Genomic DNA, 49,302 nt, shown 5'->3' on the forward strand with positions numbered 1-49,302 from the left:
TGATCCTGACCGCCGGCCTTGCGCCGCTGCTGGCCGCGCCCGCGCTGGCCCCCTCGCGGGCCGAGGCCAGCCTTGCCCCCCTGCTCGCGCGCGCCGACGCGCTGGAGCCGTTGCGCGCCATTGCCGTCTGGCGGGGTGGCGCGGAAATCGCCGCCCGAGGCTATCACGGCTTTTCGCCCGACAGCCCGACGAATATCAAATCGGCCTCGAAATCGGTGATCTCGGCGCTGGCGGGCATCGCCATCGGGCGCGGGTTGCTGGAGGGTGTGCATCAGCCGATCGCGCCGATCCTGCGCGGGGACCTGCCTGCCAATCCCGATCCGCGCCTGAACCAGATCACGCTGGGGCATCTGCTGTCGATGCAGGCGGGGCTGGAGCGGCAGTCGGGCGCCAATTACGGGCGCTGGGTCAGCAGCCGCAACTGGGTGCGCGCCGCGCTGGCCGCGCCCTTCACCCAAGCCCCCGTCGGGCGGATGCAGTATTCCACCGCCTCGACCCATCTGGTGGCGGCGGTGCTGACGCGGGTGACGGGGCGGCCGCTGCTGGCGGTGGCGCGCGACTGGCTGGGGCCGATCCCCGGCTTTGCCATCACCGGCTGGGACCGCGACCCGCAGGGCATCTATCTGGGCGGCAACCAGATGGCGATGAGCACCCGCTCGCTGCTGGCCTTTGGCGCGACCTATGCCCAAGGCGGTCGCGCGGGCGGGCAGCAGGTGGTGCCCGCCGCATGGATCGACGAAAGCTGGCAGTCGCGCACGGCCTCGGTCTTCAGCGGCGAGGGGTATGGCTATGGCTGGTTTGTCGGCCGGATCGGGGGCCAGATCGGGGGGCGCGCGGTGCGCTATGGCTGGGGCTATGGCGGGCAGATGGTCTATGTGTTCCCGGCATCGGGGCGCCAGCCTGCCAGCGTGGTCGCGATCACCTCGGACCCGGACCAGCCCTCGGCCCGGACCGGGTATCGCAACGAACTGCACCGGCTGGCGGGTGAGCTGGTGCGGGCGGTGTGAGCACCACCCGCGCCGCGATCAGTCGATGAAGTCGCCGGCCTGGAAGTTGCCCAGATTGCCAAGAAGCTGGCCGATCAGCGAAATCTCGGTCACGCTGCCCTCGGTCACGCGGCGTGACAGGGTGACGACGCGGCCCCGCTCCAGCCCGAAGCGTTCGATATTGCTGACCGTGCCGCCGGGCGCGAACGTGATGGCGACGACCTGACGGTCAACCTCGCGCGCGGGGGCGGCGCCGTAATCGCGCCAGCGCGAGCCGACGTAATACCAGCCCGACCCGGTCAGCAGGCCCTGCGCCGAGGGGCGCCCGATCAGGCCGGGCAGGTCGTCCATATGCGTCTGGCCCACCTGCACCTGCGCCAGATCCGTTTCGGGCGGCACATAGCCGTGATTGCGATAGACCGGCGTACAGGCGGCAAGCCCCAGAACGGCCAGGATCGCGATGGTCAGCAGGTGTCTGATGGCTGACATGGGGCAGGTTCCTCACCTTGGGTGCCCCTGGGGGCGGTTGACGCGGCTGGCCCTGCCTAGCAAACTCGGCCCGCACGCTCAAGAATGACAATCCATGGGCAAGAATGACAATCCACGGGCCGCGTTCCGCCGCCCAGCACAGAAGGCCGCATTGTGGCAGACCCCAGACCCGACCTGAAGATCGCCGACCCGCAGGCCCATCCGCAGCGCCTGCGCGTGGCGCATCTGAACCCGAACACCGCCACCGGCTTTCTGCTGCGCCCCAGCGGCGAGGTGCGTGCGGCCATTGCCGCCGAACTGGGCGTCAATGCGCTGACCCGGCTGGAGTTCAGCGGCGATGTGCGCGCCGAAAGCGGCGATGGCTGGCGGCTGGACGGGCGGCTGACGGCGCGGGCGACGCAGGCCTGCGTGGTGACGCTGAAACCCGTGCGCACCGAAATCGACGAAAAGGTGCAGTTGCGTTTCTCTCCGCATCTGTCGGAGCCCGATGCCGATGAGACCGAGATGCCCGACGAGACGCTGGAGCCGCTTGGCAGCTTCATCGACCTGACCGCCGCCATGACCGAGGCGCTGTCGCTGGCGCTGCCGCCCTATCCGCGCGCGGAGGGTGCGGAACTGACCGGGGCCGCACCCGAAACCGAAGCCGGGCAGGCCGAGGACAGGCGCCGCCCCTTTGCCGGGCTGGACAAGTTGCTGCGCGGCGACGGCGACAAGCCGGTCTGAGGCCGCAGACACCGAATCGGCTTGCCTTGCGGGGACAGGGGCTTTATGGCGCCGCAATCGTGCTGTCTTGTCCGATAAACCTGTTCCTCCGCAGCCGCGAGGGCTTGCGGGCGGGGCGCTCTTCGCGTATCTGCGCGGTTCATTTACGAATTCAAATCTCCCGGTGCCAAGGCGTTGCCACGCCGCACCCAGACAAAACCGAGGTGGTGACATGGCTGTCCCTCAGAATCGCGTAACCCGCTCCAAACGCAACATGCGCCGTGCGCATGACGCGCTGGTCGCGGGCAACCCGAACGAATGCACCAATTGCGGCGAGCTGAAGCGCCCGCATCACGTCTGCCCGTCCTGCGGCCATTATGCCGGTCGCGAGGTCATCGCGCAGGCGAACGAGATCGACCTGGACGAAGACGCGGCCTGATCGGGTCTGGTCCGGCCATTTCATGAGCGTTGATCCCGCGACCCCGCACGCACCGCGCGTCCCCCAGACCGGGGGCAGCGTGGTGATTTCGGTTGATGCGATGGGCGGCGACCGTGGCCCGTCTGCGGTGGTGGCCGGCATGTCGGCCAGTGCCGACAAGAACCCTGACATCAGGTTCATCGTGCATGGCGATGGCGAGGTGCTGCGCGGTCTGATCGGCCGCCGCAAGGCGCTGGCCGGTCGCTGCGAGATCCGTCACGCCGACACGGTCGTGACGATGGAGGACAAGCCCAGTCAGGTCGTCCGCAAGGGCGCCGGCAGCTCGATGTGGTCCGCCATCGAATCGGTCCGCGCGGGCGAGGCCAGCGTGGCCGTGTCCTGCGGCAATACCGGCGCGCTGATGGCGCTGTCGATGCTGCGCCTGCGCAAACTGCCGGGCGTGAACCGCCCTGCCATTGCCTGCATGTGGCCCTCGCGCAATCCGCAGGGGTTCAACATCATGCTGGATGTGGGCGCCGATATCCGCGCCGACGCCCATGACCTGCTGCAATATGCGCTGATGGGCGCCTCTTATGCGCGCAACGGCATGGGGCTGGAGATGCCCCGGATCGGCCTGCTGAACGTGGGCACCGAGGAACACAAGGGCCGGACCGAGCTGAAACAGGCCGACGACCTGATCCGCGCCGCCGCGGCGGACGCGCAGTTCAGCTATGTCGGCTTTGTGGAAGGGGGCGATCTGCCCTCGGCCCGCGTAGACGTGATCGTGACGGATGGTTTTACAGGCAACATCGCCTTGAAGACCGGGGAAGGGACGGCCAAGCTGGTCGGAGATTTTCTCAAGGACGCGTTCTCGAAATCCATCATGTCAAAATTCGCAGCCCTTCTGGCGATGACCTCGCTGCGCCGCCTGCAAAAGCGGATTGATCCGCGCCGTGTGAATGGCGGGATCTTTCTTGGCCTGAATGGCACCGTGGTCAAATCGCATGGCTCGGCGGATGCGATGGGCGTGTCGGCGGCGATCAAGCTGGCCTTCACCCTGTCGAAATCGGGTTTTCAGGACCGGCTGGCCGCGCGCGTCGCACAAGGCGCCCCGGCAGCAGCACCCGGCGAAGCAGGAGCCGCGAATTGATCCCCGACCCCACGAAGGCCGACCCTGCGACCATGCGTTCCGTCATCACCGGAACCGGCCATTACCTGCCCGAGCGGATTGTCTGGAACAGCTGGTTCGAGGACAAGGTCGAGACGACCGACGAATGGATCCGGTCCCGCACCGGGATCGAGCGGCGCCATTTTGCCGCCGAGGGTCAGACCACCAGCGATCTGGCGATCCGGGCCGCAAAGGCCGCGCTGGACCGCGCCGGGATCACGGCGGCGGATATTGACGGGATCATTCTGGCGACCTCGACCCCCGATTTCACCTTTCCCGCCGTGGCCACGATGGTCCAGCAGGGGCTGGGGATGAAGCACGGCTTTGCCTATGATGTGCAGGCCGTCTGCGCGGGCTTTGTCTTTGCGCTGGCCAATGCCGATGCAATGCTGCGCGCGGGGCTGGGCCGCCGCGTGCTGGTGATCGGAGCCGAGACGTTTTCGCGCATCCTGGACTGGACCGACCGGGGCACCTGCGTGCTGTTCGGCGACGGCGCCGGGGCCGTGGTGCTGGAGGCGCAGCCGGGCACGGGCCAAAGCAGCGATCGCGGCATTCTGGCCTGCGACCTGAACAGCGACGGCAATTACCGCGAGCTGCTGTATGTCGATGGCGGCGTGTCGACCACCGGCACGGCGGGTGTCCTGCGGATGCAGGGCAATCTGGTGTTCCGCCATGCGGTCGAAAAGCTGGCGCGCACCGCCCATGATGCGCTGGACAAGGCCGGTCTGAGCTCGGCGGATGTCGACTGGCTGGTGCCGCATCAGGCGAATATGCGCATCATCACCGCCACCGCGCAAAAGATGCAGCTGCCGCTGGACCGCGTGGTGCTGACCGTGGCCGATCACGGCAACACCTCGGCCGCCTCGATCCCGCTGGCGCTGTCGGTGGCCGATGCCGAAGGGCGCTTTCAGCCCGGACAGGTCATCGTGACCGAGGCGATCGGCGGCGGGCTCAGCTGGGGTTCGGTCGTCCTGCGCTGGTAGGCTGTTGCGCAGGCCGGCACCTCACGGGCGAAATTCTGCAACCCCCGAAACTTCCGTTACGTCATGGTGCAAAACGCCGCGGCGTCACGGGCGGCTGTTGACACATCTCTCCCCGATCTGAACACTGGCATTGCGCAGGTGCAGAAACGACACCTGCCGACCTTGGGGAGGGTTCAGTCAGTGCCGATCATCCGTCTGATCGACGGCATCAACGAGGTCGTGGGCCGAATCGTATCGGTCGTGGCGATCGCGTTTGCCGGGATCATCATTTACGACGTTTTCATGCGCTATATGCTGGGTCAGCCGACCCGGTGGGCGTTTGACGTCACCAAGCAGCTTTACGGTTTCTACTTCATCATGCTGGGCGGTTACGCGCTGCGCCATCAGGCCCATGTCCGCGTCGACCTGCTGACCGCCGCCATGCGCCCCACCCTGCGCCGCTGGGTCGAGGTGGCGGGATATGTCATCTTTTTCTTCCCCTTCGCCTGGATCTTCACCCGCCGCAGCTATGATTTCGCCATGACCTCGTGGCGGCAGGGCGAGCTGACCTATGGCGCCGTGCAGCTGCCGGTCTATCCGCTGAAAATCGCGATGTTCGTCGCCGCCTGCCTGCTGCTGATCCAGGGGGTCAGCGAGGTGCTGAAACTGATCCTGAACCGCGCCCCGCATATCTATCAGAACCTTCCCGATCAGACGGAGCCTGCCGATGTCCGGTGAAATGATTGCACTGGTCATGTCGGGCCTGCTGCTGCTGGGCCTGTTCATGGGGCATCCGCTGGCGATGGTGCTGGGCGGCACCGCCGTTCTGGGCGCCTTTATCGCGGGCAAGCCGATGGTGCTGGGCATCGTCATCAACCGCATCTTCGGCGATGTGCTGGACAATTACGTGCTGATCGCCATTCCGCTGTTCGTGCTGATGGCGCGGTTCCTGTCCGACAGCGGCGTCACCGACCGCATGTTCGAGGCGCTGCGTCACCTGATGGCGCGAGTCAAGGGCGGTCTGGGCCTTGCGGTCGTGTTCATCTCGATCCTGCTGGCGGCGACGACGGGCATCATCGGTGCCTCGATCACGGTGATGGGGGTGATGGCGCTGCGCCCGATGCTGCAATACGGCTATGACAAGCGGCTGGCGACGGGGCTGATCGGCGCCTCGGGCTGTCTGGGCATTCTGATCCCGCCGTCGATCATGCTGATCCTGATGGCGTCTTACGCGCCGGGCCTGTCGGTGGGGCAGCTGTTCGCGGGCGCGATGGTGCCGGGGCTGTTGCTGGGGGTGATGTATGCGATCTATGTCGTGATCGTCGCATGGGTCCGCCCCGACTGGGCGCCGCGCGTCGAGGTCGCCGACCAGATCAGCCGCGCCGCCATGTGGAAGATGCTGGTGGTCGAGGCGCTGCCGCCGCTGGTGCTGATCCTGGGCATCCTGGGATCACTGCTGGCGGGCATCGCCACCGCGACCGAGGCCAGCGCCATCGGCGCGGCTCTGGCGCTGCTGATCGTGATCGGGCGCGGGCGGTTCCGGTGGGCCAGCTTTTACACCGCCCTGCTGGAGACCGGGCGCACCAGCGCCATGATCCTGTTCATCGTGGTGGGCGCCACGGCATTCACCGGCGTGTTCAACATCACCGGCGGCTTGCGCGCCAGTCAGGATCTGATCCGGGGGCTGGCCGACGATCCCTATACGCTGATCGCCGTCATGCTGCTGGTCGTGTTCATTCTGGGCATGTTCCTTGACTGGACCGGCATCGTGCTGCTGTCCTTCCCGATCTTTCTGCCGCTGGTGGCCGAAATGGGCGTCGATCCCTTGTGGTTCGTCGTGCTGATGGCCGTCGTGCTGCAGACCAGCTTTCTGTCGCCGCCCTTCGGGTATGCGCTGTTCTACATGCGCGCCATCGCCCCACCCGATGTGAAAACCGGCGACATCATCATGGGCGTTCTGCCCTTCATCGCGCTGGTGCTGCTGATGTGCGCCGCGATGATCCTGTTCCCTGCTTTGGTCACGTGGCTTCCTGCCACGCTCTATGGCTGAGGCGTGTTTTCACCGAGGAGGCTCTGAAACATGACGAAACTTCTGTCCACCGCAGCCATTGCGCTGGCCGTTGCCACACCCGCGATGTCCGAAACCTGGACCATGACCTCGACATGGCCCTCCAGCCTCGAACTGATCGAGATCGACAAATACTGGGTCGATATGGTGGGCAAGCTGGTCGATCCGGCCACGCTGACCATCGAATTCTATGACGGCGGCAGCCTTGTCCCGGCGGGCGAGGTGTTCGGCGCGGTCGAATCGGGCACGATTCAGGCCGGGGCCGACTGGCCGGGGTATTGGGCGGGGCGCAACAGCGCGTTCTCGCCCCTGTCGACCACAGCCAGCCTGTTCAGCGCCGTGGATTACGTGAACTGGATTCAGGAATGGGGCGGCGCCGATCTGTATAACGAGATCTATGGCCAGTTCGGCATGGTCTATCTGCCCTATGGCGTGACCAACAACGAATCGGGCTTCCGCACGGTCAGCCAGCCGATCCGCACGATCGAGGATCTGGAGGGGCTGCGCCTGCGCCTGTCGGGTCTGGAACAAGGCCGCCTGCTGGAGAAACTGGGCGGCAATCAGGTCAGCATGGCGGGCGGCGAGATCTATCAGTCGCTGGAACGTGGCGTGATCGACGGGGCCGAATTCTCGACGCCCAACGTGGATTACTCGGGCGGCTTCCAGCAGGTGACGCAATACTGGTCGACGCCGGGCTGGCACCAGTCGGCCTCGGTCTTCGGGGTGATGATCAACAAATCCTCGTGGGATGCGCTGGACGAACAGACGCAGGACCGCCTGAAAGTCGCCGCCGACGCCACCATGCTGTGGAGCCTGTCCTTCACCGAACGCCGCGCCACCGAGGCCTATCGCCAGTTCGAAGAGGCGGGGACCGAGATCAACCGGCTGGACGACGCGACGCTGGAGCGGATTCAGGAACTGGCCAACGAGACCATCACCGAGGTCGCCTGCGAGAACCCCGATTCGGCCAAGGTCTATGCCAGCATGATCGGCTATCTTGAGGATTATGCGACCTGGCGCGACGCCTCGGCCCCGTTCAATCTGGGCCGCACTCCGAACGGCCCGGATCTGGCCACAATCGCGGCCTGCGCGGAATAATCGGCGCGAATCCCTCTTGCAAGTGTCGGGCGGGGAACGATATCCCCGCCCTTCTCGTTGACAGGATGAACGAAGCGCAGCATCCTTTGCAGCAGAGATTGAGGAACGAGCATGGGCGACAAGACTCTGACCCGAATGGATCTGGCCGAAGCGGTCTTCCGCGACGTCGGATTGTCGCGGCACGAATCTTCACAACTGGTCGAAAGCGTGCTGAACCACGTCTCGGACGCACTGGTTCAGGGCGAGCAGGTCAAGATCTCGTCCTTTGGCACCTTTTCGGTGCGTGACAAGAACGAGCGGATCGGCCGCAACCCCAAAACCGGGGAAGAGGTGCCGATCACACCGCGCCGTGTCCTGTCCTTTCGCCCGTCGCATCTGATGAAAGAACGTGTGGCGGCGGGCAACAAGCGCAAGGGATAACCGCAGGGACCATGCAAAAAGGTGACGACGCATTCCGGTCGATCGGCGAGGTGGCTCAGCTGATCGGCGTCGCTGCCCACGTCCTGCGCTATTGGGAAACGCAGTTTCCACAGCTGAAACCGATGAAGCGGCCTGACGGGCGCCGCTATTACCGCCCTGATGACATCCGCCTTGCTGCCGGTCTGTACGAAGTTCTGCGCGACGATGGCATGACCATCCGGGGCGCACGCAAGCTGATCGCCGTCGACAAGGGCGCGACGATCCGCGCGCGCGGAGAGCAGCGGCTGGCGCAGCCGGTCCAGCCGGAGCGCGCAGCGCCTGCCGCGCGCGAACCGGCGCCGCCACCCGCGCCCGTGGCCGCAGCAACCGTGCCACCTGCCCGGGATCACCACCCGACCGGGACGGCACAGCAGCCCGACCTGCCCCTGTTCGTCATGGCCGGAACACCCGCCCCTGCAAGCGTTTTGCCCGGCGACTGGCTGGGCCGCCTGATGACATTGCGCCGTGCTTTGGGACGTCTGCGGCCCAACGATCCGCGCTGGTCTGCGGCCTGCGCGGCGGCGCACCGGCTTGGCCAGCGCATCACCGGCCATTCCTGACAGGACATTGCGATTTGGTGACGAAATCCGCATCGCGGCCCTTGTGCAGCCCTGCAAGATCGCTCTATACGATGCGCGTCGGGCCGTGGCGCAGCCTGGTTAGCGCGTCCGTCTGGGGGGCGGAAGGCCGAGAGTTCGAATCTCTCCGGCCCGACCATTCCGAAAACGCCTGTCCTCTGCCGAGGATGGGCGTTTCCCTTTTGTGCCCCAAACAACCAGCATTCAACCAGCGAGGCCCGGATGAACGGTGTTCTGCCTGATGTCGACATCCGCGCCCTGATCGACACGGGCGTGATCCGCGCCGATCTGCCGGTCACCCCGGAACAGGTCCAGCCCGCCAGCCTTGATCTGCGCCTGGGCCAGACCGCCTATCGCCTGCGCGCCAGCTTTCTGGCCGGGCGCGGGCGGCGCATCACCGACCGGCTGGCCGACATGCAGATGCACCAGATGGACCTGTCGGCGGGCGCCGTGCTGGAACGCGGCTGCGTCTATCTGATCCCGCTGATGGAGCGGATCGCCCTGCCGCCCGGCCTGTCGGCGGTGGCAAATGCGAAATCCTCGACCGGGCGGCTGGATCTGCTGACGCGGCTGGTCACCGATGACGGCACCGAGTTCGACCGCCTGCCCGAGGGCTATGACGGCCCGCTCTATGCCGAGATCTGCCCGCGCAGTTTCTCGGTTCTGGTCCGCCCCGGCATGCGGCTGAACCAGCTGCGGTTGCGCGACGGGCAGGCCGTGCTGTCCGATCCCGAACTGGTGGCCCTGAATGCGGCGCAGTCGCTGGTCGGCGGCGCGCCTGCGCTGATCGACCAGGGACTGGGCTTTTCGGTCGATCTGTGCCCGGATGCGGGCGATCTGGTGGGCTACCGCGCCCGCCCCCATAGCGGCGTGATTGATCTGGACCGGATCGGCGCCTATGACGCCCGCGATTTCTGGGACGAGCTGCGCACGACCGAGGGGCGGCTGATCCTTGATCCGGGCGCCTTCTACATCCTCGTCAGCCGCGAATCGGTCGCGATCCCGCCCGATTACGCCGCCGAGATGGCGCCCTATCTGGCGATGGTGGGCGAGTTTCGCGTGCATTATGCCGGGTTCTTTGACCCCGGTTTCGGCATCGGCACCAGTGGCACCGGCGCGCGCGGCGTGCTGGAGGTGCGCTGCCACGAGGCGCCCTTTGTGCTGGAGCATGGGCAGGTCGTGGGCCGGCTGGTCTATGAGCGGATGCGCGCCCGGCCCGAACGGATGTATGGCGAGGGGATCGCCTCGAACTATCAGGGGCAGGGCCTGAAACTGGCCAAGCAGTTCCGCTAAAGCGGACCCGTCTGCCACAGCCGCACCTTCAGCCCGCCATGCGCCACGATCGGCCCCGGCGCCTGCCATGGCAGGCCGGTGGCCTTGGCCAGCCCCGCCTCGGAGGTGACCATGCCGATACGCCAGCCTTGCAGGCGGGTGCGGAACACCTCGCCCATCGCGGCGTGCAGGCCGAACAGCGGGCCTTTGCCGCCGATCCGGGCGCCGTAAGGCGGGTTCACGATGACGATGCCCGGCGCGCAGTCGGGGCGCAGCAGATCGGACAGCGGCGCCATGTGGAACCGCGTCAGCGCCGTGACGCCCGCACGTTCGGCATTGGCCAGGCTCATGCGGATGGCGCCTGCGTCGCGGTCGCTGCCAAAGAACTGCGCGGGTGTGTCGCGGGCGGGGGTGGGACGGCGCAGGGCCTCCCATGCGGCGGGGTCGAAATTCGCCAGCTGCTGAAAGGCAAAGGCACGGCTGCGGCCGGGGGCGAGGCCCGCCGCGATCTCGGCGGCCTCGATGACGAAGGTGCCCGAGCCGCACATGGGATCATAGACCGGCTGGCTGCCGTCAAAGCCCATTCCGGCCAGAAACATCGCGGCCATCGTCTCGCGCATGGGGGCCTTGGCGACGGCCTGCTTGTGGCCGCGCTTGTGCAGCGATTCGCCGGTGGTATCGAGGCTGAAGGTGACCAGATCATCGTCGATGCGGGCCTTGACGACCATGGGCGCATCGGCGGCCAGCGGCGCGCCGGTGGTCTCGGTGATGGCACGTTCGATGCGCTGCGTGGCGGCGCCCGCGTGATAGATGCGCGAGGCGTGGCAGGTCGTGTCCACCTTCACCGCCAGATCGGGGCGCAGCAGATCGCCCCAGGGGAATTTGCGCGCGCGTTTGTCCAGCTGCGCCAGATGCATGGCGCGAAAGCCGCCGATGCGAGCCAGAACGCGGGTGGCGCCGCGCAGCCACAGGTTGGCGCGCCAGACATCGGGCCAGCCGCCGCGGATGGTGACGCCGCCGGGCTGGGTGACGGGCTGCCAGCCAAGCGCTGCGGCCTCGGCGGCCAGAGGCGCCTCAAGGCCCGGCGTGGCAACGAGAAAGATGTCGAATTCAGGATTGTCCATCGCGCAGCCCTAGCGCGGGCCGCGCGAAAAGGCCACAGGGTCAGCGGCGGGTCATGCGGCTGGCGGTGCGGGCGCGTTTGGCAATGTCGCGGGACTGTTTTTTCTTTGCGCCTGCGGGCGTGCGGGGCGCTGTGCCATCATCGGTCAGGTGGTCATCCTCAGGTCGCGCCCGCGTGCCCTTGCGCGAGACCTGCGAGATGCCCTTGTTGAGGCCCCAGTTCATCGCCCGGCGCATCACCAGCCGGGTGAACATCGAAATAATGCGGTTCATATTCATCGGCGGTCCCCTGTCGGTTCCATCACTCCTCTCCGAACAGATCCTCGTCCGGCGCTGTCTGTATATCACCATCCCCGTCCTGCGGCGCAAGGGAAAGCCCCAGCCCCTCGGACGGGGGGCGGGCATCCAGCAGCCCGGCGGCGCGCAACTCGGCCAGTCCCGGCAGGTCGCGGGCGGATTCGAGGCCGAAATGGTCCAGAAACGTCTCGGTCACGACAAAGGTGGCGGGGCGGCCCGGCGTCATGCGGCGGCGGCCCACGCGCACCCAGTCCATCTCGATCAGCTGATCCAGCGTGCCCCGGCTGACGGCAACGCCGCGGATTTCCTCGATCTCGGTGCGGGTGACGGGCTGGTGATAGGCGATGATCGCCAGCGTCTCGATCGCGGCGCGCGACAGGCGGCGGGTCTCGACCGTCTCGGTCTGCATCAGGAACGACAGGTCGGGTGCGGTGCGGAAGGCATAGCTTTCGCCGGTCTTTTCCAGCACCACGCCGCGCCCCTGATAGGTGCGGCGCAGGGCGGCAACCGCCTCGGCGGGGTCGCAGCCGACCGGCAGACGCTCGGCCAGATCGCGCAGGGTCAGGGGCTGCTGCGCGGCGAAAAGGATCGCCTCGGCCATACGCTCCTGCTGGGCCAGCGGGGGGGGCGGAAAGTCGGGGGCGGGGTCAGTCGCGGTGGTCATGTGGTCCCTGCCGATAGTGGATGGGCGCGAAAGTCTCGGCCTGACGTATCTGCAACTGTCCCTGACGCGCAAGTTCCAGCGCGGCGGCAAAGGTCGCAGCGGTCGCACTGCGCCGCCGCGCCGGATCGTCGGACCAGCCGTCGGGCAGAAACGCGGACAGATCGGTCCATTCGCCGGCAAAGCCGATCATGCGGCGCAACCGTTCCAGCGCCTGCTCCATCGTGAAGACGCCGTCGCGGTCAAAGGCATAGGGGCGGAATTCGTCGCGGGTCTTCAGCCGCGCATAGGCGCGCATCAGGTCGATCAGCCCCGCCTGCCACTGCGTGCGCCGCCTGCGGGCGACGAATTCGGGGGCGCCCCGGACAAAGCGCGAGATGCCCAGCCGGTCGCGCGCCATCAGCTGCGCCGCCGCCTGCCGCATCGCCGCCAGCCGCTCCAGCTGAAAGGCCAGATGGGCGGCCATATCCTCGGCCGAGGGGCCTTCGGCTTCGGGGTCGGGCGGCAGCAGCAGCCGCGATTTCAGAAAGGCCAGCCACGCGGCCATGACCAGATAATCGGCCGCCAGCTCGATCCGCAGCGCGCGGGCGCGTTCGACAAAGACCAGATATTGCTCGGCCAGATGCAGGACGCTGATCTTCATCAGGTCCACCTTCTGCGTGCGCGCCAGCGTCAGCAGCAGGTCCAGCGGCCCCTCATAGCCCTCGACATCGACGATCAGCGCCTCTTCGGCGCGGCGTTGGGCGACGGCATCGCTGTCCGGCTCGTCCTGCGGGGGCGGGTCGGGAACGGGCTTGAGGTAGGGGCGTTCGGGGCCTGACACGCGGTCTCCTGACTGGGACGGGCAGAGTCCCGCCCGCGCGGCCTGCTGTCAAGCCGTCAGGCGCTGCCATTCGGCCCGCAGTGCTGCCAGATCGGCGGCATCGGGCGCATGGCGCAAGGCCAGCGCGGCGGTGGCGCGGCGGGCGGCGGCGGGGGTCATGGCGCCAGCGGCGGCGACCACCGGGGCCATCTGGTCGATGCTGCCGTTGCAATGCAGCACCAGATCGCAGCCCGCCGCGATCGAGGCGGTGGCGCGGTCGGCATGGCTGCCGGGCAGTGCGTTCATGGTGATGTCATCGGTCATCAGCAGCCCGTCAAAGCCGATCGCCTGACGGATCAGGCCGATCATGCGCGCCGATTGCGTCGCGGGCGCATCGTCCAGCGCCGAGAACCGGATATGCGCGGTCATCCCCATCGGCAGGTCGGCCAGCGCGCGGAAGGGCGCGAAATCCAGCGCCTCCAGATCCGCCAGCGGCGCGTCCACCTGCGGCAGGTCGTGATGGCTGTCGGCCTGCGCGCGGCCATGACCCGGCATGTGCTTGACCACCGGCAACACGCCCGCCGCTAGCATGCCGTCCGCCGCAGCCCGGCCCAGTTCGGCGATGCGCACCGGATCAGAGCCAAGGCAGCGGTTGCGCAAGAACGGATGGGTCTGCGCCTGCGCCACATCCAGCGTCGGCGCGCAGTTGCTGTCGATGCCCACCGCGCGCAATTCCTGCCCGATCAGGTGATAACGCAGCCACATGGCGCGGCTGCCCGCCTGCGCCTGATCCAGCGGCGCGGGCCAGTCGGTCCAGTGGGGGGCGCGCAGGCGCTGGACGCGCCCGCCCTCCTGATCGACGGTAATGACCGCCTCGCGGCCCACCGCCGCGCGCAGATCGCCGGTCAGGCGGCGCAGCTGGTCGGGGCTGTCGACATTGCGGCCAAAGAGGATAAAGCCCCAGGGATCGGCCTCGCGGAAGAACGCGGCCTCGTCCGGGGTCAGGGCGGTCCCGGCGATGCCGCCGAGGATGGTCGCACCATGGGTCATCGGGGGCTTACTGGCCGATGGCCAGACAGTCGGTGCCCGAGGATTGCAGCGCCGAGCAGAACTGCCGTGCCTCGGACAGCGCCCCAAAGCCCGCAACGCGCAGCCGCCAGAAGGTGCGGCCATTGGACTGGTGCTGCTGGATCACCGGGGCCTTGCCAGAGAACAGCGAGGAATGGCGACCGGCCAGACGGGTCCATTCGCCCTGGGCGATGGCGTTGCTGTCAAAGGCGCCGACCTGCACGACCGGGCCGCTGGCAGAGCTGGCCGCGACCGGCGCCGGGGGCGGCGGTGCGGGGGTGGCCTGAGCCTGAACCTGAGCGGGCGCGGGGGTGGGGGCCGCCGCAGGGGCCGCCGCCGCCACACGGGTCACCCGCGGGCGCGGTGCCGGGCGGGCCGACGTGACCAGCAACCCGGTATCGGCCTGCGCTTGCGCCAGCGCCTCGGTGATGGCGGTGGCCTGTGCGGGGGCGCCGGTCTCGTCGGTGACAACCTCGGTGATCGGGCCTTCGGCGGCGGGGGCGTCGATGATCGCGGCCTCGCTCACGGCCTGATCGGCCAGCGCGCGTTCGGCGGCAGCAGCGGCCTGAGCCTCGGCCTGCGCACGGGCCTCACTGTCGGACAGGGGCACGATGGGCTCGCCGGTGAAGGTCAGCGGCGTTTCGGTCGGGTTCGCCGGCTCGCGTGCGATGGCACCCAGCTGGCCCATCGGCAGATCGCCCGGCGCCAGATCGACAGCCGAAGGCGCAATTGCCACCTGCTGGGTCGGCGCAGGAGCCTCGCCGCCGGCCACGTTGTTCACGGCCAGCCCGGTATGGGGCGTCAGACGACCGCCCGGTTCCTCGGGGGCCGTGCGGGCCTCGCCTTCGATGGCGGAAATCACCGGCACGCCGGAGACGTCGCGCGACACAAGCTGCCAGCCCCAGGCCATCAGCCCGACCATCAGCCCGACCGAGGCGACCGCGCCCATATAATGGGTCAGCCGCACCAGCCGCGCGGGCAACCCGTCCGGCTCGGGCAGGACGCCCTCGGGGCCGCCGGGATCATCACCGGGTCGCTGGCCCCAGCCTGCCTGGTCGTAGGAGAATTCGCGCTTCACCTTGTGCCGCGAGAAAACATAGCCGCCTTCGCGGAAATCCATCACTGCCATTTGCCTGCCTGCCGGTTGATCCGGTTGAATCTTTGACTGCTCGAACGCTCCGGCGGTGTGGCTGTTGATCAGCGCATCTCATCCACCGGCGCGACGCCAAGAATACCCAAACCGCTTGAAATCACAACGCCAACCGCCCGGACCAGAGCAATTTTTCCCTGGCTGGTTGCGGCGTCGCCATCCTGGATGAAACGCAGCGAGGTGTCGTCATTACCGCGATTCCACAGCGAATGCAGGTCAGAGGCCAGTTCGTAAAGGAAGAATGCGACCCGGTGCGGCTCATGCGCGCGGGCGGCATGCTCGACCAGACGCGGCCATTCCGCCACTTTCCGCGCCAGTTCCAGTTCCGCCGGATGGGCCAGAACCGCCAGATCCGCCCCGGCAAGGGTCGAATCGTCGACGGCGATTCCCGCATCGTGCGCGCGGCGCAGCACCGAATTGATCCGCGCATTGGCATACTGGACATACCAGACCGGGTTGTCCTTGGACTGCTCCAGCACTTTGGCAAAGTCGAAATCCAGCGAGGCGTCATTCTTGCGCGTCAGCATGATAAAGCGGGTGACATCGGCCCCCGCCTCTTCGACCACATCGCGCAGGGTGACAAAGGTGCCCGCGCGCTTGGACATCTTGAAAGGCTCGCCGTTCTTGAACAGCCTGACCAGCTGCACCAGCTTGACATCCAGCGGCACGCGCCCGTTCGACAGCGCCTTGACCGCCGCGTTCATGCGCTTGACATAGCCGCCATGGTCGGCGCCGAACACGTCGATCAGCTTGTCAAAGCCGCGCTCGATCTTGTCCCAGTGATAGGCGATGTCGGGGGCAAAATAGGTCCATGCGCCATCCGATTTCTGGATCGGGCGGTCGACATCATCGCCATGCGCGGATGAACGGAACAGCAACTGCTCGCGCGCCTCCCAGTCTTCGGGCAGCTTGCCCTTGGGCGGTTCCAGCGTGCCGCGATAGATCAGGTCCATGCTTTCCAGCCGGGCAATCGCCGCCTCGATCCGGCCCGTACCATACAGCGCCTTTTCGCTGGAATAGACATCCATCTGCACGCCCAGAATGGCCAGATCGCCGCGGATCTGCTCCATCATCTGTTCGGTGGCAAAATTGCGGATGTCTTCCAGCCAGTCCTCTTCGGGGCGATCCAGCAGGCTGTCGCCAAAGCGCGCCTTCAGCGCCTCGCCCACCGGGATCAGGTAATCGCCGGGATACAGGCCCTCGCGGATTTCAGGCTCCAGCCCGTGCGCCTCGCGGTAACGCTCATAGGCGGACCGCGCCAGCACATCGACCTGCGCGCCGCCATCGTTGATATAATATTCGCGCGTCACGTCATGGCCGGTAAAGGCCAGCAGCCGCGCCAGCGCATCGCCAAACACCGCGCCACGCACATGGCCCACATGCATGGGGCCGGTGGGGTTGGCGCTGACAAATTCGACATTGACCTTGCTGCCTGCGCCCAGATCCGAACGCCCAAAGCCCGCGCCCGCCTGCAAGGCCGCCGCCACGACGCCCTGCCAGACCGAGGGCGCCAGCCGCAGGTTCAGAAACCCCGGCCCCGCCACATCGGCGCTGGCGATGCGCGGATCGGTCAGGCGCGCGGCCAGCTTTTCGGCAATCTCGCGCGGCTTCATGCCCGCAGGCTTGGCCAGCACCATCGCGGCATTGGTGGCCATGTCGCCATGCGCGGGATCGCGCGGTGGCTCGACCGTCACATTGGCAAGGTCCAGGCCCTGCGGCAGTTCGCCCGCCCCGGCCATCTGGTGCAGCGCGTCGAGAACGACTGCGCGGATGTCGTTAAACAGGTTCATCGGTGCCCCCGGCTGGTTCCGGTCGTCACCTAAACGATGCAAAGGCCAAAAGGTCAACCGTCTGAGGCGCCTGTGTCACCCTTGCGCGGCGGCAATTCTTGACGCGGCGCGGCTGTTGGTCTACTGGCATGGGCGACCTGCATCCGGCAGGCGACAGGCGGGGCGTCTGAAACTGCGTCCCATCACAGCCGCAAAACGCATTGCGCGCGGCATGGAACGCAGCACGCCCCCACGGGGCGTGAACACAGAAAGCCCCGAATGACCAAGTTTTCCGATCTGAAACTCGACCCCAAGGTTCTGCAGGCCATCGCCGAGGCAGGATATGAGACCCCGACCCCGATCCAGTGCGGCGCCATCCCGCCCGCGCTTCAGGGCCGTGACGTGCTGGGGATCGCACAGACCGGCACCGGCAAGACGGCGGGCTTCGTGCTGCCGATGATCACGCTTCTGGGTCGTGGCCGTGCGCGCGCGCGCATGCCGCGCAGCCTGGTGCTGTGCCCGACGCGCGAACTGGCAGCCCAGGTGGCCGAGAATTTCGACATCTACGCCAAGCACACCCGCCTGACCAAGGCGCTGCTGATCGGCGGCGTCAGCTTTGGCGAGCAGGACAAGCTGATCGACCGCGGCGTCGATGTGCTGATCGCGACGCCCGGCCGGTTGCTGGACCATTTCGAACGCGGCAAGCTGCTCTTGACCGGCGTGCAGATCATGGTCGTGGACGAGGCCGACCGCATGCTGGACATGGGCTTCATCCCCGATATCGAGCGCATCTTCCAGATGACGCCCTTCACCCGCCAGACGCTGTTCTTCAGCGCCACCATGGCGCCCGAGATCGAGCGGATCACCAACACCTTCCTGCATTCGCCCGAGCGGATCGAGGTCGCCCGTCAGGCCACCACCAGCGAAACGATCACCCAGCGCCTGGTCGAGCTGCGCCCCTCGCGCAAGGATCAGACCGCCAAGCAGAAGCGCGACCTGCTGCGCTGCCTGATCGAGGCCGAAGCCGAAAAGCTGACCAACGCCATCATCTTCTGCAACCGCAAGGTCGATGTGGACATCCTGTCCAAATCGCTGGCCAAGCACGGCTATGACGCGGCCCCGATCCATGGCGATCTGGAACAAAGCCAGCGGACCCGCACGCTGGAATCCTTCCGCGACGGCAAGCTGCGGCTGCTGATCGCCTCTGATGTGGCGGCGCGCGGTCTGGACATTCCGGCCGTCAGCCATGTGCTGAACTATGACCTGCCCAGCCATGCCGAGGATTACGTCCACCGCATCGGCCGCACCGGCCGTGCGGGCCGCCTTGGCACCGCGATCAGCATCGCGATCCCGTCCGACGAGAAATACCTGACCGCAATCGAGGCGCTTGTGAAACAGACCCTGCCCCGCGCGCCGCTGCCCGAAGGCTTCTCGACCTCGGACGCTGCCGCCCCCGCCCCGCACAGCCGCGACGACGAACGCGAGAGCCGCCCCGGTGGCGCCCGCACCCGCCGCCGCAGCAGCAAGCCCCGCGACGAGGACCAGCCCGCAGCGGCAGCCCCGGCCCCTGCACCTGCGCCTGTGCAGCAGCCCAACCGCACCGAAGAACGCCCCGCCGCGCCCGAACGCCGCGACGAGCCGCGGACGGAACGCCGCCCCGAGCGTCAGGAAGACCGGCGCGACGAACGGCGCCCGGAACGCCAGGACGACCGCCGTGAGAGTGGCCGTGAGGGTGGCCGCGATGGCGGACGCGATGGCGGGCGGGGACGCAACGGCTCGGACAATCGCGGCCCCCGGATCGTCGGCATGGGCGATCACGTCCCCGGCTTTATGCTGGTTGAACTGCGCAGCAGCCTCGCCAGCGCCGCCGACACCGGCGACGACGTGACCGAGTCCGTCGCCGACAGCACCCCGGCGCCTGCGACTGATGCGCCCGCAAAGCCCAAGCGCAGCCGCAGCCGCTCGCGCAGCAAACCGGCAGAGACCGAGGCGCCGCAACAGGTGGCAGAACCCGGCACGGATGCTGTGACCCCGGTTGCTGGGACCCCGGTTGCTGGGACCGAGGCACCGACCCAACCCGAAGCCGCGATCAGCGAGGCGCCGCAACCGGACGCCCCGCAAACTGACCCCGTTCAGCCCGAGGCCCCGGCCCCGGTCGCCGAAGAGGTCAAGCCCAAGGCAACCCGCAGCCGTCGCAAAAAGACCGACGCGCCCGAAGCCGAGGCCGAACCGGCCCCCAAGCCCCGCCGCAGCCGCAAACCGGCGGCAAAGCCGGCAGACACGCCGGACGAGGCCGCAGCCGAACAGCCCGCAGCCGCTGACACCGCAGAGCCCAAGCCCAGGGCGACCCGCAGCCGTCGCAAAAAGACCGACACGCCCGAAGCCGGAGCCGCCGAAGCCCCCGCGCCGAAACCGCGCCGCAGCCGCAAGAAAGCGGATACGGCCGATGCGGATGGCGCTCAGCCCAGGGACGCAGCCGACACCCAAGCGTAATGCGCGCCCGCCTGACCCGATCCCGCCTGCACCCGCCGCGGCTGACCCGCCGCGGCAGGCCCCCCCTCAGACAGCTCTGGCCCGATTTCGGGCTGGGCGCTCTGGCGGCGCTGGGTCTGGCGCCATTCGGGATCTGGGGCGCCACGCTGGCAGGGCTTGGCCTGCTGATCTGGCGCCTTGCCCGCGCACGCCCGGCGGCGGCCTTCTGGCATGCTCTGGCAGCAGGCACCGGCTGGTTCGCGCTCGGCCTGTTCTGGATCGTCGAACCCTTCCTCGTGCAGCCACAGATCCACGGCTGGATGGCGCCCTTTGCTCTGGCGCTGATGGCCCTTGGCGGCGGGCTGTTCTGGGCCCTGCCAGCATGGGCCGCCGCGCGTCTCGCAGGCGGCTGGCGACGTCGGGCGCTGGCGATCGCGGCAGCGCTGGTCCTGTCGGACTGGCTGCGCGGCTGGATCTTTACCGGCTTTCCCTGGGCGCTGACCGGCCATGTCTGGATCGACACGCCCTTGGGCCAGTCGGCGGCATGGATCGGCGCCATCGGCCTGTCGGCGCTGACTCTGGGGCTGGCGGCGCTGCCGACCCTGCTCTGGCGCCCGATGACGCCGCGCCTCGGTGGCATCGCGCCGGGGGCAGCCCTTGCGGCGGCGCTGACCGGCGCGCTCTGGGCGGTGGGGCTGACGCGCCTTGCCGCACCGCTTCCGCCGGACCATCCCACACGGCTGCGCATCGTCCAGCCCAACGCCGCACAACATCTGAAATGGGATCCCGACTATTCGGCCCTGTTCTTTCGCCGCCTGCTGGACCTCTCGGCCGAACCCGGCCCGCGTGATCTGGTGATCTGGCCCGAAACGGCGGTGAACTTCCTGCTGGATCAGGCGGACGAGGTCCTGCCGGTCATGTCCGAGGCCGCAGACGCCCCCCTGATCATGGGCATCCAGCGCCGCGAGGGCACGCGCTTTTACAACAGCCTGACCACCATCGCCCCCGGAGGCCGGGTCACACAGGTCTATGACAAGTTTCACCTCGTGCCCTTCGGCGAATATATCCCCTGGGGCGACACGCTGGCGCGGTTCGGCATCACCGCCTTCGCCGCACAAGCGGGCAATGGCTACACCCCCGGTCCCGGCCCGCAACTGATGCGCGCCCCCGGCGCCCCCGACTTTCAGCCCCTGATCTGCTACGAGGCGATCTTTCCCCAGCACCTGCGCGCGCCCGACCAGCGCCCCGGATGGCTGCTGCAGGCCACCAATGACGCATGGTTCGGCCGCATCTCGGGGCCCTACCAGCATCTGGCGCAGGCCCGGCTGCGCGCCATCGAAACCGGCCTGCCCATGGTGCGCGCGGCCAATACCGGCGTCAGCGCCGTGATCGACGCACGCGGCCAGATCCGCGCCAGCCTGCCCCTGAACGCGGCGGGAAAGATCGACGCCCCCCTGCCCGGAGCCCTGCCCCCGACCCCGTGGACCCGCACCGGCGACCTGCCCGCAGTCATCCTGCTGGCACTGATCCTTGCCGCGACCGCCCTGCCACCGCGCCGCACCCCTCCTGCAGCGGTCCGCAAATATCCGCGGGGGAGTCGCTGAAAGCGACGGGGGCGGCAGCCCCCTTGCGCCCTCGCGGACCTAGTCGCGGATAAAGCGGCTGTCCTTGATCTGATCCCAGGCCCAGACGACCTCGGACAGCCGGTCCTCGTCAGACCGGTCGCCGCCATTCATGTCGGGATGCAGATCCTTGACCAGCGACTTGTACTGCTTGCGGATCTCGGTGCGGGTCCAGTGGTCCTTGGCCTCAAGAATATCCAGCGCCTTGCGCTCGGTCGGCGGCAGCTTGCGCGCCGAGGACTGGGCGCGGGCCTCAGGGGCGGTGCCGTTCGCACCCAGGATCTCCAGCGGGTCGCTGACGCCATGACGCGCCCATTTCTGTTCCTCTGCGGCCCGGCCAAAGGGCTTGGTCGGACGTTCCCATACGGTGGCGTTGTCGATGAACTGCTGGAATTCCTCTTCGGACTGACCCTGAAAATAGTTCCAGTTCGCGTTGTACTCGCGCACATGCTCTTTGCAGAACCAGAAATAATCGTCCAGATTCCGGGGGTTCTTGGGCGCGCGATACTGGCCCGGCTCGTTGCAGCCCTCGCGTTCGCACATGCGGGTCGAGGTCTCGAAAGCGCCGGACATGCCGCGCCGCCCCTTCGCCTTGCGCTTCTTGTCCTTTGCGGCCGAAATGTCGAAACCGAACGGGTCGTTCTTGCTCATGTCGGGGGCACCTTTGCGACTCGGAGGCGGCAGTTTATGCTATTTACCGGGACATGAAAGGGCTTGACGCCATGCAGAAGACGATGATTGCCGATGAGATGTCCGCCCGGCTGGCCGTGCTTGAGCCCCGGCATCTTGAGGTCACGGACGAAAGCGAGGCCCATCGCGGCCATGCGGGCTTTCGCGAGGGCGGCGAAAGCCATTTCCGCATCCGCATGAGCAGCCCCCGCTTTGCCGGGCTCAGCCGGATCGGCCGCCACCGGCTGGTCCATGCCACATTGGGCGACATTCTGCCGCGCATCCACGCATTGGCGCTGGAGCTGTCAGAAAGCTGATACGTTAGCGCGCGCAGGCTTGCCGCTGGAACAGCCGGTCCCTAAAAGCCACCTGAACTCAGGACAAGAGGGACGAGGGACATGACCGCGCCGAAAGATTTCAACGACCGCATGCTGTCTCTGGGGCTGGCCCGCGTCAGCGAGGCGGCGGCCCATGCGTCGGCCCGGCTGATCGGTCGCGGCGACGAGAAGGCCGCCGATCAGGCCGCCGTCAACGCCATGCGCGACCAGCTGAACATGCTGGACATCAAGGGCGTGGTCGTGATCGGCGAGGGCGAGCGCGACGAGGCGCCGATGCTGTTCATCGGCGAAGAGGTCGGCACCGGCATTGGCCCCGACGTGGACATCGCGCTGGACCCTCTGGAAGGCACCACCCTGACCGCCAAGGACATGCCCAACGCGCTGACCGTGATCGCCATGGCGCCGCGCGGCACGCTGCTGCACGCGCCCGACGTGTATATGGACAAGCTGGCCGTGGGGCCGGGCTATCCGGTCGATGTCGTCAGCCTGGACATGTCGCCTGCCGATCGTGTGCGCGCACTGGCGGCGGCACGGGGCTGCGCGCCCTCTGACATCACCGTCTGCATTCTGGAACGCCCCCGCCACGAGGACATGATCGCCGAGGTCCGCGAGACCGGTGCCGCGATCCGTCTGATCACCGATGGCGATGTGGCGGGTGTGATCCACTGCGCCGAGGCTCAGCTGACCGGCATCGACATGTATATGGGCTCGGGCGGCGCGCCCGAAGGGGTGCTGGCGGCGGCGGCGCTGAAATGCATGGGCGGGCAGATGTGGGGCCGGCTGATGTTCCGCAACGAGGATGAAAAGGGCCGCGCCCGCAAGGCCGGGATCACCGATCTGGACCGGATCTATGCGCGCGACGATCTGGTCACCGATGACGTGATCTTTGCCGCGACCGGGGTGACCGATGGCTCGGTCGTCGCTGGCGTCAAGCGCGAGCCGGGCTATCTGACCACCGAAACGATCCTGATGCGGTCCAAGACCGGCTCGGTGCGGCGGATGATCTATCGCAACCCGGTCAAATAGGTTAGGCGGGGTGAAAGGGGGGCGCTGCCCCCCGTCCCCTGTCGGGGACTCCCCCCGGGATATTTTCGTGAAGAAGAAGACGAGGCAGCGTGGCATATCTGGGCGTGGACAGCTCGATCAGCGGGCGGCGCTGGATCGGCCCTGAGGCCGGACTGGAGCGGCGGGCCGAGGGGCTGGCGCAGCAGGCGGGCCTGCCGATCGCGGTGGCGCGGGTGCTGGCCGAGCGGGACGTGGCGCCGGAGGATGTGGCCGGGTTCATGACCCCGCGGCTGCGCGACCTGCTGCCGGATCCGCTGGCGTTGCGCGATATGGAGCGGGCGGCGGTGCGGCTGGTCGAGGCCGCCGTAGCGGGGCAGCGGATTGCGATATTTGCCGATTACGATGTCGATGGCGGGTCCTCGGCGGCGCTGCTGATCGACTGGCTGCACAGTCAGGGGCGGCAGGCGACCCTGTATATTCCCGACCGGATCGACGAGGGCTATGGCCCCAACGCCCCCGCCATGGCCGGACTGGCCGCAGCCCATGATCTGATTGTCTGCGTCGATTGCGGCACCCTGTCCCATGACGCGCTGGCGGCGGCGGCGGGCTGCGATGTGATCGTGCTGGACCACCATCTGGGGGGCGAGACGCTGCCCCCCGCGCTGGCCGTGGTGAACCCCAACCGGATGGATGAGGATGGCAGTCTGGGCCATCTGTGCGCGGCGGGTGTGGTGTTTCTGACACTGGTGCAGGCGGGCCGGGTGCTGCGCGGGCGCGGGTTGCCCGAGCCGGATCTGATGGCGATGCTGGATCTGGTCGCGCTGGCGACGGTGGCCGATGTGGCGCCTCTGATCGGGGTGAACCGCGCCTTTGTGCGGCAGGGGCTGGCCGTGATGGCGCGCAGGCAGCGGCCCGGGCTGGTGGCCCTGTCCGATATTGCGCGGCTGGACGGGCCGCCTGCCGCCTTTCATCTGGGCTTTCTGCTGGGGCCGCGCATCAATGCCGGGGGCCGGGTGGGGCGCGCCGATCTGGGCGCGCAATGTCTGGCCTGCCGCGACCCGCGCGAGGCCGTGCGTCTGGCGACCCAGTTGGACGAGCTGAACCGCGACCGCCGCGCGATCGAGGCTGCCGTGCGCGAAGAGGCGCTGGCGCAGGTCGAGGCGCGGGGCGATACGCGCCTGTCCTGGGCTGCGGGCGATGGCTGGCATCCGGGCGTCGTGGGCATCGTCGCCGCCCGCGTCAAGGAGGCCACCGACCTGCCCTCGGTTGTGATCGGGGTCGAGGGCGGGATCGGCAAGGGCAGCGCCCGCTCGGTTCCCGGGGTCGATCTGGGCCATGCGATCCAGCGGCTGGCGCAGGAGGGGCTGCTGCTGAAGGGCGGCGGGCACAAGATGGCGGCGGGTCTGACCGTCGAGGAGGCGAAGATCGCCCCCGCCATGCAGCGCCTGTCTGATCTGATCGCCCGCGATCTGGACGGGCGCCGCGGCGCGGGCGATCTGCGCATCTCGGGGCTGCTGGAGCCCTCGGGCGCGACCCCGCAGATGTATCGGATGCTGGAGGATGCCGGTCCCTTCGGTCAGGCCGCCCCGGCGCCACGTTTCGCCTTTGCCGATCAGCTGATCGACAGCGTCGCCACCATGGGCGACCGCCATCTGCGCTTGCAGTTCCGCAGCGCGGGCGGCCCGGCGCTGGAGGCCGTGGTCTGGGGCGCGATGGATGGCCCGCTTGGGCCTGCGCTGTCCGGCGCCAGGGGGCGGCGCTTTCATCTGGCGGGCAAGCTGGACCTGTCCACCTGGGGCGGGCGCGAGCGGCTGCGCCTGCGGCTGGACGACGCGGCCCCGGCCTGAACCAACTGCCGCCTGGGCGGGTTCTGGTCAGCGGCCCGCCGCGCCGTTACCCTTGCGCAAGCGACAGAGGAGATCCCGATGAAACTGACCTGGCTTGGCCATTCCGGCTTTCGGCTTGAGATCGAGGATGCCGTCATCCTGATCGACCCGTGGATGACCGGAAACCCCGTCTTTCCCGAAGGCGCCCGCGACGCGGCCGTCACGGGCGCGACCCATATCCTGCTGACCCACGGCCATGGCGATCACAGTGGCGACAGCCTGTCGCTGGCGCGAGATCTGAAGATCCCGGTCGTGGGGATCTATGATCTGATCAGCCATTGGCAACAGGCCGAGGAGTTCGAGGGGATCGGCTTCAACAAGGGCGGCACCGTCGATCTGGGCGGGGCCATGGTCACGATGGTCAATGCCAGCCATTCCAGCTCGCTCGGCGGGCCGGACGGGCCGGTCTATGCGGGCCACGAATCGGGCTATATGATCGCGGGCGAGGGGCGCGTGATCTATCTGTCGGGCGATACCGACATCATGGCCGATATGGAGTGGATGGGCGATCTGCACAAACCCGATATCGGCATTCTGTGCGCGGGCGGGCATTTCACCATGGACATGGCGCGGGCCGGATATGCGGCAAAGCGCTATTTTGATTTCAGGACCGTGATCCCGTGCCATTACAAGACCTTTCCCCAGCTTGAGCAATCCGCCGATGCGCTGATCCGCGCCCTGCCCGGTGTCGAGGTGATCGAGCCGCAGGTGATGAAGGCCATCACGCTGTGAGGTTTCAGCAATTCGACGACCCGGCGGGCGGGGGCGATCACGCCGCGCGGCTGGGGGCTTTGCGCAAGGCTCTGGCGGCGCAGGATCTGGCGGGTTTCATCGTGCCGCGCGCCGACGCGCATCAGGGCGAATATGTGGCCGGGGCCGATGCGCGGCTGGCCTGGCTGACCGGGTTCACCGGCAGCGCGGGCTTTGCGATCGTGGCCCCTGACCGGGCGGGGGTGTTCATCGACGGGCGCTATCGCGTGCAGGTCAGCACCCAGATCGACCTGCGCCATTTCGCGCCGGTGAACTGGCCCGAGACGCGGCCTTCGGACTGGCTGCGCGAGGCCTTGCCGCAGGGGGGCCGCGTGGGCTTTGATCCATGGCTGCACACACGGCGCGAGATCGGGACCATGGCCCGCGCGCTGGAGGGCAGCGGGATCGCGCTGGTGGCGGTTGCAGACAATCCGGTGGATGCGGTCTGGCCTGACCGCCCTGCCCCGCCGGTCGGGGCGGCGCGCCGCCATGACGATGTGCTGGCGGGTGAGACCGCCGCACAAAAGCGCGCGCGGCTGGCGGTTGATCTTCGGGCTGCGGGCGAGGCGGCGGCGCTGCTGACCCTGCCGGATTCGATCTCGTGGCTGCTGAATATCCGGGGCAGCGACCTGCCCCGCAATCCGGTGGTGCAGGCATTCGCGCTGTTGTCCGATGACGGGCGCGTCACCCTGTTCGCCGATCCGGCCAAGTTCAGCGACGATCTGCGCGCGCATCTGGGGGATCAGGTCTCGGTCCTGCCGCCCGATGCGCTGGAGGCGGCTTTGGCTGCCGCAACGGGCCCGCTGCGGCTCGATCCCGGCTCGGCCCCCGAGGCGGCGTTCCGCATTGCCGAAAAGGCGGGCATTGCCGTCTCGACCGGGCCTGACCCGGCGGTGCTGCCCAAGGCGCGCAAGAATGCGGCCGAACTGGCGGGCATGCGCGCGGCCCATCACCGCGACGGCATCGCCATGGTGCGGCTGCTGGCATGGCTGGACCGCCAGCAGCCCGACACACTGACCGAGATCGACGTGGTCCGGCGGCTTGAGGATCTGCGCCGCGAGGCCGGGATCATCGACATCAGCTTTGAGACGATCATGGGGTCGGGGCCGAACGGCGCCATCGTGCATTACCGCGTTTCCGAGGCCAGCAACCGCCGTCTGGCGCCAGGCGATCTGCTGCTGATCGATTCGGGCGGGCAATATGTCGATGGCACGACCGACATCACCCGGACGGTGCCGCTGGGGACACCGCGCGCCGATGCGGTGGCACCCTATACCGCCGTGCTGCGCGGCATGATCGCGCTGTCACGGGCGCGGTTTCCGCGCGGCGTGGGCGGGGCGCATCTGGATGCGCTGGCGCGGCAGTTCCTGTGGTCCGGGGGGCTGGATTTCGACCACGGCACCGGCCACGGGGTCGGCGCCGCGCTGTGCGTGCACGAGGGACCCGCGCGGATCAGCCGCACCAGCGACATGGCGCTGGAGCCGGGGATGATCCTGTCCAATGAGCCGGGCTATTACCGCGAGGGCAGCTTTGGCATCCGGATCGAGAACCTGATCGCGGTGACCGAGACCAATGCCGAACCCGGTCGCCGGATGCTGGGTTTCGAGACGCTGACCCTGTGCCCCATCGACCGCCGCCTGATCGACCTGGCCGCCCTGTCGCGCGCGGAATGCGACTGGCTGGACCGCTATCATGCGCAGGTGCGCGCGGCGCTGGCGGACGATCTGGAGGGGGACGAGCGCGACTGGCTGATGGCGGCGACTGCGCCCTTGGGGCAGCCCTAGCTCAAAAGCGCAACGACCGGGGGGTGCGGGGGGCCGGCAGCCCCCCGCGCGCTCGCGGGACGCAATCTGCGCCGCCTCAGACCGGCAGGGCGTCGAGAATGCGCAAAGCCTCGTTGCGGCAGGGTGTCAGCACGCTGCGGTCCTCGCCGGGATGGAACCGGGCGCGGGTGGCGGTGGGCATGGGGGCCGGGGTTTCGATCACCACGCGGGGGCCGGTCTTCACCGTCTCGGCCTGCCAGCTGCGCGCCAGCGCGATCTGTGCGGCCTTGGTGGCGCCATAGGCGCCAAAGAACTTGCGCCCGCCCTGCGGGTCGTCAAAGAACAGCGCCGTGCCGTTTTTCTGCCGCAGCAGCGGCTCGATCAGCGCGATCAGCCCGCGCGTCACCTCGGCATTGATCAGCAGCGATTTCGACCAGTCCTTGCCGCTGACATGCGGCGCGGGCGCCAGCGGTGCCGCGTGGATGGCACAATGCGCCCAGAGGTCGATGCCCCCCCAGCGCGCCGCCGCCGCCTGCACCAGCTGCTGCATGGCGGCAGGCTCGGCCACATCCATCGGCGCCAGCGTCGCCTGACCGCCCGCGCGGCGGATGCGGTCGTCCAGCTCTTCCAGCGCGCCCACCGTGCGGGCCACCGCCAGCACATGAAACCCGCGCACCGCCAGCTCTTCGGCCAGCGCCGCGCCCAGACCCCGCGAGGCCCCTGTCACCAGCGCCAGCCGGGGCGCCCCTTGATCGCTTTGAATGCTCATGCCCGCTCCATTGCCACCCGTCCCGCCGCCGCGCAAGCCCCCTTGGCGCCCGCGCATGGCGGCATGAAAAAGGCCCCCGTCCGGGGGCCTTTCGTCAGCACCGTTTCCGGCGGTCAGCGGCCGCTGACCGCCGTATAGTCGCGCTTGTCGCTGCCGATATACAGCTGGCGCGGGCGACCGATCTTGTTCTGCGGATCGCCGCTCATTTCCTTCCACTGCGCGATCCAGCCCACCGTGCGCGACAGCGCAAAGATCGGCGTGAACATCGAGGTGGGGAAGCCCATCGCCTCAAGGATGATGCCCGAATAGAAATCAACGTTGGGATAGAGCTTTTTCTCGATGAAATACTCGTCCTCCAGCGCGATCTTTTCCAGTTCCTTGGCGACCTGCAGGGTGGGGTTGTTGCCCACGCCCAGCAGTTCCAGAACCTCGTCGGCGGATTCCTTCATCACGGTCGCGCGCGGGTCAAAGTTCTTGTAGACCCGGTGGCCGAAGCCCATCAGCTTGAACGGATCGTTCTTGTCCTTGGCGCGCTCGATGAATTCGGGGATCCGGTCGACGGTCCCGATTTCGCGCAGCATCTCCAGACAGGCCTGGTTGGCGCCGCCATGGGCAGGCCCCCACAGACAGGCGATCCCCGCCGCGATGCAGGCAAACGGGTTGGCCCCCGACGAGCCCGCCAGACGCACGGTCGAGGTCGAGGCGTTCTGCTCGTGATCGGCATGCAGAGTGAAGATCCGGTCCATCGCGCGGGCCAGCGCCGGGTCGACATTGTATTTCTCGGCCGGAACCGAAAAGCACATGTTGAGGAAGTTCGACGCGTAATCCAGCTCGTTCTGTGGATAGACGAAGGGCTGCCCGATCGAGTATTTATAGGCCATCGCGGCAATGGTCGGCAGCTTGGCGATCAGGCGGATCGCCGCGACCTCGCGCTGCCAGGGATCGTTGATGTCGGTCGAGTCGTGGTAGAACGCCGACATGGCGCCGATCACACCGACCATCGTGGCCATCGGATGCGCATCGCGGCGGAAGCCACGGAAGAAGTTGTGCATCTGCTCGTGGACCATCGTGTGGCGGGTCACGCGGGTCTCGAAGTCGATCATCTGCTGTTCGGTCGGCAACTCACCGTAAAGCAGCAGGAAGCAGACTTCGAGGTAATGCGATTTTTCGGCCAGCTGCTCGATCGGGTAGCCGCGATACCACAGCTCGCCCTTGTCGCCGTCGATATAGGTGATCGTGGACTCGCAGCTCGCGGTCGAGGTGAAGCCCGGATCAAAGGTGAACACGTCGGCCTGTGCATAAAGCTTGCGGATGTCCAGCACATCCGGCCCCTGTGTCGGGCTGAGAACCGGCAGGTCATATTCCGAATTGTTGATTCGCAGCTTGGCGATCTTGTCAGCCATGTAGGCGTCCTTTCCGGCTAGGCCGGGTCGTGCCCACGACAACTGCTGGGCGCGTCCCTGGCATGTGGGGGCAGGTGTCAGCCTGCCAGATCGGTCTGGTCCAGAAGCCGGGCCAGCGATTCCTCGCGGCCAAGCGCCGTCATCATATCGAACACTGAAGGGGCAACGCTGGTCCCGGCCAGAGCGGCGCGCAAGGGCCCCGCAATCTTGCCCAAACCGACGCCATGTTCCTCGGCGACCTGCTTGGCCGCCTCCTCCAGCTCGTCTCGCGACCAGCTAGCATGCTGCAGTGCGGCAGTCAACGATTTCAGCATACCACGGGATACCGTATCCAGCTGCTTCGCCGCCTTTTCGTCCGGCGCAACAGGCCGGTCGATCATCGCAAAGCGCGCCTGACCAAGCAGTTGCGGCAGGCTGCGCGCCTTTTCCCGCAGCGCCGGCAAGGCCGCCCCGATCCGGTCGCGCTGACGTTGCGTCAGGGCTGCGGCGCCGGTTTCCGCCAGCCAGTCGTCCAGCGTGGCCATCAGCGCGGCCGCGTCCATATGACGGATATGGTGGCCGCTGACATGTTCCAGCTTCTTGAAATCCAGCCGCGCGGGGGCACGCCCGATGCCCCCCAGATCGAACCATTCGCGCGCCTGCGCGTCATCGAACAACTCGTCATCGCCATGGCTCCAGCCCAGCCGCGCCAGATAGTTGCGCATCGCCGCTGCCGGATAGCCAAGCGCCGCGAATTCATGCAGCCCGACGGCGCCATGACGCTTGGACAGCTTCTTGCCATCCTCGCCATGGATCAGCGGGATATGGGAATAGACCGGACGCGGCCAGCCCATCGCGTCGATGATCTGGATCTGGCGGGCGGTGTTGGTCAGGTGGTCGTCGCCCCGGATCACATGGGTCACGCCCATGTCGTGATCGTCGACCACCACGGCCAGCATATAGGTCGGCGTGCCGTCGCTGCGCAGCAGCACCATATCGTCCAGCTGGTCATTGGCCACGCGCACATCACCCTGCACCTGATCGGCGATCACCGTCTCGCCCGTGCGGGGCGCGCGCAGGCGGATCGCAAAGGGCGCGTCGGGCAGGTCGGTCGCGTCGCGCCACGGGCTCTGGAACGGCTGGCGAGGGTTGGCCTCGCGCCATCCGGCGATCTCTTCGGGCGTCGCAAAGCACTTGTAGGCCGCGCCTTGCGCCAGCATCTGACGGGCGATTTCGGCGTGGCGGTCCTTTTGCGCGAACTGGCTGACCGGCGCGCCGTCCCAGTCCAGCCCCAGCCATTCCAGCCCTTTCAGGATCGCCGCCGTCGCCTCGGGCGTGGATCGCGCGCGGTCCGTATCCTCGATCCGCAGCAGGAATTTCCCACCCCGGCCACGGGCATAGAGCCAGTTGAACAGCGCCGTCCGCGCGCCGCCGATATGAAGATAGCCGGTCGGCGAGGGGGCAAAGCGGGTCACGACAGGGGCGTTCTGGGTCATCTGGGCCTTCGGAAGATGGGCAAACGGGGTGAAAGCGGCGGCGTTAACGCTTTGGTAAGGCCGCTCTGCCATTCTTGGACGCAGTGATAGTGGCCGGACCGGGAAAGGACAAGGATGTTGCCCCGTCAGGGCGCGGGGATCGCGCCAGCAGTTGCGGTGCCGGGCTTTGCGGACAATCGCGCGTTGCGGCCCCGCCCGCCTGCGGCACCCCGCGCGGGGCTGCTGGCCTGGCTGCCGGTCTGTCTGGGCGCGGGGATCGGGCTGTGGTTTCTGTGGCCCGCCTTGCTGGCGCCCTGGGTCTGGGTGGCGCTGGCGGGGCTGGTGTCTGGCGCATTGCTGGTGGCGCGCTGCGCGCCCGGATGGGCCGGGGCGGGTTTCATCGGCTGGCCGCTGGCCGACGGGTTGCGGCTGGCGGGGCTGGCGGTGGCGCTGCTGGCGGGTGGCTTTGCGCTGGCCGGGGGGCGGGCCGGATGGGTCGCCGCCCCGGTGATGGAGTGGCGCTATTACGGCCCGGTCGAAGGCCGTGTGGTCCAGATCGACCGCTCGGCCCGTGACCGGCTGCGCCTGACGCTGGATCAGGTGATCCTGCGCGACCACAGCCCCGACCGGGTGCCGCGCAAGGTCCGCCTGTCGCTGACGGATCACGACGGCGGCGGTCTGCCGCCCATCGGCCAGCGCGTGATGCTGACCGGCCATCTGGGTCCGCCACCCGGCCCCGCGGCGCCCGGCAGCTTTGATTTCCGCCTGAACGCGTGGTTTCAGGGCCTCGGCGCGGTTGGCTATTCGCGCACCCCCATCATGGCGGTGGCCCCGCCGGAAGGCGGACGCTGGCAGATGCACCGCGCCCGCATGGCCCTCAGCGCCACGCTTCAGGACCGGATCGCGGGCCAGCCCGGCGCGGTGGCGGCGGCGCTGATGACCGGCGACCGCTCGGGCATCACCGAGGCCACGACCGAGCTGATGCGCGCCTCGAACCTGTCGCATGTGATCGCCATTTCGGGGCTGCATATGGGGCTGCTGGCCGGTTTCGTCTATGCCACGCTGCGCCTGTCGCTGGTTCTGGCCGAGGGGCTGGGCGCGCGCCTGCCCCTGCCCGCGCACAAGCTGTCAGCCCTCGGTGCGCTGCTGGCGGCGGCGGGGTATCTGTGGCTGTCGGGCGCCAGCGTGGCGACACAGCGGGCCTTTGTCACCGTGGCGGTGATGCTGCTGGCGATTCTGGCCGACCGGCGCGCGATTTCCCTGCGCACCGTGGCGCTGGCGGCCACCGCGATCCTGATCCTCAGCCCCGAGGCGCTGACCTCGCCCGGTTTCCAGATGAGCTTTGCCGCCACCATCGCGCTGATTCTGGTCTTTGGCCCCTGGACGCGGCATGCCGGGCGCCTGCCCTTCTGGGCGCGGCCGGTGCTGATGCTGCTGGTCTCGTCGCTCGTTGCCGGGCTGGCGACGGCGCCGATCGGGGCGGCGCATTTCAACCGCATGTCGCAATACGGGCTGCTGGCCAATATGCTGGCAGTGCCGGTCATGGGCACGCTGATCATCCCCTCGGGCGTGATCGCCCTGCTGCTGTCCCCTCTGGGACTGGAGGGTCCGGCCCTGTGGCTGATGGGGCTGGGCACCGGCTGGATGCTGCGGGTTGCGGGGTTCGTCGCCGGGCTGGACGGCGCCGTGATCGCCATTCGCCTGCCTCCGGTCGCGGTGCTGCCGCTGCTGAGTTCCGGCGCGGTGGGGCTGGTTCTGTGCTGGCGCGGGCGTGCCGGGCTGCGGCACCTGTCGCCGCTGTCAGCGGGCTGCGCGCTGTCGGCGCTGATGATGACGGCAGGCACGGCGCTGTGGCTGACGGCGTCCCGCCCGCTGGTCCTGATCGCGCCCGAGGGCGAGGCGGTGGGCATCCTGACGCCTGCGGGCCGCGTCGTGTCCAAGCCCGCCGGGGGCAGCTTTGTCGTCTCGACCTGGCTGGTCGAGGATGGCGACAGCGCGACACAGGTGCAATCGGCGGATCGCCCGCTGTGGCAGGGCGACACGCGCGACCGGCGGGCGCCGCTGCCCCATGGCTGGCAGATCGGGCACTTCACCGGCAAAGGGTCGGGCACACGGGCGGGACCGTTCTGCGCCCCCCGCCGCATCCTTGTCGCGACCGAGCCTGTGCCGGACCTCGGCACCAACCCGCCCTGCCTGATCTTTGATCTGGCCCGGTTGCGCCGGACGGGTGCTGTCGCGCTGGACATCGGACCCGACGGACCAGTCTGGCGCAGCGTGACCGGGGTTCAGCCCGCGCTGCGACCGCGCTGACCGGCGGGCGTGGTCAGGCGCGCGACCAGTCGGCGGGCCAGCGGCGCCACCACCAGCACCGCCGGAAAGGCCACCGCCCAGCTGGACAGCCAGGTGCCCAACCACAGCCCCGCCACGCCATCGGCCATGCCGACCGCCCGGAAGGTCGCAATGGCCGAGACCAGCGCGGACATGAGGCCGGACAGAAAGAACCCGAACAGAACCGGGGCAAAACGTGCAGGAATCATCTCACATTCCCTTACAAGAATACGTCCTCACCCTATACGCCCCGCCCCGCATGTCCAGCCCTGCCACAGGCCGGTCAGGCGACCTCGGCAAAGACCTTTTTCAGCGCCTGCTCCAGCTTGTCGAACATCTCGTCCATCTGCGGCTGGGTCAGGATGAAGGGCGGGCACAGCACGATCGACTGCCCAAGCGGGCGGCAGATCAGGCCCAGATCGGTGCAGGTATTGGCGATGCGTTCGCTGACCGACAGATGCCCCTCGAACGGGGTCTTGGTTGCCTTGTCGCGCACCGCCTCCAGCGCCCACATGAATCCCACGCCGCGATATTCACCGATATTGGGGTTCTGGGCCAGTTGGCGCAGCCCGTCCTCGAAGCGCGGGGCAAGGTCGATGACGTTCTGCGCCAGCCCCTCATTCATCACCACATCAATGGCCTTCAGCGCGATGGCGCAGCCGACCGGGTGGCCCGAGGCGGTGAACCCATGCGGGAATTCCTCGATCTTTTCGACGGCGGCCTGCACGCGGTCGGCCAGCTGCGGCCCCAGAATCACCGCGCCCATCGGGAACAGCCCCGCCGTCAGGTTCTTCGAGCTGATGATCGCATCGGGTGTGAAATCATAGGTCTGGCTGCCCCAGGTGTTGCCGGTGCGCCCGAAGCCGGTGATCACCTCATCCGCGATCATCGGAATGCCGTGCTTTTTCAGCACCGGCATGATCGCCTGAAAATACCCCGCCGAGGGCGGAATGACGCCGCCCGCCCCCTGCACGGGTTCCGCGAAAAAGCCCGCGATGGTGTCGGCACCCTCGGCCTGGATCGTCTCGTCCAGCTCGCGCGCAAGGCGGGCGGTGAACTGTTCCTCGGTCTCACCCTCGGCGCCAAAGCGCCAGTAATGCGGGCAGGTCAGGTGGATAAAGCCCGGCAGCGGCAGACCAAAGACCGAATTATAGGGCTTGCCCGTCATGCTGGCCGAGACGGCGGTAACGCCGTGATAGGCGTTCCAGCGGGTCAGGATCTTGCGCTTTTGCGGATTGCCCTCGGAGGCGTGCATGAACCACAGCATCTTGACCATGGTGTCGTTCGCCTCGGATCCCGAGTTGGTATAGAACACCCGGCCGCGCGAGAACGGCGACACCTCGACCAGCTTTTCCGACAGCATCACCGTCTGGTCCGACATCCGCCCGAAAAACGCGTGATAGCCGGGAAAGCGGTCGTATTGATCCTTGGCCGCCTGCGCCAGACCCTTGTGATCAAAGCCCGCGACCATGTTCCACAGGCCCGAATTCGCATCCAGATAGCGGTTGCCGTTCACGTCCACGACATAGGGGCCTTCGCCATGGGTCAGCACGACGGCGCCGCGTTTGTGAACGCTTGGCAGGTCGGTGAACCCGTAGAGCGAGTATTCGTCGGCGCGGGCTTCCCAGCTTTGCGGGGTGTTCATCCTGTGTGCTCCTTACGGCTTTGGCGGCAGGCTAACGCCGCGCCGCGCGGCGTTCAATGGGGCGCGGATCAGCCGGGCGGGCGCAGCCCGATCTCGTCCAGCGCGGCCTCGATCCCTGCCAGTGGCACGCCGCGGACCTGAGCCACCAGCGCGTCGAACCGCACCCGCAGCGCCTCTTTCTCAGCGCCCTTGCAGTCGTTCCAGGGCCGCCCCTGCAACGCCATATGCATCACATAATAGCCGATGAAATGCGGTCGTTCCCCCGCGATCAGCAATGCGCGATAGGCCGCATCCGCGCCCATCCCGCGCAGCGCTGCCGCATCCGCCACACCCGCCGCGATCAGCGACCGCGCCGTGGCCGGGCCGATATTGGGAATGCCTGTCAGGTCGCTCTCCATCCCGTGCCTTTCCAAAAGCCTGTCTTTGCTGTATCGCTGCGCGACCTTCAGGAACAGCATGACATGACCGCCAGCACCCCGGCCGCGAAAAAACTTTTCATCAAGACCTATGGCTGCCAGATGAACGTCTATGACAGCCAGCGCATGGCCGAGGCGATGGGCGCCGAGGGCTATGTGCTGACCGAGGATCAGGCCGAGGCCGATATGGTGCTGCTGAACACCTGCCATATCCGCGAAAAGGCCGCCGAAAAGCTGTATTCCGATCTGGGGCGCCTGAAGCCGCTGAAGGCCGCGCGCCCGGATCTGAAGATCGGCGTGGCGGGCTGCGTGGCGCAGGCCGAGGGGGCCGAGATCATCCGCCGGATGCCGCTGGTCGATCTGGTCGTGGGGCCGCAGACCTATCACCGCCTGCCCGCCATGGTGCGCGGCCAGGCGCCCGCCATCGACACCGATTTCCCCGAGGAAGACAAGTTCGACCACCTGCCCGCCCCGCGCGCCACCCGCCGCGCGCCCGCCGCCTTTCTGACCGTGCAAGAAGGCTGCGACAAGTTCTGCGCCTTTTGCGTGGTGCCCTATACCCGCGGGGCCGAGGTTAGCCGCCCGCTGGATCGCATCCTGTCCGAGGCCCGCGATCTGGTCTCGCGCGGGGTGCGGGAAATCACGCTGCTGGGGCAGAACGTGAATGGCTGGCACGGGGGCGCGGGCGGTTTCGGCGGCCTGATCCGCCAGCTGGCCGAGGTTCCGGGGCTGGACCGCATCCGCTATACGACCAGCCATCCCAACGACATGTCCGAGGATCTGATCGCCGCGCATGGCGACGTGCCGCAGTTGATGCCCTATCTGCATCTGCCGGTGCAGTCGGGCAGCGACCGCATCCTGAAGGCGATGAACCGCAAACATACTGCAGATCAATATCTGCGCCTGATCGACCGCATCCGGGCCGCGCGCCCCGACATCGTGCTGACCAGCGATTTCATCGTGGGCTTTCCGGGCGAGACCGATCAGGACCACGCTGACACGCTGCGCCTGATCGAACAGGTCGGATTTGGCATGGCCTACAGCTTCAAGTATTCGCCGCGCCCCGGCACGCCCGCCTATGACCGCCCCGAGGTGGACAGCGCCGTGGCCGATGCGAGGTTGCAGGAATTGCAGGCGCTGCTGACCCGGCAGCAAAAGGCCGTGCAGCAGGGCATGGTCGGTCGGACCGTCAGCGTGCTGTTCGAAAAGGCGGGCCGCGAGCCGGGGCAGATCATCGGCAAATCGGACTATCTGCACTCGGTCTTTGTCGATGCGCCCCACGCGCAGGTCGGCGATCTGGTGCAGGTGCGCATTATCGAAAGCGCGCCGAATTCGCTGCGGGGCGCGCTGATCGCCTGAGAAAAAACCGGTCCCCGGTGGAACGCGCGAACATGTCCGGGGACCGGCCTTCCACGCGGACAGGCCTGCGCGGAAGCGGTGGCGCAAGTCGGCTTCGCGCCGCTTGCGGATAGATCACCGGCCCCCCGAGGAACGCGCGAACAGGACCAGGGGGCCGGGATTGCCGCGCCGGCTGGGCTGGCGCGGAACCGATGGGGCGGGGCGGCTTATTCGCCGCCGCCAAGCCCGTGAACATAGACGGTCAGGGCGCGGATCTCGGCCTCGGACAGGCGGTCGGACCATGCGGGCATGACGCCGAACGGACCCTCGGCGATGATCCGGTGCAGGGTTTCGGGCTCACTGCCATAGAGCCAGACCTGATCGTTCAGCGCAGGCGCGCCCTGCGCCCGGTCGCCGCTGCCGTCATCCATATGGCAGGCCGCGCAGTTATCGGCGTAGATCGGCGCCCCCGCCACGGCCAGCGTGGCATCATGCGGCTGACCCGACAGCGACAGGACGAACTGCACCACACGGTCGATCTCGCGCTGGGTCAGCAGCCCGTCGGTGCCGAAACGCGGCATCTCGGACCAGCGGGTGTCCGGGTCTTTCGGGTCGCGGATGCCGTGCAGCAGCGTCAGGTGGATGTCATCCAGCGCGCCGCCCCACAGCCAGACATCGTCCAGCAGGTTGGGATAGCCCCGCGCGCCGCCCGCGCCCGCACCATGGCACTGCGCGCACCATGTCCGATAGAGCGCGCCGCCCGCATTCACGGAATAGCTGAGCAGCTCGGGATCATCGGCCACCGCGTCCAGATCGGTCGCGACAAGGGCCGCCTGAACCGGCGCGCTGGCGGCGGCAAAGCGGTCGATCTCGGCTGCGACCTCGCTGCGGGCATTGGTGCGCAACACGCCCTGCGTCGCCTGCGTGACCAGCGGGATCGCCGGATAGGCGATCATGTAGCCGATGGCCCAGACGATCGTGGCGTAAAAGGTCCACAGCCACCAGCGCGGCATCGGGTTGTCGTATTCGGTGATGCCGTCCCATTCATGCCCGGTCGAGGGCGTTTCCTTGAGCCCGACGCCGTGGCGACCCTTGCGCCGCTGGCTGGGGGTCAGAGGCTTGTCGGGGGCAGAGCGGGGCGGAATGACACCCTCGATCTTGGCGGCGTGCTCGGCATCGGCGGCCTGACGGCCAAGGCCGATCTGGTTGTCGGGATTCTCCGGCGAGGCGTGGTCGTCTGCCGGCTTCTTGGGGTCGTCGGACATCAGCGGTCCTCCTTGTCTTTGTCGTCGGCAGGACGTTCTTCGTTGCGGAAAATGCTTTCGGCGGCGTCTTTCTGGACGCGGCGGGCACCGGGGCGGAACACGAAGAGGATCACCCCCACGAAGACCAGCACCAGCACCAGAAGGGCCCAGCTGTCGGCCAGCGCGCGCAGGAAGCTGTAGGTTTCCATCGGCCGGCCCTCAGCGGTTCGGGTCAGGCTCGAAGGTCGAGAAATCGACCATCGTGCCCAGCACTTGCAGATAGGCGATCAGGGCGTCCATCTCGGTCAGCTGCGGCTGCCGGTCAAAGTTACGCACCTGCGCGCCGGGATAGCGCGATTGCAGCGCACCCAGATCACCGAACTGGTCGGCCTGCGTGCGCAGATCGGCGGCGGCGTTGTGGATCATCTCGTCGTCATAGGGCACGCCCACGCGGCTTTCGGCCACGATGCGCTGGCGGATATGGTCAGGGCGGATCACCCGGTCCAGCAGGAAGCCGTATTTCGGCATGATTGATTCCGGCACCACCGATTGCGGATCGCGCAGGTGGTCGATGTGCCATTCATCCGAATAGCGCCCACCGACACGAGCCAGATCCGGCCCGGTCCGCTTGGACCCCCATTGGAACGGGTGGTCATACATCGATTCCGCCGCAAGGCTGTAATGGCCATAGCGTTCGACCTCGTCCCGCATCGGGCGGATCATCTGGCTGTGGCAGACATAGCAGCCCTCGCGGACATAGATGTCGCGGCCCGTCAGCTCCAAGGGCGTGTAGGGGCGGACCCCTTCCACGCTCTCGATGGTGTTTTCCAGATAGAACAGCGGCGTGATCTGGACGATGCCGCCGATGGTGACGACCAGAAAGGAAAAGACCAGCAGCAGCGTCGCGTTCTTTTCAAGGATCTTGTGCTTTTCAAGAATTGCCATTGTCTGATCCCCTTACTCTGCCGGAACCGCGATTGCGGTGCTGTTGGCCTTGGGTTGCCGGGCGACGGTCGCCCACAGGTTCCAGGTCATGATGATCGCGCCCGCCAGATACAGAACCCCGCCCAGACCGCGCACGACATACATCGGGAACTTGGCGCTGACCGTGTCGGCAAAGGCGTTGACCAGATAGCCGTGCTGATCGACCTCGCGCCACATCAGCCCCTCCATGATGCCGGTGACCCACATCGAGGCGGCGTAGAGAACGATGCCGATGGTGGCCAACCAGAAGTGCCAGCTGACAAGGCCCAGACTATACAGCCGCTCGCGCCCCCAGAGCCGCGGCACCAGATAGTAAAGCGCGCCGAAGGTGATCATGCCGTTCCAGCCAAGCGCGCCGGAATGGACATGCCCGATGGTCCAGTCGGTATAGTGCGACAGCGAGTTGACGGCCTTGATCGACATCATCGGCCCCTCGAAGGTCGCCATGCCGTAGAACCCCACCGCGACGACCATCATGCGGATGATCGGATCGGTGCGCAGCTTGTCCCAGGCCCCCGACAGGGTCATCAGACCGTTGATCATGCCGCCCCACGAGGGCATCCACAGCATGATCGAGAACACCATCCCAAGCGTCGCTGCCCATTCCGGCAGCGCCGTGTAATGCAGGTGATGCGGCCCGGCCCAGATATAGAGAAAGATCAGCGCCCAGAAGTGGATGATCGACAGCTTGTAGCTATAGACCGGACGCTCGGCCTGTTTCGGGATGAAGTAATACATCATCCCCAGGAACCCGGCGGTCAGGAAAAAGCCCACCGCGTTGTGGCCATACCACCACTGCACCATGGCATCCTGCACGCCCGCGAAAAGCTGCACGGATTTGCTGCCCCAGATGCTGACCGGCAACGACAGGTTGTTGACCACATGCAGCATCGCAATGGTCACGATAAAGGCCAGATAGAACCAGTTGGCGACGTAGATATGCGGCTCGCGGCGCCTGATGATCGTGCCCAGAAACACCGCCAGATAGGTGACCCACACAACCGTCAGCCACCAGTCCACATACCATTCCGGCTCGGCATATTCCTTGGACTGGGTCGCGCCCAGAATATAGCCGGTCGCGGCCAGCACGATGAACAGGTTATAGCCCCAGAACACGAACCACGCCGCATTGCCGCCCCACAGCCGCGCCGCCGAGGTGCGCTGCACCACATAGAACGAGGTCGCGATCAGCGCATTGCCGCCAAAGGCAAAGATCACCGCGCTGGTGTGCAGCGGGCGCAGCTTGCCGAAATTCAGATAGCCCTGCGTCAGGTCGCTGAAGTTCAGCGCCGGAAAGGCCAGTTGAAAGGCGATGACAACGCCGACCAGAAAGCCCACCACGCCCCACAGGACCGTGGCGATCACCCCCGCGCGGACCACCCCGTCGGCATATTCACGCGGATTGGGCGCGGTGTAGGGCTCGTCAATGTGGCGCAGCACCCACAGAAACATCCCACCCGCGACCAGCATGACGGTCAGCGCATTGACCTGATAGGCCAGATCGCGGGCCATATTGGCCCCGATGGCTGCGAACAGGGCGATGGCGCCCAGCAGGATCAGTTTTACAAAATTCCACATGGCGTCCCCGTGCCCATCCGCTTCGCGTCCCTTCGCTGTGCCCTGCGCCTTGGCGAATCGCCCCGGCGGCATGGCTGTCGATGATCCGGGGATAGGGCGGGCGGGATCGCGGAACCTTGATCTGGGTCAAACCTGTGACTTGACCGGGATCAAGGCGCACAGCCCCCGCCACAGGCACCATCGCCCCATCACCGAAAGGAGCCTGCCATGTCCTTCAAGACGATTCTCACCGTCCTCACCGATCCGGCGCAACTGCCGCAGTTGGACGCCGCCGCCGCGCTGGCGGTGCGCGAGGATGCGCATCTCGACATCCTCTGTCTGGGGATCGACCTCAGCCAGCCGGGCTATTTCTTCCCCGGCGGCTCGGCCTATCTGCTGCAAGAGGCCATCGACAGCGCCGTGACCGAGGCCCGCGCGCTGGAACAGCGCGTCCGCCAGCATCTGACCCCGGCCAGCGACCTGCGCTGGTCGGTCGAATCGGCGGTCGCGCAAAGCGGCGGCATCCCGGCGATCGTGGGCCTCAGGGCGCGGTTCTCGGATCTGACGCTGCTGGGCAGCCCCTATGCCGAGGGTCAGCCCCCCGAGGCCGAAATCGTCGCCGAGGCCGCCCTGTTCGAGGGCAGCTGCCCGGTCATGGTCCTGCCCAAAGCGCAACTGCCCGAGGCGCCGCTGCGCCGCATTCTGGTTGCGTGGAACCAGTCGGCCGAGGCGCTGGCGACGATCCGGCGCGCGCTGCCGCTGCTGCGCGCGGCCCAGATGGTCGAGGTGACCTGCATCGACCCGCGCCGCACCAGCTCGGAGCGCTCGGACCCCGGCGGCGCGCTGACGCAGATGCTGACGCGCCACGGTGTTCGGGCCGAGATCGCGGTGCTGGCCCGCACCGCGCCCACCATCAGCGACGAGCTGAACCGACGCGCGGTCGAGATCGGCGCCGACCTGATCGTGATGGGCGCCTACGGCCATTCGCGCTTTCGTCAGGCGATTCTCGGCGGCGCCACGCGCAATATGCTGGAGAAATCCTCGGTGCCGGTCTTCATGGCGCGCTGAGGCAGAGAACCCCGGCGCCGCAGGAGGGGGGACGCAGGGGGGTCCGGGGGGACGCATAGTCCCCCCGGCACGTCGCGGGACGCAATTGCCGCCCTCACACCCCGCGCAGGTTTCCCCATAGCAGCACATGCAGCTGCGGCAGCACACGCGGCCGGAACCAGCGATCCGCCGTCACCTTGTCCACCAGCCACAGCAGCCGGTCGGCCACATCCTGCGCCGCAACCGGCAGATTGGGATCAACCTCTGGATTGCCCGGCTGCAGATATAGCGGCAGATCAGGATACCGTCCCGCCACCTCGCGCGCCCAGTCATAGTCGCGCTGATCGAAGATCACGATCTTCATCACCATCTGCCCCCCGCCCTGCCCCCCGCCCCGGCCCGCCGCCACACAATCGGCGAATGCCTCCCAATCGGGGGTTTCCCCGCTGGACGGCGGCTTGGGGCTGAGAACCAGCATATCCAGCGCCCCGAACCAGTCCCGCGCGATGGAGCCCTGCGTTTCCAGCGCAAAGCGGTAGCCCGCGGCCCGGCCCCGCGCGATCAGCGGCCCGAAATCCTGAATCGCCGGATTGCCGCCCGAGATCGAGACGGTCAGCGCCTGCCCGCCCGACAGCTGCTCGACCTCGGCCCAGATCTGCCCGGTGGTCATCGGCGCCCATGTCGCGCGATAGGCGCTGTCCACCGCATGCAGCGAATCGCACCACAAACAGCGGTAATCGCAACCACCCGCGCGGACAAAGACGGTGGGCTCACCGATCAGCGCGCCCTCGCCCTGAATGGTGGGGCCAAATATCTCGGCAATGCGCAATGGCTTTTCTGCGGGCGTCATGGCCGGTATTCCGCCCAGGTCTTGGGCGTCTCGCTGACCCGCACGGCGCTGGTTTCCGGCCAGCGGCTGCTGCACCAGTCAAAGAAATGCCGTGCGAGGTTTTCGGCCGTGCTGGGAACCTCCAGCAGATCGTTCAGATGCCGGTGATCAAACTGCCCGTCGATATAGTCCTTCAGCGGCTTCAGCTCGTGATAGTCGCGCACGAAGCCGTCGGCGTTCAGACCGGCGGCGGCCAGCTCGACCACCACGACATAATTGTGGCCGTGCAGCCGGGCGCATTGATGGTCCGGGGCCAGATGGTCCAGCCGGTGCGAGGCGCTGAAATGGAATTCCTTGCTGATGCGGAACATCACGCCCCCTCGCGCGCATGGGCCGCGACGGCCACCTGCCAGAAGCCCGCGTCGTCATAGGCGGTCGGATCGGGAATGCCTGCCAGATGGAACGCCTCGCGCCGCTCGACGCAGGTGCCGCAGCGCCCGCAATGGCGGGCACCGCCCTTGTAGCAGGACCATGTCTGCACGAAGGGTGTGCCGACTGCCGCCCCCGCCGCCACGATGTCGGCCTTGGTCGCCTGCACGAACGGCACCTGCAGGGCGATGTCGGCATAGCCCTCCAGCGCCGCGCGCTGCATGGCGGCGAAGGCATCGGTGAAACCGGGCCGGCAGTCGGGATAGATGAAGTGATCGCCGCCATGGACCGCCGCCGCCACCGCCGTGTCGCCATTGGCTGCGGCAATACCGAAGGCGACGCTGAGCATGATCGCATTGCGGTTGGGCACGATGGTGATGCGCATTGTATCCTCGGCATAATGCCCGTCGGGCACCGCCAGATCATCGGTCAGCGCCGAGCCGGTCAACGCCGCGCCAAGGCCGGACAGATCGACGAGGTGAAAGGGCACGCCCAGCCGGGCGGCGCAGGCGCGGGCGAAATCCAGCTCCTTGCGGTGGCGCTGGCCGTAATCGAAGCTGACGAGGCGCGACAGGCGGTGGTCCTGTGCCAGAAGATGGGCAAGCGAGACAGAGTCCAGCCCGCCCGAGCAGACGAGAGTGGTGTTCATTTTTGTGACCCTTGTTTTTGTGACCCGGGTAGGCTGCGACCGGGAGGGGGCCGGTTAGCAAGAAATGCGGGCCATGGAAAGGGCAGCAGACCGGGTCGGGGGGGCGCTGCCCCCCGTCCTGCGGACTCCCCCCGGGATATTTCTTCCAAGGCAAAGGGGCCGAGTGGCGCGATTCAGCTGAGGCAGCCGCCGTCCGAATCATCGCCGGAGGCATCGACGAGCTGGGCGAAATCCGGCACGATCACGCCGCGTTTGCCGGACAGCTCGATGACGCCTTCGCGTTTCAGCGCGCTGACCTGACGGCTGACGGTTTCCAGCGTCAGGCCGAGGTAATCGGCCATCGCCTCGCGCGTCAGGGGCAGGTCGAGTTCCATCCGGCCGCCGGGCAGGCGCTTTTGCAGCGCCGCCTCGCGCCGGGCAATGATCGAGATGAAGGAGGCGATTTTCTCGCGCGCGGTCTTGCGGCCCAGCAGCAACATCCATTCGCGCGCCGCGTCCAGCTCGTCCAGCGTCATCTCCAGCAGGCGATGCGCGATATGGGGGGTCTTGCGCATCAGCTCTTCGAAGGGTTTGCGCCGGAAGCAGCACAGCACCACCTTCGTCGCCGCCGTGGCGTTATAGGCGGCAGCCTCGCGGCCCGGACGGCCCAGAAAATCGCTTGGCAGCAGCAGCCCGACCATCTGCGTGCGCCCGTCTTCCAGCGTCTGCGTCAGCGAGGCGACGCCCGTGACCACCGAGGCCACGAAATCCATCCGGTCGCCCTCCCACAGGATCGGCTGGCCAGCCTCGTAGCTGCGGTAGAACTTGATCTGCTCCAGCAGGACCAGCTCGTCGGTCTCGCATTGGGCGCAGACGGCCCGGTAGCGGATCGGGCATTCGGAACAGCGCATCTCGGACGCAGGGCCGGATGAGAGCTGTCTGGATTTGATCTGGGTCAAGGATGTTTCGCGCATCGTTTCTTAGGCATAGACCTATGAGCTATATTTCGCAACTCAGACGACTTGGTTTGTTCGACGCGCGGGTGCCGCGTTACACGAGCTATCCGCCCGCGACCCAGTTCAAGGCGGCGGTGGACGGGCCGCGTGCGGCGGGCTGGATCGAGGCGGTGCCGGCGGGCGCACAGGTGTCGTTGTATATCCATGTGCCCTTCTGTCGCAGGCTGTGCTGGTTCTGCGCCTGCCGGACGCAGGGCACGCAAAGCCTTGATCCGGTGCGGGCCTATGTGGAGACCTTGCTGACCGAGATCGCGGCCTTGCGGGCGCGGATGGCGCCGGGTGTGCGGTTGTCGCGGCTGCACTGGGGCGGGGGCACGCCGACGTTGTTGCCGCCCGATCTGATCGCACGGCTGGCCGGGGCGGTGTTTGCGGCCTTTCCGCTGGCCGAGGGGGGCGAGTTCTCGGTCGAGATCGACCCGTCCGAGTTCGACGCGGCGCGGATGGCCGCCCTGGCGGCGGCGGGGATGAACCGGGCCTCGATCGGGGTGCAGGATTTCGATCCGCTGATCCAGGAGGCGATCGGGCGCCCGCAGAGTTTCGAGCTGACCGCCGAGGCGGTGCGGCTGATCCGCGATCATGGGGTGAGCAGTCTGAACGCCGATCTGCTATATGGCCTGCCCCATCAGACGCAGGCGCGCATGTCGGATACGGTGCAGAAGGTGCTGGCGCTGTCGCCGGACCGGGTCGCACTGTATGGCTATGCGCATGTGCCCTGGATGTCGAAGCGGCAGGTGATGATCCCCGACGAGGCGCTGCCCGATGGCGAGGCGCGGCTGGCGCTGTTTGACACCGCGCAGGAGCTGTTTCTGGCGGACGGGTTCACCGGCATCGGGATCGACCATTTCGCGCGTGGGCGCGACGGGCTGGCGCGGGCGGCAGCCGAAGGCCGGTTGCGGCGCAATTTTCAGGGCTATACCGACGATCCCGCCGAGGTCCTGCTGGGGTTGGGGGCGTCCTCGATTTCGCGCTTTCCGCAGGGCTATGCGCAGAATGCGCCTGCGACCGGGGCCTATACGGCGGCGGTGCGGGCGGGGCTGGTGCCGGTGGTGCGGGGCCATGCGTTCAGCGCCGAGGATCTGTGGCGCGGGCGGATGATCGAGATGCTGATGTGTGATTTCCGCATCGACATGGCCGAGATCGAGGCACGTTTCGGCCTGACTGCCGCGCGACAGAGCGCGCTGTATGCGCCGTTGCTGGCGCGGTTTGGCGCGGCGTTGCGGATGGGCGGCGACGCGCTGGAGATCACCGATGAGGGGCGACCCTTGGCGCGGATGGTGGCGCAGGCGCTGGATGGTTATGCGGTGACCGAGGGCAGCCATTCATCAGCGGTCTGAGCCTGTCGCGGGCCGAAGAGCGGGGGTTTCACACCCCCGCGCCCCCGTGGGATATTTTTCCAAGGCAAAGGGTCAGTGTGCCTCGGCCCAGTTGAGGCCCTGGCCTGCATCGACATCGAGCGGCACCGAGAGTTTGACCGCCGGTTCGGCCGAGGTTTCCATCACCTCGCGGGCGCGGGCGATGAGGGGGTCGATGGCGTCGTCGCGGACCTCGAACACCAGTTCGTCATGGACCTGCAGCAGCATCCGGGCGGGCAGGTCGGCGATGGCACCCGGCATGCGGATCATCGCGCGGCGGATGATGTCGGCGGCGGCGCCCTGAATGGGCGCGTTGATGGCGGCGCGGCGGGCGCCGCCTGCGGCGGGGCCGGACTGGTTGATGCCGGGCGTGTTGATGCGGCGGCCAAAGAGGGTGGTGACATAGCCGTCCTGTTTCGCATCGGCCACGGTCTTGTCCATATAGGCGCGGATTTCGGGGAAACGCTGGAAATAGGTGTCGATGAAGCTTTGCGCCTCGGCCCGCGGGATGCGCAGGTTGCGCGAGAGGCCAAAGCCCGAGATGCCATAGATGACGCCGAAATTGATCGCCTTGGCCTGACGGCGGACACCTGGGTCCATGCCTTCGACCGGCACGCCGAACATCTGGCTGGCGGTCATGGCATGGATGTCGATGCCGTCGCGGAACGCCTGTTTCAGCGCCGGGATGTCGGCGACATGGGCCAGGATGCGCAGCTCGATCTGGCTGTAATCGAGGCTGACCAGCTTGTAGCCCTCGGGCGCGATGAAGGCCTGACGGATGCGGCGGCCCTCTTCGGTGCGGATGGGGATGTTCTGCAGGTTGGGATCGGTCGAGGACAGCCGTCCCGTCTGCGCGCCGGTGATCGAATAGCTGGTGTGGACGCGGCCCGTTTCGGGGTTCACATAGGTGGGCAGCGCATCGGTATAGGTGGATTTCAGCTTGGCGATCTGGCGCCAGTCCAGCACGCGGGCGGGCAGGTCGTGGCCTTCTGCCGCCAGATCTTCCAGCACGTCGGCGCTGGTGGAAAAGGCGCCGGTCTTGCCCTGCTTGCCGCCCGCAAGGCCCATCTTGTCGAACAGGATCTCGCCCAGCTGCTTGGGGCTGGCGATGTTGAAGCTCTCGCCCGCCAGTTCGTGAATCTCGGCCTCAAGCCCCGCCATTTTCTGGGCGAAGGCGTTCGACATCTGTTTCAGCGTGCCGGTGTCGATGCGGATGCCCGTCATCTCCATCTGCGCCAGAACCGGGATCATCGGCGCCTCCAGCGTATGATAGACGGTGCTGACCCGTTCGGGCGGCAGCATCGGCGCGAAATGGTGCCAGAGGCGCAGGGTGACGTCGGCATCCTCGGCGGCATAGGGGGCGGCCTTGTCGATCGCCACCTGCCCGAAATGGATCTGTGCCTTGCCCGAGCCGATCAGCTCCTTGATCGGGATGCATTTATGGCCGAGGTAACGCTCGGCCAGTTCATCCATGCCGTGGTTGTGGGTGCCTGCGTTCAGCGCATAGGACATCAGCATCGTGTCGGCCAGCGGCGTCATGCGGATGCCGTGACGGGCCAGCATCTTCCAGTCGTATTTGAGGTTCTGGCCGATCTTGAGGGTGGCCGCATCCTCGAGCACCGGTTTCAGCGCGGCCAGCACGGCGTCGGGGTCAAGCTGGCCCTCGACACGGGCGGACTGGCCAAAGAGGTCGTCGGCCCCCGCGACATGGCCCAACGGGATATAGCAGGCCCGGCCCGGCGCCACCGCAAGGCTGATGCCGACCAGCCCGGCCTGCATTTCGTCCAGACCCGTCGTTTCGGTGTCGATGGCGACCGCGCCCGCGTCGCGGATGGCGGCGATCCAGCGGTCCAGTGCGGCCATGTCGGTGACGGTCTCGTAGGCGGTGGTGTCGATGGCGGGCAGGTCGGGGGCTGCGGGGGCATCGCTCGCGGGCGCCGCCTGCACGGCGGGGGCCTCGGCGCCAAGACGCTCGGCCACGCGGGTGGTCAGGGTGCGGAACTCCATCTGGGTCAGGAAGGCCAGCAGGCGGTCGGGATCGGGGGCACGCACGCCAAGCGTCTCCAGCGGCTCGGCCAGCGGCGTGTCGCAATCCAGCTGCACGAGGCGTTTGCTGATGCGGATCTGGTCGGCATTGTCCAGCAGGGTCTGGCGGCGCTTGGGCTGCTTGATTTCGCCCGCGCGGGCCAGCAGGGTTTCCAGATCGCCGTATTCCTGAATGAGCAGCGCGGCCGTCTTGATGCCGATGCCGGGCGCGCCCGGCACGTTATCGACCGCATCACCGGCCAGGGCCTGCACATCGACCACGCGGTCGGGGCCGACGCCGAACTTCTCGGCCACCTCATCGGGGCCGATCAGCTTGTTCTTGATCGGGTCCAGCATCTCGACCCCGTCGCCCACCAGCTGCATCAGATCCTTGTCGCTGCTGACGATGGTAACACGGCCCCCGGCTTCGCGCGCGCGACAGGCAAAGGCTGCGATGATGTCATCGGCCTCGTAGCCCTCGGTCTCGATGCAGGCGATGTTGAAGGCGCGGGTGGCGTCGCGGGTCAGCGGGAATTGCGGGCGCAGATCCTCGGGCAGGTCGGGGCGGTTGGCCTTGTAGGCCGGGTAAATCTCGTTGCGGAAGGTTTTCGAGGAATGGTCAAAGATCACCGCCGCATGGGTGGGGGCGTCGCTGCCGTTGTCCTCTTGCACGTATTTCCACAGCATGTTGCAAAAGCCCGCGACCGCGCCGACCGGCAGCCCGTCGGATTTGCGCGTCAGCGGCGGCAGGGCGTGATAGGCGCGGAAAATGAAGGCCGATCCGTCGATCAGATGCAGGTGACAGCCCTTGCCGAATGCGTCGCTCATGCTCAGTTATCCTTGATGGTCGCGCCCGTCTTGTGCCACGGACAGGCCCCGGCTTCCAGCCGCCCAAGAGGTGCCAATGGCAAAGATGCGCCGCAAATCCGACCTGCCGCAAAAGATCTGCGCCGTCTGCGGGCGGCCGTTTGCGTGGCGCAAGAAATGGGCAAGTGTCTGGGACGAGGTGCGCTATTGCTCGGACAGATGCCGGGGGGACGCGCGCAAGGGGGCTGGGGCTGGCAAAGCCAGCCAGCCGCGCTGACCCCCTCGATGGGGGTCTGCGCGGCTTTGCGGGCCGGGACGGCAGCGCGCCGGTGCAGCGTTAGTGATCGTCCCCGGCATGGGCGCGGTCGATGACAAAGCGCTTGTCGCAATAGCCGCAATCGACGAACCCCATCTCGGGCGAGATCGCCAGCCAGACGCGCGGATGGCCCAGCCCTGC

46 protein-coding genes, 1 tRNA gene and 2 pseudogenes are annotated in these 49,302 nt (G+C 67.4%); 24 read left to right on the plus strand and 25 right to left on the minus strand.

The window, feature by feature from the left end:
- Positions 1–1,007, plus strand: a 1,007-nt coding sequence (locus ACK41U_RS11525) for a serine hydrolase domain-containing protein (protein WP_409680058.1), incomplete at its 5' end; no start/stop codon positions are given.
- An 18-nt stretch (positions 1,008–1,025) separates the two neighbouring features.
- Here ACK41U_RS11525 and ACK41U_RS11530 read toward each other — a convergent pair.
- Positions 1,026–1,475: an outer membrane protein assembly factor BamE gene (locus ACK41U_RS11530; RefSeq protein ID WP_409680061.1), complete on the minus strand. Its 450-nt coding sequence runs from the start codon at positions 1,473–1,475 to the stop codon at positions 1,026–1,028.
- A gap of 153 nt (positions 1,476–1,628) precedes the next feature.
- Here ACK41U_RS11530 and ACK41U_RS11535 point away from each other — a divergent pair, with 153 nt between their 5' ends.
- From ACK41U_RS11535 to ACK41U_RS11585, 11 genes and pseudogenes are all read left to right on the plus strand, one after another.
- On the plus strand, positions 1,629–2,198 hold the full coding sequence (locus ACK41U_RS11535) for a YceD family protein (RefSeq protein WP_409680064.1): 570 nt from the start codon (positions 1,629–1,631) through the stop codon (positions 2,196–2,198).
- A 211-nt stretch (positions 2,199–2,409) separates the two neighbouring features.
- Positions 2,410–2,616, plus strand: coding sequence for a 50S ribosomal protein L32 (rpmF, locus tag ACK41U_RS11540; protein ID WP_409680067.1), 207 nt, complete (start codon positions 2,410–2,412; stop codon positions 2,614–2,616).
- Between the two features lie 22 nt (positions 2,617–2,638).
- The gene (gene plsX / locus ACK41U_RS11545; protein ID WP_409680070.1) at positions 2,639–3,745 is read left to right on the plus strand and encodes a phosphate acyltransferase PlsX; all 1,107 of its coding nucleotides are present in this window, start codon (positions 2,639–2,641) and stop codon (positions 3,743–3,745) included.
- Between the two features lie 32 nt (positions 3,746–3,777).
- Complete coding sequence (locus tag ACK41U_RS11550; protein ID WP_409680180.1) at positions 3,778–4,746, plus strand: beta-ketoacyl-ACP synthase III; 969 nt, start codon at positions 3,778–3,780, stop codon at positions 4,744–4,746.
- Between the two features lie 180 nt (positions 4,747–4,926).
- On the plus strand, positions 4,927–5,463 hold the full coding sequence (locus tag ACK41U_RS11555; protein ID WP_409680073.1) for a TRAP transporter small permease subunit: 537 nt from the start codon (positions 4,927–4,929) through the stop codon (positions 5,461–5,463).
- Positions 5,453–6,775 (plus strand): TRAP transporter large permease subunit, encoded by a 1,323-nt coding sequence (locus ACK41U_RS11560; protein WP_409680075.1) that lies wholly within the window; start codon positions 5,453–5,455, stop codon positions 6,773–6,775. Before ACK41U_RS11555 ends, ACK41U_RS11560 begins: the two co-directional genes overlap by 11 nt.
- Positions 6,776–6,805: 30 nt before the next feature.
- Positions 6,806–7,891 (plus strand): TRAP transporter substrate-binding protein DctP, encoded by a 1,086-nt coding sequence (gene dctP, locus ACK41U_RS11565; protein ID WP_409680078.1) that lies wholly within the window; start codon positions 6,806–6,808, stop codon positions 7,889–7,891.
- 111 nt (positions 7,892–8,002) lie between these two features.
- Positions 8,003–8,311, plus strand: coding sequence for an integration host factor subunit alpha (gene ihfA, locus ACK41U_RS11570; protein ID WP_409680081.1), 309 nt, complete (start codon positions 8,003–8,005; stop codon positions 8,309–8,311).
- 11 nt (positions 8,312–8,322) lie between these two features.
- On the plus strand, positions 8,323–8,910 hold the full coding sequence (locus tag ACK41U_RS11575) for a MerR family transcriptional regulator (protein WP_409680084.1): 588 nt from the start codon (positions 8,323–8,325) through the stop codon (positions 8,908–8,910).
- A 79-nt stretch (positions 8,911–8,989) separates the two neighbouring features.
- Positions 8,990–9,067, plus strand: a tRNA-Pro gene (locus ACK41U_RS11580).
- Positions 9,068–9,147: 80 nt separating this feature from the next.
- Positions 9,148–10,221: pseudogene (locus ACK41U_RS11585) on the plus strand (2'-deoxycytidine 5'-triphosphate deaminase); the annotation flags it as partial.
- Here ACK41U_RS11585 and ACK41U_RS11590 read toward each other — a convergent pair.
- From ACK41U_RS11590 to argS, 7 genes are all read right to left on the minus strand, one after another.
- Positions 10,218–11,324 (minus strand): class I SAM-dependent RNA methyltransferase, encoded by a 1,107-nt coding sequence (locus ACK41U_RS11590; protein WP_409680087.1) that lies wholly within the window; start codon positions 11,322–11,324, stop codon positions 10,218–10,220. The pseudogene ACK41U_RS11585 and the gene ACK41U_RS11590 sit on opposite strands and share 4 nt — an antisense overlap.
- 40 nt (positions 11,325–11,364) lie before the next feature.
- The gene (locus ACK41U_RS11595; RefSeq protein ID WP_409680090.1) at positions 11,365–11,601 is read right to left on the minus strand and encodes a hypothetical protein; all 237 of its coding nucleotides are present in this window, start codon (positions 11,599–11,601) and stop codon (positions 11,365–11,367) included.
- A gap of 22 nt (positions 11,602–11,623) precedes the next feature.
- Complete coding sequence (scpB, locus tag ACK41U_RS11600) at positions 11,624–12,283, minus strand: SMC-Scp complex subunit ScpB (RefSeq protein ID WP_409680093.1); 660 nt, start codon at positions 12,281–12,283, stop codon at positions 11,624–11,626.
- Positions 12,267–13,103: a segregation and condensation protein A gene (locus ACK41U_RS11605; protein ID WP_409680096.1), complete on the minus strand. Its 837-nt coding sequence runs from the start codon at positions 13,101–13,103 to the stop codon at positions 12,267–12,269. Before ACK41U_RS11605 ends, scpB begins: the two co-directional genes overlap by 17 nt.
- A 48-nt stretch (positions 13,104–13,151) precedes the next feature.
- Positions 13,152–14,132 (minus strand): beta-N-acetylhexosaminidase, encoded by a 981-nt coding sequence (gene nagZ / locus ACK41U_RS11610; protein ID WP_409680099.1) that lies wholly within the window; start codon positions 14,130–14,132, stop codon positions 13,152–13,154.
- 7 nt (positions 14,133–14,139) lie between these two features.
- The gene (locus ACK41U_RS11615) at positions 14,140–15,279 is read right to left on the minus strand and encodes an SPOR domain-containing protein (RefSeq protein WP_409680102.1); all 1,140 of its coding nucleotides are present in this window, start codon (positions 15,277–15,279) and stop codon (positions 14,140–14,142) included.
- A 68-nt stretch (positions 15,280–15,347) separates the two neighbouring features.
- Positions 15,348–17,090 carry an arginine--tRNA ligase gene (gene argS / locus ACK41U_RS11620; RefSeq protein WP_409680105.1) on the minus strand — a complete coding sequence of 581 codons (1,743 nt, stop codon included), beginning with the start codon at positions 17,088–17,090 and terminating at the stop codon, positions 15,348–15,350.
- Positions 17,091–17,348: 258 nt separating this feature from the next.
- Here argS and ACK41U_RS11625 point away from each other — a divergent pair.
- A pseudogene (locus tag ACK41U_RS11625) lies at positions 17,349–19,007 on the plus strand (DEAD/DEAH box helicase); the annotation flags it as partial.
- 554 nt (positions 19,008–19,561) lie between these two features.
- Positions 19,562–21,145 carry an apolipoprotein N-acyltransferase gene (gene lnt, locus ACK41U_RS11630; protein ID WP_409680108.1) on the plus strand — a complete coding sequence of 528 codons (1,584 nt, stop codon included), beginning with the start codon at positions 19,562–19,564 and terminating at the stop codon, positions 21,143–21,145.
- Positions 21,146–21,184: 39 nt separating this feature from the next.
- Here the strand turns inward: lnt and ACK41U_RS11635 are convergent, their stop codons facing one another.
- The gene (locus ACK41U_RS11635; RefSeq protein ID WP_409680111.1) at positions 21,185–21,814 is read right to left on the minus strand and encodes a DnaJ domain-containing protein; all 630 of its coding nucleotides are present in this window, start codon (positions 21,812–21,814) and stop codon (positions 21,185–21,187) included.
- 83 nt (positions 21,815–21,897) lie between these two features.
- Here ACK41U_RS11635 and ACK41U_RS11640 point away from each other — a divergent pair, with 83 nt between their 5' ends.
- From ACK41U_RS11640 to ACK41U_RS11660, 5 genes are all read left to right on the plus strand, one after another.
- Positions 21,898–22,149 carry a BolA family protein gene (locus ACK41U_RS11640; protein WP_409680182.1) on the plus strand — a complete coding sequence of 84 codons (252 nt, stop codon included), beginning with the start codon at positions 21,898–21,900 and terminating at the stop codon, positions 22,147–22,149.
- A gap of 81 nt (positions 22,150–22,230) precedes the next feature.
- Positions 22,231–23,196 (plus strand): class II fructose-bisphosphatase, encoded by a 966-nt coding sequence (glpX, locus tag ACK41U_RS11645; RefSeq protein ID WP_409680113.1) that lies wholly within the window; start codon positions 22,231–22,233, stop codon positions 23,194–23,196.
- A gap of 89 nt (positions 23,197–23,285) precedes the next feature.
- Complete coding sequence (gene recJ / locus ACK41U_RS11650; protein ID WP_409680116.1) at positions 23,286–25,022, plus strand: single-stranded-DNA-specific exonuclease RecJ; 1,737 nt, start codon at positions 23,286–23,288, stop codon at positions 25,020–25,022.
- A gap of 78 nt (positions 25,023–25,100) precedes the next feature.
- Entirely contained in the window at positions 25,101–25,793 is a 693-nt protein-coding gene (locus ACK41U_RS11655; protein WP_409680119.1) for a metal-dependent hydrolase, read from the plus strand.
- A complete protein-coding gene (locus ACK41U_RS11660) occupies positions 25,790–27,595 on the plus strand; it encodes an aminopeptidase P family protein (protein WP_409680121.1) in 1,806 nt (601 codons plus the stop codon). Before ACK41U_RS11655 ends, ACK41U_RS11660 begins: the two co-directional genes overlap by 4 nt.
- A gap of 76 nt (positions 27,596–27,671) precedes the next feature.
- Here the strand turns inward: ACK41U_RS11660 and ACK41U_RS11665 are convergent, their stop codons facing one another.
- The 3 genes from ACK41U_RS11665 to gltX form a co-directional block, all read right to left on the minus strand.
- Positions 27,672–28,343, minus strand: coding sequence for an SDR family NAD(P)-dependent oxidoreductase (locus tag ACK41U_RS11665; protein WP_409680124.1), 672 nt, complete (start codon positions 28,341–28,343; stop codon positions 27,672–27,674).
- Between the two features lie 113 nt (positions 28,344–28,456).
- The gene (locus ACK41U_RS11670) at positions 28,457–29,746 is read right to left on the minus strand and encodes a citrate synthase (RefSeq protein ID WP_409680127.1); all 1,290 of its coding nucleotides are present in this window, start codon (positions 29,744–29,746) and stop codon (positions 28,457–28,459) included.
- Between the two features lie 77 nt (positions 29,747–29,823).
- The gene (gltX, locus tag ACK41U_RS11675; RefSeq protein WP_409680130.1) at positions 29,824–31,221 is read right to left on the minus strand and encodes a glutamate--tRNA ligase; all 1,398 of its coding nucleotides are present in this window, start codon (positions 31,219–31,221) and stop codon (positions 29,824–29,826) included.
- A gap of 114 nt (positions 31,222–31,335) precedes the next feature.
- Here gltX and ACK41U_RS11680 point away from each other — a divergent pair, with 114 nt between their 5' ends.
- Positions 31,336–33,510 carry a ComEC/Rec2 family competence protein gene (locus ACK41U_RS11680; RefSeq protein WP_409680134.1) on the plus strand — a complete coding sequence of 725 codons (2,175 nt, stop codon included), beginning with the start codon at positions 31,336–31,338 and terminating at the stop codon, positions 33,508–33,510.
- Here ACK41U_RS11680 and ACK41U_RS11685 read toward each other — a convergent pair.
- From ACK41U_RS11685 to ACK41U_RS11695, 3 genes are all read right to left on the minus strand, one after another.
- Entirely contained in the window at positions 33,486–33,737 is a 252-nt protein-coding gene (locus ACK41U_RS11685; protein WP_409680137.1) for a DUF2798 domain-containing protein, read from the minus strand. The genes ACK41U_RS11680 and ACK41U_RS11685 overlap by 25 nt on opposite strands.
- 74 nt (positions 33,738–33,811) lie before the next feature.
- Positions 33,812–35,173, minus strand: a complete 1,362-nt coding sequence (locus ACK41U_RS11690) for an aminotransferase (protein WP_409680140.1) — start codon at positions 35,171–35,173, stop codon at positions 33,812–33,814.
- Between the two features lie 68 nt (positions 35,174–35,241).
- On the minus strand, positions 35,242–35,571 hold the full coding sequence (locus tag ACK41U_RS11695; protein ID WP_409680142.1) for a TfoX/Sxy family DNA transformation protein: 330 nt from the start codon (positions 35,569–35,571) through the stop codon (positions 35,242–35,244).
- 63 nt (positions 35,572–35,634) lie between these two features.
- Here ACK41U_RS11695 and miaB point away from each other — a divergent pair, with 63 nt between their 5' ends.
- Positions 35,635–36,948 (plus strand): tRNA (N6-isopentenyl adenosine(37)-C2)-methylthiotransferase MiaB, encoded by a 1,314-nt coding sequence (miaB, locus tag ACK41U_RS11700; RefSeq protein ID WP_409680145.1) that lies wholly within the window; start codon positions 35,635–35,637, stop codon positions 36,946–36,948.
- Positions 36,949–37,154: 206 nt separating this feature from the next.
- Here miaB and ccoP read toward each other — a convergent pair whose 3' ends face one another.
- From ccoP to ccoN, 4 genes are read right to left on the minus strand one after another with little or no spacing between them, the layout of a single operon-like run.
- Entirely contained in the window at positions 37,155–38,192 is a 1,038-nt protein-coding gene (gene ccoP, locus ACK41U_RS11705) for a cytochrome-c oxidase, cbb3-type subunit III (RefSeq protein ID WP_409680148.1), read from the minus strand.
- On the minus strand, positions 38,192–38,380 hold the full coding sequence (locus ACK41U_RS11710; protein ID WP_409680150.1) for a CcoQ/FixQ family Cbb3-type cytochrome c oxidase assembly chaperone: 189 nt from the start codon (positions 38,378–38,380) through the stop codon (positions 38,192–38,194). The genes ccoP and ACK41U_RS11710 overlap by 1 nt, the downstream gene beginning before the upstream one ends.
- 10 nt (positions 38,381–38,390) lie before the next feature.
- Complete coding sequence (gene ccoO / locus ACK41U_RS11715; protein ID WP_409680153.1) at positions 38,391–39,116, minus strand: cytochrome-c oxidase, cbb3-type subunit II; 726 nt, start codon at positions 39,114–39,116, stop codon at positions 38,391–38,393.
- Positions 39,117–39,128: 12 nt separating this feature from the next.
- A complete protein-coding gene (gene ccoN, locus ACK41U_RS11720; protein WP_409680156.1) occupies positions 39,129–40,733 on the minus strand; it encodes a cytochrome-c oxidase, cbb3-type subunit I in 1,605 nt (534 codons plus the stop codon).
- A gap of 207 nt (positions 40,734–40,940) precedes the next feature.
- Here ccoN and ACK41U_RS11725 point away from each other — a divergent pair, with 207 nt between their 5' ends.
- A complete protein-coding gene (locus ACK41U_RS11725; protein WP_409680159.1) occupies positions 40,941–41,780 on the plus strand; it encodes a universal stress protein in 840 nt (279 codons plus the stop codon).
- Positions 41,781–41,874: 94 nt separating this feature from the next.
- Here the strand turns inward: ACK41U_RS11725 and queE are convergent, their stop codons facing one another.
- The 4 genes from queE to fnrL form a co-directional block, all read right to left on the minus strand.
- A complete protein-coding gene (gene queE / locus ACK41U_RS11730; RefSeq protein WP_409680162.1) occupies positions 41,875–42,609 on the minus strand; it encodes a 7-carboxy-7-deazaguanine synthase QueE in 735 nt (244 codons plus the stop codon).
- Positions 42,606–42,959, minus strand: a complete 354-nt coding sequence (queD, locus tag ACK41U_RS11735) for a 6-carboxytetrahydropterin synthase QueD (RefSeq protein ID WP_409680165.1) — start codon at positions 42,957–42,959, stop codon at positions 42,606–42,608. Before queD ends, queE begins: the two co-directional genes overlap by 4 nt.
- Positions 42,959–43,666 carry a 7-cyano-7-deazaguanine synthase QueC gene (queC, locus tag ACK41U_RS11740; protein ID WP_409680168.1) on the minus strand — a complete coding sequence of 236 codons (708 nt, stop codon included), beginning with the start codon at positions 43,664–43,666 and terminating at the stop codon, positions 42,959–42,961. The genes queD and queC overlap by 1 nt, the downstream gene beginning before the upstream one ends.
- Positions 43,667–43,839: 173 nt before the next feature.
- Positions 43,840–44,556, minus strand: a complete 717-nt coding sequence (fnrL, locus tag ACK41U_RS11745; protein ID WP_409680185.1) for a transcriptional regulator FnrL — start codon at positions 44,554–44,556, stop codon at positions 43,840–43,842.
- Positions 44,557–44,639: 83 nt separating this feature from the next.
- Between fnrL and hemN the strand changes: the two genes are divergently transcribed.
- Positions 44,640–45,995 (plus strand): oxygen-independent coproporphyrinogen III oxidase, encoded by a 1,356-nt coding sequence (hemN, locus tag ACK41U_RS11750; RefSeq protein ID WP_409680171.1) that lies wholly within the window; start codon positions 44,640–44,642, stop codon positions 45,993–45,995.
- Between the two features lie 72 nt (positions 45,996–46,067).
- Here the strand turns inward: hemN and polA are convergent, their stop codons facing one another.
- The gene (gene polA, locus ACK41U_RS11755; protein WP_409680174.1) at positions 46,068–48,866 is read right to left on the minus strand and encodes a DNA polymerase I; all 2,799 of its coding nucleotides are present in this window, start codon (positions 48,864–48,866) and stop codon (positions 46,068–46,070) included.
- A gap of 76 nt (positions 48,867–48,942) precedes the next feature.
- Here polA and ACK41U_RS11760 point away from each other — a divergent pair, with 76 nt between their 5' ends.
- The gene (locus tag ACK41U_RS11760; protein ID WP_409680177.1) at positions 48,943–49,122 is read left to right on the plus strand and encodes a DUF2256 domain-containing protein; all 180 of its coding nucleotides are present in this window, start codon (positions 48,943–48,945) and stop codon (positions 49,120–49,122) included.
- 60 nt (positions 49,123–49,182) lie between these two features.
- On the opposite strand, the gene ACK41U_RS11765 is transcribed toward ACK41U_RS11760, so the two are convergent.
- A complete protein-coding gene (locus tag ACK41U_RS11765) occupies positions 49,183–49,296 on the minus strand; it encodes a zinc-finger domain-containing protein (RefSeq protein ID WP_409680188.1) in 114 nt (37 codons plus the stop codon).
- Positions 49,297–49,302: the final 6 nt, after the last annotated feature.

Source organism: Paracoccus sp. (in: a-proteobacteria) (assembly GCF_046289755.1).
GTDB lineage: Bacteria > Pseudomonadota > Alphaproteobacteria > Rhodobacterales > Rhodobacteraceae > Paracoccus.

What these genes read in the sequence shown, in the direction of transcription:
- argS (WP_409680105.1), bottom strand. Translation starts at nt 17,090, where the DNA reads ATGAACCTGTTTAACGACATCCGCGCAGTCGTTCTCGACGCGCTGCAC.
- ACK41U_RS11640 (WP_409680182.1), top strand. Translation starts at nt 21,898, where the DNA reads ATGATTGCCGATGAGATGTCCGCCCGGCTGGCCGTGCTTGAGCCCCGG.
- ACK41U_RS11690 (WP_409680140.1), bottom strand. Translation starts at nt 35,173, where the DNA reads ATGAACACCCCGCAAAGCTGGGAAGCCCGCGCCGACGAATACTCGCTC.
- scpB (WP_409680093.1), bottom strand. Translation starts at nt 12,283, where the DNA reads ATGACCACCGCGACTGACCCCGCCCCCGACTTTCCGCCCCCCCCGCTG.
- dctP (WP_409680078.1), top strand. Translation starts at nt 6,806, where the DNA reads ATGACGAAACTTCTGTCCACCGCAGCCATTGCGCTGGCCGTTGCCACA.
- lnt (WP_409680108.1), top strand. Translation starts at nt 19,562, where the DNA reads ATGCGCGCCCGCCTGACCCGATCCCGCCTGCACCCGCCGCGGCTGACC.
- ACK41U_RS11575 (WP_409680084.1), top strand. Translation starts at nt 8,323, where the DNA reads ATGCAAAAAGGTGACGACGCATTCCGGTCGATCGGCGAGGTGGCTCAG.
- polA (WP_409680174.1), bottom strand. Translation starts at nt 48,866, where the DNA reads ATGAGCGACGCATTCGGCAAGGGCTGTCACCTGCATCTGATCGACGGA.
- ACK41U_RS11710 (WP_409680150.1), bottom strand. Translation starts at nt 38,380, where the DNA reads ATGGAAACCTACAGCTTCCTGCGCGCGCTGGCCGACAGCTGGGCCCTT.
- glpX (WP_409680113.1), top strand. Translation starts at nt 22,231, where the DNA reads ATGACCGCGCCGAAAGATTTCAACGACCGCATGCTGTCTCTGGGGCTG.
- ccoN (WP_409680156.1), bottom strand. Translation starts at nt 40,733, where the DNA reads ATGTGGAATTTTGTAAAACTGATCCTGCTGGGCGCCATCGCCCTGTTC.
- plsX (WP_409680070.1), top strand. Translation starts at nt 2,639, where the DNA reads ATGAGCGTTGATCCCGCGACCCCGCACGCACCGCGCGTCCCCCAGACC.
- queD (WP_409680165.1), bottom strand. Translation starts at nt 42,959, where the DNA reads ATGTTCCGCATCAGCAAGGAATTCCATTTCAGCGCCTCGCACCGGCTG.
- miaB (WP_409680145.1), top strand. Translation starts at nt 35,635, where the DNA reads ATGACCGCCAGCACCCCGGCCGCGAAAAAACTTTTCATCAAGACCTAT.
- ACK41U_RS11670 (WP_409680127.1), bottom strand. Translation starts at nt 29,746, where the DNA reads ATGGCTGACAAGATCGCCAAGCTGCGAATCAACAATTCGGAATATGAC.
- queC (WP_409680168.1), bottom strand. Translation starts at nt 43,666, where the DNA reads ATGAACACCACTCTCGTCTGCTCGGGCGGGCTGGACTCTGTCTCGCTT.
- hemN (WP_409680171.1), top strand. Translation starts at nt 44,640, where the DNA reads ATGAGCTATATTTCGCAACTCAGACGACTTGGTTTGTTCGACGCGCGG.
- queE (WP_409680162.1), bottom strand. Translation starts at nt 42,609, where the DNA reads ATGACGCCCGCAGAAAAGCCATTGCGCATTGCCGAGATATTTGGCCCC.
- ACK41U_RS11760 (WP_409680177.1), top strand. Translation starts at nt 48,943, where the DNA reads ATGGCAAAGATGCGCCGCAAATCCGACCTGCCGCAAAAGATCTGCGCC.
- ACK41U_RS11685 (WP_409680137.1), bottom strand. Translation starts at nt 33,737, where the DNA reads ATGATTCCTGCACGTTTTGCCCCGGTTCTGTTCGGGTTCTTTCTGTCC.
- ACK41U_RS11560 (WP_409680075.1), top strand. Translation starts at nt 5,453, where the DNA reads ATGTCCGGTGAAATGATTGCACTGGTCATGTCGGGCCTGCTGCTGCTG.
- fnrL (WP_409680185.1), bottom strand. Translation starts at nt 44,556, where the DNA reads ATGCGCTGTTCCGAATGCCCGATCCGCTACCGGGCCGTCTGCGCCCAA.
- ACK41U_RS11665 (WP_409680124.1), bottom strand. Translation starts at nt 28,343, where the DNA reads ATGAGCATTCAAAGCGATCAAGGGGCGCCCCGGCTGGCGCTGGTGACA.
- ACK41U_RS11635 (WP_409680111.1), bottom strand. Translation starts at nt 21,814, where the DNA reads ATGAGCAAGAACGACCCGTTCGGTTTCGACATTTCGGCCGCAAAGGAC.
- ihfA (WP_409680081.1), top strand. Translation starts at nt 8,003, where the DNA reads ATGGGCGACAAGACTCTGACCCGAATGGATCTGGCCGAAGCGGTCTTC.
- ccoP (WP_409680148.1), bottom strand. Translation starts at nt 38,192, where the DNA reads ATGTCCGACGACCCCAAGAAGCCGGCAGACGACCACGCCTCGCCGGAG.
- ACK41U_RS11680 (WP_409680134.1), top strand. Translation starts at nt 31,336, where the DNA reads ATGTTGCCCCGTCAGGGCGCGGGGATCGCGCCAGCAGTTGCGGTGCCG.
- nagZ (WP_409680099.1), bottom strand. Translation starts at nt 14,132, where the DNA reads ATGACCCATGGTGCGACCATCCTCGGCGGCATCGCCGGGACCGCCCTG.
- ACK41U_RS11595 (WP_409680090.1), bottom strand. Translation starts at nt 11,601, where the DNA reads ATGAATATGAACCGCATTATTTCGATGTTCACCCGGCTGGTGATGCGC.
- ACK41U_RS11615 (WP_409680102.1), bottom strand. Translation starts at nt 15,279, where the DNA reads ATGGCAGTGATGGATTTCCGCGAAGGCGGCTATGTTTTCTCGCGGCAC.
- gltX (WP_409680130.1), bottom strand. Translation starts at nt 31,221, where the DNA reads ATGACCCAGAACGCCCCTGTCGTGACCCGCTTTGCCCCCTCGCCGACC.
- ACK41U_RS11655 (WP_409680119.1), top strand. Translation starts at nt 25,101, where the DNA reads ATGAAACTGACCTGGCTTGGCCATTCCGGCTTTCGGCTTGAGATCGAG.
- rpmF (WP_409680067.1), top strand. Translation starts at nt 2,410, where the DNA reads ATGGCTGTCCCTCAGAATCGCGTAACCCGCTCCAAACGCAACATGCGC.
- ACK41U_RS11550 (WP_409680180.1), top strand. Translation starts at nt 3,778, where the DNA reads ATGCGTTCCGTCATCACCGGAACCGGCCATTACCTGCCCGAGCGGATT.
- ACK41U_RS11695 (WP_409680142.1), bottom strand. Translation starts at nt 35,571, where the DNA reads ATGGAGAGCGACCTGACAGGCATTCCCAATATCGGCCCGGCCACGGCG.
- ACK41U_RS11530 (WP_409680061.1), bottom strand. Translation starts at nt 1,475, where the DNA reads ATGTCAGCCATCAGACACCTGCTGACCATCGCGATCCTGGCCGTTCTG.
- ACK41U_RS11590 (WP_409680087.1), bottom strand. Translation starts at nt 11,324, where the DNA reads ATGGACAATCCTGAATTCGACATCTTTCTCGTTGCCACGCCGGGCCTT.
- ccoO (WP_409680153.1), bottom strand. Translation starts at nt 39,116, where the DNA reads ATGGCAATTCTTGAAAAGCACAAGATCCTTGAAAAGAACGCGACGCTG.
- ACK41U_RS11725 (WP_409680159.1), top strand. Translation starts at nt 40,941, where the DNA reads ATGTCCTTCAAGACGATTCTCACCGTCCTCACCGATCCGGCGCAACTG.